This is a genomic window from Cupriavidus sp. YAF13 (genome assembly GCF_052113425.1).
GTDB lineage: Bacteria > Pseudomonadota > Gammaproteobacteria > Burkholderiales > Burkholderiaceae > Cupriavidus.
Genome location: NZ_JBFRDD010000034.1, coordinates 1 through 57,671, shown reverse-complemented (window position 1 = coordinate 57,671; position 57,671 = coordinate 1). Strand labels below are relative to the sequence as shown.

Here is a 57,671-nt window from a genome sequence, read left to right as displayed (position 1 = left end):
CCACCTCCGCGCGAAGTTGCGCTTCCCCGGCGAAGGCATTTTGGTTTTCCATCGAATCCATGCTTATCCTTGCGCTGCTGATATGGCTCATGCGGCCAACAGGCCGTCGGCGATCCGGGCGAGCGCGGCGGCAGCGCCCCCCAGCCAGCTGCCGGCGGCTTGCGCGCGCTTGAAATAGAGCTGGGGGTCGTACTCCCAGGTAAAACCCACGCCGCCGTGCAACTGGATGGCCTCCTGGGCACAGAAGCCGAAGGCGTCGCCGGCGGCAACGCGCGCCGCGGCAACATCGAGCCTGGCTGCGTCGATCCTGCCGCCTGCCGCGGCTGCCTGCCAGGCGCGCGCGGCGCCGTGCACCGCGGAGCGCGCCGCCTCCACCGCCACCATCATCTGCGCGCAGCGGTGCTTGACGGCCTGGAAGGAAGCGATCGTCCGGCCAAACTGGATGCGCTCGGCGGCATAGGCCACGGTGAGGTCAAGGCATTGCTGGGCGCCGCCGAGCTGCTCGGCGGCGAGCATCAGGCTGCCGTGCCACATGGCGGCGCCCACGCCCACCGCTACCCCGGCGCCTTGCGCCAGGCAAGCCTTAGCCTCCACGCGCAGCCCGTCGAAGACGAGATCGGCCAGCGGGCGGGTACGGTCCAGCACGTCCAGCTGGCGCAGCCCGAAGCCTGGCTGGCCTGCCAGCGCTGCCGTTTGCAGCAAGAACAGCGCCGGCTGCCCTGCCGCGTCGCCGGACAGGCGCGCGGGCACCAGCAGCCAGTCCGCGCCGACGGCGTCGAACACCTGCGCAACCTGCCCGTCCAGCACGAAGCCGTCCCCAGCCGAGGCGGCAGTGACGGTCAGCGCATCGGCATCGAGCACGCCTTGCGCGCCGGGCGCCATCCAGGCAGGCAAGGCGAGCGCGGCCCGTGCCTCGCCCTGCGCCAGCCGCGCCAGCCACGGCGCGGCGGCCTCTGGCGCAAGGCTGCCCGCCAGCGCCGGGGCCGCCAGGCAGATGGCCGACCAGTACGGCACGCAGGCCAGCCGCTGGCCCATCTGCTCCATCAGCAGCGCCAGCTCGACGGCGCCCAGCCCGGCGCCACCGGCCGCCTCCGGCAAGGCGATGCCGCACCAGCCCAGCTCGCCGGCCATTTCCCGCCAGAGGGCGGTGTCATGGCCGTCCCGCGCCGCGCCCGCAACCGCATCCACCACCCGCCGGACCGCCGCCGAATCGCTGCGCACGGCCAGGAAATCGCGCGCGGTGTCGCGGATCATTTGTTGTTCCAGGGAGAGCGTGAAGCGCATCGTCCGTCCTCGCCTCAGGCGCCGTAGACGCGTTGCGCGGGCTCGGCGCGGGCGAGCAGCGCGTCGATCGCGCCCCCCAGCTCGGCCGCTTGCCAGCGCGCGCCCTTGTCGGCGCTCACGCCGGTTCGCCAGCCGTCCGCCACCGCCACCATGCCGCCCGCCGCCTCGAACACGCGGCCGGTGACATGGCGCGAGGCCGGGCTGCCGAGCCAGACCACCAGCGGCGCGATATTGGCCGGGTCGTAGTAGTCGAAGCCTTCGGCCGGCGCTTTCATCATCTCCGCAAATACGCCTTCGGTCATGCCGGTGCGGGCCGCCGGCGCGAGCGCATTGGCGGTGATGTCATAGCGCTCCAGTTCCGCGGCCTGCACCAGGGTCAGCGCGGCAATGCCGGCCTTGGCGGCGGCGTAGTTGGACTGGCCCACCGAGCCTTGCAGCCCCGCGCCGGAGCTGGTGTTGACGATGCGCGCATCGACCGGCCGCCCGGCCTTGGCCGCGTCGCGCCAGCGCCGGGCCAGCAGGTTGGCCAGGCAGAAGTGGCCGCGCAGGTGCACGCGCATCACATCGTCCCAGTCCGCCTCGCTCAGGCTGACGAACATGCGGTCGCGGCAGATGCCGGCGTTGTTGACCAGCACGTGCACCTCGCCGAAGGCCGCCAGCGCGGCATCGACGATGCGCTGGGCCGTGGCCAGTTGCGTGATGTCGTCGTCGCTGGCGAGCGCCTGCCCACCTTGCGCGCGGATCTGCACGCATACCGCCTCGGCCGCCTCGCGGCGAATATCGTTGACCACCACGCTGGCGCCTTCGGCGGCGAAGGCCAGCGCGTAGGCGCGCCCCAGGCCGCCGCCAGCGCCGGTGATGATGACGGTCCGTCCGTCGCAGATTCCCATGTCGCTACTCCCCTTATCCGTTACTTGCGCCAATGCCCCGGGAACCCGGCTCACAGGCGCTCGATGATGGTGACGTTGGCCAGGCCGCCGCCCTCGCACATGGTCTGCAGGCCGTAGCGGCCGCCCGTGCGCTCCAGTTCGTGCAGCAGCGTGGTCATCAGCCGCGCGCCGGTAGCGCCCAGCGGATGCCCCAGCGCGATGGCGCCGCCGTTAGGGTTGGTGCGCTCGGCCGGGTAGCCGGTCTCGGCCAGCCAGGCCATCGCCACCGAGGCGAACGCCTCATTGATCTCCACCACGTCGATGTCTTCCCAGCGCAGGCCGCTGCGCGCAAGCGCGCGTTTCGTGGCGGGAATGGGCGCAGTCAGCATCCACAGCGGGTCGTCGCCCATCACGCTCATATGGGCGATACGCGCGCGCGGCGTCAGCCCGTAGCGCTTGAGCGCGTCTTCGGAGACCACCAGCAATGCCGCCGCCGCGTCCGCGGTCTGGCTGGACACGGCGGCGGTCAGTGCACTACCGGGCATCAGCGGTTCGAGCGATGCCATCTTGGCGAGCGTGGTATCGGGCCGTGGCGTTTCGTCGTGGACTACACCTTCGCAAGACACGATCTCGCGCTGGAAGCGGCCGCTCTCGATGGCCATGGCAGCGCGCTGGTGGCTTTGCAGCGCATAGACTTCCATCGCCTCGCGCGACAGCTTCCAGTGCTCGGCAATCCGCTGCGCGGCGTGGAACTGCGACACCGGCTGATCACCGAAGCGGGCCTGCCAGCCCCTGCTGCCGGAGAACGGATCGGAAAAGCCAAGCGCCTGCCCGGCCAGCATGGCCGACGAGATCGGGATCTGCGTCATGGTCTGCACGCCGCCGGCGACGACCACGTCCTGGTTGCCGCTCATCACCGCCTGCGCGGCGAAGTGCACGGCCTGTTGCGACGACCCGCACTGGCGATCCACGGTCACGCCGGGCACCGTAAGCGGCAACCCGGCGGCCAGCCAGGCGCTGCGGGCGATATTGCCGGCCAGCGGCCCGATGGTGTCGACGCAGCCGAACACCACGTCGTCGTACTCCGCGGCCGGGATGGCGTTGCGGCCCACCAGCTCGGCCAGCACGAAGCCGCCAAGGTCGGCCCCGTGCATATGCGCCAGGCCACCCTTGCGGCGTCCGGTCGGGGTGCGCAGCGCGTCGACGATATATGCGTCTCTCATGGTCATTCCGCCTGTCAAAGTGTTGATGCCAAGTTGGCTGTGGTGGCAAAGGTGGCAAAGGTGGCACCGGCGCCGATCGGCACGGCCCCCCCGAGGATGTGCGCGTCCACGCGCGCCTTGTGGAAGGCCCGGTCGCCCCAGCTATCGGCCAAGGCCCAGGCGCGCTTCATGAAGATCTGCAGGTCCAGCTCCCAGGTGTAGCCCATGGCGCCGTGCACCTGCATGGTGTGGCGTGCCGCGAGCAGCGCTGCGCGCGTGGCGGCCAGCAGCGCGTGCGACGTATGCAGCCCTGCGGTGCCATGGCCTTGCGCCAGCGTGCAGGCCGCGCGGTACACCACCGGCTTGGCGAATTCGTGCTGGATGGCGACATCCGCCAGCAGGTGCTTGAGCGCCTGGTTGGCGCCGATGGCCTTGCCGAACTGCTTGCGCTGGATGCTGTAGTCGATGGCGATATCCAGCATGCGCTGCGTCAGGCCGAGCATCTGCGCGGCGACGCCGAGCGCCCCGCGGTTGAACGCGGCTTCCCACACGGGCTTCGCGGCCGTCGCGGGCAACAGCAGGCTGCCGTCGTCCGGCGCCCAGCTGAGCGCGAAGAGCCGGCGTGAAGGATCAAGGCTCGTGTGCGCGGCGAGTGTCGCCTGCGCCGGCAGCACCAGGTGCAGCGCGCCGCTGTGCTCGCAGAGGATGGCGTCGGCGACATGGGCGTCGGCCACCATGGCTTGTCCCGGATGCGCCACCGCCACGCGCGCGCTGCCGTCCGCGATGCGGCGCAGCCAGCTTTCGCAGCGTTCGCGGATGCTTGCGTCCTGCGTGGCGGCGTGGCAGTCCGACAGCATGCCGGCCGCCACCAGCGCGGTGTCCAGCAACGGCTCGGCGAGGGCGAAGTAGCCGCACTCCTGCGCCAGCGGCGCCCATTCGGTTTCCGACAGGCCCAGGCCGCCGCAAGCCTCCGGCACCAGCACGGCCGTCAGGCCCTGCCCGGCCAGCCGCTGCCAAAGCGCATCGGAGCGGCCGCTTGCGCTGCTCCATTGTTCCCGCGCCAGTTCCGGCGTCATTTCGATCATCAGGAAGCGCCTGATCGAATCGACGAACTGTTGCTGCTCTTCGTTAAATGCGAATTCCATCGTGGTTCACGGTTGGGTCGGGGACGATGCCGGACGGTCTGCCGCCGCGCGCTCAGGCGCGCGGCATCCCCAGCATGCGTTCGGCGACGATGTTGCGCTGGATCTCATTGGTGCCCGCGTAGATCGGTCCGGCCTGCGCGAACAGGAAGCCGTCCAGCCAGGCACCGAGCGTGCCTTGCACCGCGTCTTGCGCGGGCACCAGCTCGCCCCGCTGGCCGAGGATCGCCAGCGCGGTTTCGTGCATGCGGATATCCAGCTCGGACCAGAACACCTTGTTGGTGCTGGACTCCGCGCCGATCTGTCCGCCCTTGACCAGCCTGCTGGCGGTGGCGTAGGTGGATAGCGCATAGGCTTCGGCATCCATCCAGGCGCGCGTGACCGCTTCGCGCAATGAAGGATCGCGGTCGGCCTGCTCCCGATTCTCGAGATAGAGTTGCACCAGCGCCCGCGCGGTCTCCTGGAAGCGCGCCGGCGAGCGCAGCATCAGGCCGCGCTCGAAACCGGCCGTCGCCATCGCCACGTGCCAGCCCGCGCCCTCCGCCGCCAAGCGGTTCTCCGCCGGCACCCGCACATCGTCGAAAAAGATCTCGGCAAAGCCGGTCAGGCCATTGAGCTGGCGGATGGGCCGCACCGTGATGCCCGGCGTATCCAGCGGCATCAGCAGGAAGGTCAGGCCGTGGTGGCGCGACGAGCCGGGATCAGTGCGGAACAGGCCGAACAGCCAGTCGGCCCAGACCGCGCGAGTCGACCAGATCTTCTGCCCGTTGAGCACGTACTCGTCGCCCTGCCGGATGGCGGTGCAGCGGATCGCGGCCATGTCGGAGCCCGCGTTCGGCTCCGACCAGCCCTGCGCCCATACGTGCTCGCCGGCGGCCATGCGCGGCAGGAAACGCGCCTTCTGCTCCGGCGTGCCGAACTCCATCAAGGTCGGCCCGAGCAGGAAGATGCCGTTCTGGTTGACGCGCATCGGCGCGCCAGCCCGCCAGTACTCCTCCTCGAAGATCAGCCATTCGATCAGGTCGCAGCCGCGTCCGCCCAGTTCCTTGGGCCAGGTGACCATGCTCCAGCGCCCCTCGTACAGGGTGCGCTCCCAGTCGCGATGCTGCGCGAAGCCTTCGGCGGTGTCGAAGCTGGCCAGCGGTGCGCGCGGCGCGCGCTCGGCCAGCCAGGCACGGATCTCGGCGCGGAGGGCCTGCTGGCGTTCGGTGTATTCGAGATGCATCTGGCAACCTCAGGCGTTGACGGTGGGAGCCTGCGCCGCGAAGCGCGCCTCGCGCCCTTCCACGAAGGCGGCACGCGCCTCGTCGGAATCCGCGCTCATATAGGCTTGCAGCGTGAAGCCCTGCTCCCAGCGGTACTTGTCCTCGAGGTTGCCATCCTCCACGCCGTTGAGCGCCTCCTTGGCCAGGCGCACCATGGCCGGGCTCTTCTGCGCGATCCGCCGCGCCATCTCCAGTGCGGTATCGCGCAACGCCGTGCGCGGCACCACCCGCTCCACCGCGCCCAGGCGGTAGGCTTCGGCGGCGTCGATCATGTCGCCGGTGAAATACATCGCCCGCACTTTCTGCACGCCAAACATGCGCTGCAGGTGAGCACCGCCACCCATGGCGCCACGGTCGATCTCCGGCACGCCGAAGCGCGCGCACTCGGCGGCAATCAGGATGTCGGCCGCCCCACAGATACCGATGCCGCCGCCGAGCACGAAGCCATGCACCGCCGCGATAACAGGCTTTGGATTGCAGTGGACCGCGCGGAAGGTGGCATAGTTGCCGGCATTGACCTCCACGATGCGCTGCGGGTGGGCCGCCAGCTCCTTGATGTCGACCCCTGCGCAGAAGCCGCGCCCCTCGCCGCGCAGCACGATCACGCGCACGGCGTCATCCCTGCCGAGCCGCTCGATGGCCGCCGCCAGCGCATGCCAGCCCGCGCTGTCCAGCGCGTTTACCGGCGGATGGGCGATGGCCAGTTCCGCCACGCCGTCCCGCACCTCGATGTGGAAGGGCTGGGTACCGTCCTGCGCTACAGGCTCGCTTGATTTCGTCGTTGTCATGAACGTCTGCCTTCAATGGATGGCTTGGATGGGGGTGCGGTGGTCCGGCCTTGCGCTGGCCGGCTCGGCCAGATTGCCTTCCGGCGCCTGCCCCGCCAGGGCGGCCAGGCGCGCCTGGGCCTGCGCGGCGATGCGGGCAACGATCTGCTCGCAGGATTCAATGGCGCCAATGGCCGCCGCGGCCTGTCCGCTCGGCAGCACGCCTTCGTCGGGATGGCCCTCTACCATGGCGCGCTGGATCAGCACTGGCGCGTTGGCCGCCATCAGCGTTTGCGCCGTGGTGTAGTCATGCTGGCGCAGCGCTCGCCAGCCAACCGCCAGCATCTGCGCGAGCCCCATGCCGCTGTGCCGGCGCCACTGGCGGGCGGTGGCCAGCGCCATCAGCGTGCGGCGCAGCGGTCCGGCCTGCTCCAGCGCCAGCAGCAGGCGGTTGTCGATCATCCGCTGCGGCAAGCCGTCGATGGCAAGCGAAACGCGGATCTGCGCCGCGTCCCGGACGGCCACGTAGCGCGCCAGCGTCTGCGCCGGCACCGGCGACTCGCTGGACATCAGGAAGCGCGTGCCCATGGCGATGCCCGCCGCGCCGTAGGCCAGCGCCGCCGCCAGCCCACGGCCGTCGAAAAAGCCGCCCGCAGCCACCACCGGCACCGCCACCTTGTCCAGCACTTGCGGCAGCAGCAGCGTGGTGGGCGTGCCACCCGTATGCCCGCCGCCCTCGCCGCCCTGGACGGTCACCACGTCGGCGCCCAGCTCCACGGCCTTGGCGGCGTGCTTGGCCGCGCCCACGGTCGGCATGCACACCACGCCAGCGGCCTTGAGCCGGCCGATCATCGCCGCATCCGGCCCGCGCCCGTAGCTGACCGCGCGCAGCCGGTGGCGGATGGCCATCTCGACCACTTCGTCGGCGTTGGGCTGGAACATATGGAAGTTGATGCCGAAGGGCTGGCCGGTGAGCGCCTTCACCCGCAGGATCTCTTGCTCGACTTCGCCCGGCTCGATGGTGGCGCCGGCCAGGAAGCCGAAGGCCCCGGCACTGCTGGTGGCGGCCACCAGGCGGGCATCGGCCACCCAGCCCATCGCGGTCTGCACGATCGGGTAGCGGCAACCCAGCAAGTCGCACAGCACGGTATGCAAGGGCGCGCCGCTCATGCCGCCTTCTCCTCGCCGGTGCGTTGCGATGCCGCCATGGCGCGTGCGTCGAAGCCGCCCAGCTTGTCGCCGCTGACCAGTTCGTTGTGCGCGTGGGCGAAGTGGTGCCAGGCAAAGGCGGCATCCATGGCCGCGCGCTTGCCCTGCAGTTCTTCAACGTAATTGATGGCCTGCTTGGTGAGGCTCAAGCCCAGCCGCGGCATCTGCGCGATCTTGGCTGCCATGCCCTGCACGGTGGCATCCAGCGCCTCGCGCGGGACCACGCGATTGACCATGCCCATCTGGTAAGCGCGCTGGGCATCCATGCGCTCGCCCATGAAGAGAAATTCCTTGGCGATGCGCGGATTTAGCTCGTAGGCGTGAGCGAAATACTCCACACCCGGAATGCCCATGCGCACCACCGGATCGGCGAAGAAGGCGTCGTCCGACGCCACGATCAGGTCGCACACCCAGGCCAGCATCAGGCCGCCGGCAATGCAGGCACCGTGCACCATGGCGATGGTCGGCTTGGGCAGGTCGCGCCAGCGCCGGCACATGCCGAGGTAGACCTCCTGCTCACGGGTGTAAAGCATCTCGCCGCCCGGCTTGCCCACATGGTCGGGCCAAAGCGAAACGCGGTCGAATGACTCGCCGATGTCGCGCCCCGGCGTGCCGATATCGTGCCCGGCCGAGAAATGCTTGCCGGCGCCGCGCAGGATCACGACCTTGACCGCATCGTCGGCAGCCGCGCGCCGGAACGCCTCGTCCAACGCGTAGGTCATCTTAGAGTTCTGCGCGTTGTGGTACTGCGGCCGGTTCATGGTGACGGTGGCCACGCCGTCGGCCGCCTCAAAGAGCACCTCGGCGTTGGGGCCCAGCCCGAGGGATTCGGTGGCTTGCGATGACATGGTGTTCCTCACGCGGTGCGAACGGCCGGGTTTTCGCGCACGATGGTGGCGCGCAGGTTGTGCGGATCGAGCCGGACGATGACGGCCAACTCCTCCGCGGTGGGCGCCGCGGTCTGCGGCAGTATTTCGCCGGAAGCGTTGGCCAGTGCGAAGCCTGTGGCCGCCCGCACCTGCTCCAGGCTCACGCCGGGATGCAGCGAGCGCACGCGGACGGCGTGATCGGGACCGGTGAAGTCCATCACGCACAGGTCGGTCACGATCACCCGCAGGTCGACAAAGCTGCGCATGCCTTCGATCTGGCGCGCCGGGTTATAGCCCACGCTGCACACCATATCGACCTCGCCGGCGACAAAGGCGCGCGGGCTGTGCGCCGGCACAAAGAAGGAGTTGGCATGGTGGATGCTGTTGCCGGGAAAGCCGCGTGCGCCGAGCAACTGCTTCTTTGGTTGCGCATGGGTGCCGCCGAGCATGGAGATGTTGGCCTGGCCGAAGCGGTCGATCTGGGTGGGCATCACCAGCGCATGCCGGCGCCCGCCCCACAGGCAGTCGAATACGCGCGCGTAGCCCATCCAGCCGCTGGCGCGCACCTTGAAGCCCGGCTCGCGGCGCCCCAGCGGCACCGGCTCTTCCACCAGGTAGGCTTCGCCGTCGGTCAGCATCAGGCCAGGGTTGTGCAGCAACCGGGCCAGCCCGGCCGCGATGCGCGGGCCGGTGCCGATGCCGGTGGCCATGACCTCGCCGTCGTCGCGCCAGGCGCGGGCAGCGGCGGCGATCATCAGTTCGGCGAGAGTGAATTGTTGAGTGGCGCTCACGATGGCTCCTTCTCCTTGTGACGGGTTCAAAGGACCGGCAACGGCAGGTCCAGCACGTGGCCCATGCCACCGATCTTGTCCAGGTAGCCGGCTTCGGTGGCGCCGATCACGTCCTTGCGGTAGGTGGCGAAGCCCGCCTCCTGCTCGGCGCTGGCGCAGTAGGCCTTCAACTGCGGCAGGTCAAAGCCATAGGCAGGCCCGCAGGAAGTGGGATGCGCGCCGCCCGGCGCGTGCACCACGCCGCTCACAAGCGCGCGCTCGAAGGGGTTGTTGCGCGCCCGCGCGAGGTCTTCGTCCTCCAGGCGGTCGTGCAGGACCTCGCAGCTCACATAGCACTGGCCCGCCGCCCGCGCGAACCATTCGTCGAAGAAGGGATCAGGGCCGTCGATACGGGTGTTGCCCAGCACATCGCTCTCGTTGACGTGCAGCAGCGCGGCGTCCAGCGGGATGGCCGGCATCGCCAGCARCACCTCGCCATCGGCGTAGGGCGAGCGGACGGTCCTGAGGAGGGGGTTGCAAGCCAGCACGTCGGTCCCGAGCCCGGCGCGCGTCGGCAGGAACGGCAGGCGCGCGGCAGCGGCGCGCAGGCCGAGCTGCAACATCCCCTCGTCGAGTTCCCATACGTCGATTTCCCCGCGCTCGCGGGCCGCGCGGAAATGCGGCTCCAGCGGGATCACGTCGAGCGAGACGAAGCCGAACACCACCTTGCGCACCTTGCCGGCAGCGCACAGCATGCCGACTTCCGGGCCGCCGTAGGCCACCACGGTGAGATCCTTCAGCGGTGAGCGCAGGATTTCCCGCACCAGCGCCATCGGCTTGCGGCGTGGGCCCCAGCCGCCGATGCCGATGGTCATGCCATCGGCGAGGCGGCCGACCACTTCGGCCGCGGTCATGGTCTTGTCCAGAGTCTTGAGCATAGTTCTAGCGATATCCGATGCTGAAATCGTGGCCCCACAGGCTGACCCGGGTGGCCTCGTAGGCGGCGTGCTGGCTCCAGTCGACCACCAGCCCGCCATAGCCGTACTCGAGGTCGAAGCCGCCGGGCGTCTTCATGTAGAAGGAAACAACGCGATCGTTGCAGTGCTGGCCCAGCGTGGCTGAGAGCGCCACGCCGTGCTGCTGCGCGCGGTCTAGCGCGCGGCCCACCTCGGTCATGTCCTGCACCTCGGCCATCACATGGATGCAGCCGCTGGGCGCGGGCGCCTCGAAGATGGCCAGGCTGTGGTGCCGCCCGTTGCCGCAATGCAGGAAGTGGATGCGCTTCTCCGGCTCCGCCGGATCCGTGGTGAAGCGCGCACGGAAGATATCCGACAGGCCGAAACCCATCACGTCGCGCAGGAAGGCATAGGTTTCGTCAAAGGCCGGAGCCGGCAGCACCGAGTGCCCCGCGCCCAGCGGATCGGTGACGAAGCGCGACACGCCGATGGGTGAGACAAAGCGCAGGAAATCCGAACGCATGCCCCAGAAGATCTCGTGCCGGTTGCCGGAAGGATCGGCGAACCAGGCCATGGCCCCCGCGCGCCGCTGGATGCGCTCGGTCTCGCTGGCATACGTGACCTCCACGTTGGCTGCCCGCAACGTGGCGAGCGCGTGGTTGAAGGCCGCCTCGCCGGCCAGCTCCCAGCCCGATGCCAGGTAGCGGTCCTGCTTGCCGGGCACGATCAGGTAGCGGTAGTCGCGCTCGTCCATCTTGAGGTAGAGCGCGCCATGGGGCGCGTTGGTGCACGCCATGCCGAGCACTTGCTCGCCGTAGTGGCGCCAGCGTTCGGTGTCGGTGGACTCGACCACGATATAGCCGAGCGCTCGGATGTCCATCATGCTGCCTCCTCGCTGTTCTTGGAATTCATTTGCTGCCGGGTTGGGTGCGGCAGGTTTGTGAAGCCATTGTTCAGCGGAAGCGGGATGTGAACATCGTCTGTTGGGACTAGCCAGGTGGGATTGATTTGCGGTCACTAGCCCCGCTGACGCGGGGGACGCTTTTTTGGGCGGGGTTTTTCTGCTTCTAGCTGCTGTCGCAGGCAAGTGTGGGTGGGCGGTGTTTTAGCGCTTCTAGCTGCTGGCGCGGCTGTACGGGGTTGGCCGTTTTAGAACGTGTGAGATGTCACTTCTCTTTACTCGTAAAGAGAAGTAACCAAGAGAAAGCGATCCTTGCAGGAGGCTGGCTTCTTGGGGTTGCGCAGCCCGGTGGTTTCGTCGTCAGGCCCCGGGTTTTAATGGCCTCGTGCCGTTACCAGTTCGGAGCACCACGACCCAGCCAATGCCCAGGGATTCGTGGTGCCCCCCCCGGTAGCGGCCACCACGAATTTCAAGCCGTCTGTCGCTCGCGGAGTGACTGGCCACGAAGTTGCAAGCGTCCCGTTTCCGTCGTGGGCGCGGTGGCACCGCCGGAATAGTTTTGAGGGATTCACCACCGCGCCCACCCCACCACGAAACCATCATGGCGTGATATATCGTGGCGCTTCGAACCGGTACCGGCAGATGTGTGAACGAGCAAGGATGCCGCTACCGAGCAGCCTCACCACGAAACCGGCGTCATTGAGAGGATCGTGGCCATTCAAACCAGTAACGGCACGAGGCCATTAAAACCCGGGGCCTGACGACGAAACCACCGGGCTACGTAACCCCAATAAGCCAGCCTCCTGCAAGGATCGCTTTCTCTTGGTTACTTCTCTTTACGAGTAAAGAGAAGTGACATCTCACACGTTCTAAAACGGCCAACAACGTACAGCCGCGACAGCAGCTAGAAGCAATAAAACACCGCCCACCCACGCCGAGCAGCAGCAGCTAGAATCCTAGAACCATCCCCTACCCCCCCTCCCGCAACCGATACTTGAGAATCTTGCCAGCCGCGCTAATCGGCAGCGTCTGCACGAACACCACCTCTCGCGGCACCTTATAGTTAGCCATATGCCGGCGCGCCCAGTCGATCAGCTCATCGGCGCCGACCTTGCTGCCGTGCCGCAGCACCACAAAGGCCCTGCCCGCCTCGCCGAGGCGCTCATGCGGCATGCCCACCACCGCCACCTGCGCAATCGCAGGATGCGATACCAGCAGCTTCTCGATCTCGGCCGGATAGCAATTGAAGCCACCGACGATAAACATGTCCTTGATGCGATCGGTGATGCGCAGGTTGCCGCGCGCGTCGAGCGTGCCGATATCTCCCGTGCGCAGCCAGCCGCCCGCATCGATCGCTTCGGTAGTAGCCTCGGGTAATTGGAAGTAGCCGCGCATCACGTTGTAGCCGCGCACCATCACCTCACCGGGCTCGCCTGCCGGTACGGGCTGGCCTGCGCTATCCACGCAGCGCAATTCGATCCCCGGCATGGCGCGGCCCGAGGTCAGCGCCACGATGTCGGCATCGTCACCTGCACGGGTCAGCGTGGCGAAGCCGCACGACTCGGTCAGGCCGTAGCCGGTGAACACGTTACGAAAGCCCAGCTCGCGCCGCATGCGCTGGATCAGCACGGGCGGGATCGCCGACGCGCCGGTCACCGCGACGCGCAGCGAAGACAGGTCGAACTCGCGCAGGCGCGGATTGTTCAGCAATGTCTGGTAGAGCGTCGGCGGGCCGGGCAGCACTGTGATGCGCTCGTTCTCGACGCGGGTCATCACCGCCTCGGCATCGAACACCAGGTGCGGCAGGATGGTGGCGCCGCTGACCAGCGCGGCCAGCCACCCGGCCTTGTAGCCAAAGGTGTGGAAGAAGGGATTGACGATCAGGTAGCGGTCACCGGCCTCCACGCCGGTGATTGAGGCCCAGCCGTGGATGGCCTGCAGGTTCTGCGCATGCGCGGTCATCACGCCTTTCGGGCGTCCGGTGGTGCCCGAGGTAAACATGATGTCCATCAGCGTATCACCGGTTACGGCGCGCTCGCACGCAACGAACTCCGCCTCGCCAGTGCGCGGCGCCAAGGCCAGGAAGTCTGCCCATGCAAGCTCATCCGGCGCCATCTGCCGCCCCGCGCGCCCGCGCAGCACCACCACGCGCTCCAGCGTGGCGGGCCGGTGCGGCGCTAGCATTTCCGGATAGCTCTCGCCGAGGAAGTCGTCGATGCAGAACAGCACCCGCGCGCCGCTGTCGGTCAGGATCGCGCCGGCCTCCATGCCCTTCATGCGGGTATTGATGGGCACCAGCGCCGCCCCGATGCTGTGCGTGGCCAGGGCGGCGACGATCCATTCCGACAGGTTGGGCGCCCAGACGGCTACCCGGTCGCCGGGCAACACGCCGAGCGCGAGCAGCGCCCGTCCCGCCTGCGCGCGCAGCCCGTCCAGCGCCGTGAAGCTGAGCCGCAGCCCGTCCTCCTGGATGGCGATGCGCGCGCCGTGGCGCGCGGCGGCTGTGCGTACCAGTTCCGGGATGGTGGCGGGAACAGCCTGCCCCGCGCTGGCGGCGTCGGCCAACCCCTGGGCGGTTTCGATGGTGTCGGTTGTCATCATGTCAGTCGGGAAATTTCAGGTGCAGTTCGCTRCCGGCCGCGCGGGCCTGGCAGGCCAGGGTCCAGCCGGCCTCGCGGTCGGCGGTGTCGAGCACATGGTTCTCGCCCAGCGTCGCCTCGCCGTGCGTCACCTGGCACATGCAGGCGCCGCACAGGCCGGAGCGGCAGGAATTGGGGGCGCTAATGCCGGCACGCAGCATGGCGTCGAGCACGGTTTCGCCGGCCTGGGCGTCGAGCCGGTGGCGTACGCCGTCCAGTTCCACTTCCAGTGCGGCAGGCGAGCAAGCTGGCAGCGTCACGTCTTTGGCCAGCCCAGCGGCGGGCGGCGGCGCGCCGAAGCGCTCCACATGAATCCGCTCGCGTGCCACGCCAAGGGCCTGCAAGGCGGCCTGGGCCCCGTCCATGAACGGCCCCGGCCCGCAGATAAAGCAGTCGGCGTGGCCCCACGGCGAGGCCAGCGCTTCAAGCTGGGCCTGCGAGGGCGGCCCCTGCACGCTGTCCAGCCAGTGGATCACGCGCAGCCTGTGCGCGTGGCGCGCGGCCAGTTCGCGCAGCGCGTCGCGGAAGATCACGCTACGTTCGTCGCGGTTGGCATAAATCAGCGTGACATTGCCGCCGCCATGGCGCAGCGCGGCCTTGGCGATCGACAGCACCGGCGTGATGCCGCTGCCGCCAGCGAAGAGCAGCAGGTCGCCATCGAAGCTGCGCGGCGTGAACACGCCCGCGGGCGGCATCACGTCAATCGTGTCGCCGGCCCCGAGCCGGTCGCAGATCCAGTTGGATACGCGACCGCCGCGCACGCGCTTGACCGTCACTCGCAGCGCGCTGTCGACCTGGGGGCTGCTGGACAGCGAGTAGCAGCGCTGCTGCTCGGCGCCCTCCAGCAGCAGCTTGAGCGTCAGGAACTGGCCCGGCCGGTAGGCAAAGGTATCGCGCAGTCCGTCGGGCAGCTCGAACACCAGCGAGCTTGCCTCGTCGGTTTCGGCCACCACCTGGGCGATGCGCAGCGGGTGGAATTGCGCTTGCACCATGATGTCTGCGATCAGGCGATGCCCATGATGGTCTGCGCATTGTCAATGCGCAGCTCGGCGCCATTGACGTAGCGCGACTCGTCGGAGGCCAGGAACAACACCAGGTTTGCCACGTCGCCAGGCAGGCACATGCGCTGCATCGGATCGCCGCCCGCCTGCTCATGAGTGGCCGGGGCGTCGGCCGCGCCCTGCATCAAGGCAGCCGTCATCGGCGTCAGGATGCCGTCCGGATGAACGGAATTGCAGCGGATCTTGTAGCCGCGCTGCTTGCAGTAGGCCGCCACGCTGCGGGTGAGCGCGGTGACCGCGCCCTTGCTGGCGCTGTAGGCGCAGAACATGCTCATGCCGCCCAGCGCCGCCACCGAAGACATATTCACGATGACCCCGCCGTTCTCCTTCATCGCGCCCACGCCATACTTGCAGCCCAGGAAATAGCCATCGGCATTGATGCGCATGATGCGCTGCCATTGTTCCAGCGTGGTGTCCTCCACCGAGCCCAGCGCCAGCACCGCGGCGTTGTTGACCAGCACGCCCAGCGTGCCAAAGCGGTCCTGGGTGCGCTTCATGACCTGCTGCCAGCCGGCTTCACTGCCGATATCGTGGGGCACGAAGATGGCGGCGTCGCCGATCTCGCGCGCCACCGCGTGGCCGGCTTCCTCGTTCAGGTCTGTCAGCACCACGCGCGCGCCCTCGCGCGCCAGCAGCAAGGCGTCTTCCCTGCCGACGCCGCTGGCGGCGCCGGTGACGATGGCGATCTTTCCTTCAACTCGGTTGCTCATGGCTTGTCTCCTTGATGTGTTCCTCGGTGTCTTCATTGCGGCCCCGTTGGGCCGCCAGGCCTACGAGATGGCGCCCGGCATTGCGCCCCGACCAGATACAGTCGGCGAGCGAAAGCCCGCTCACGTAGTGATTCGATGCGATGCCGACCGCAGTGCGGCCGACCGCGTACAGGCCCGCGATCGGCGCCGCCTGGGCGCCAGGCCCTTCCGCCAGCACCTGGCCGCACGCCTCGTCCACGCGCAGGCCGCCGAGGGTGATGGCGGGACAGGGAAAGGCGCGGCTATGCGCGGAGATATCGATGGCCAGGTAGGGCCCGCGCTCCAGCGATGCGCACATCGCCGCGGATTTCCCCGTGGGGTCGGGCCGCTCGCCGCGCGCCGCCGCGTTATACGCAGTCAGCGTCGCCAGCAATGCCGCACGCGGCATGTGCAGCTTGTCGGCCAGCGATTCGATATCCGGCGCACGCGTGGCGCCGAACAGCATCAGCATGACGGCGGGCACGCGCTGGAAGGCCCAAAGGCGTCCGGTGATGCAATCGCGCAGGGCCGCGCGCGCCAGCCGCGCGTTGAGGCCCAGCCAGGCGCGGCCGCCGTGCTCCTCGCAGATGGCGTGGCCCAGCCGCGCGCCGTAGACTTCTTCGTTGCCGATACGCGCACCTTGCGCGTTGACCACGCATCCGCGCGCCCAGTCGAGGGGCGGATTGATGAAGCGCCACGCGGAAACGCGCTCCAGGTGGCGCGCCGCCGCCCCGACAGACAGGCCGAGGCGGATCCCGCTGCCATCGCAGCCGGTGGTGCCCAGGCGCCAGTTGCGGCTGTACTTGGGGGCATGTGCAGCCACCATGGCCGGGTTGAAGATAAAGCCGCCAGTGGCCAGCACCACGGCGCCGGCGCGCACTGCATAGGGCTGCGCGAATCTCGCTTCCAGCTGCGTCACGCGCCGGCGCAGGGCATCGGCCAGCGCCGGAGACAGGTTGTGCAGGCGCTCGGCCAAGCGCGCCAGGCGGGCATGCCGGCGTTGCAGGCGGCCCGGCGGCAGGCGCCGGAGTTCCACGCCAATGACCGCGCCCTGGCCATCGACAATCAGGCGGCGCGCCGCGGCATGGCGCATCACGTCCACTCCGGCCTGCGCCTGCACCGCGCGCCGCAGCACGCCGAACAACACGTGACCGGACATGCCACTTCCCTTGCATCGATGGCCGCGCGGCGCCGGTTCGGCATGCCGCGCGTAGTCCGCCACGGTCTCGTTGCCCGAGTAGTAGAGGTAATCATCCTGCGCGGGATATGAGGTCTTGCGCCGCGGCACGGTGGCGGCAAAGCGCGCGCCCAGCCGCTCCAGCCAGGCGATCATGCCGGTGCTGCGCGCGCAGAATGCCTGCAGCGTGCCATTGCCGACGGCGTCGCCAACTTCCTGCCGCAGGTAGGCCGCCATGGCCTCGGGCGTGTCACGGTAGCCGGCGGCCTGCTGGTATGGCGTACCACCACCGGCATACACCACGCCGCCGCTCCTGGCGCTGGCGCCGCCGCCTTCGAAGCGCTCGGCCACGATCACGCCGAGCCCGCCTCGAGCCGCTTCCAGCGCCGCGCAGGCTCCGGCAGCGCCGAAGCCGATCACGGCCACGTCGCAGCGGGCATCCCACCGGCAGGCACCCGGGTCGGCAACGACCAGCGGCGGCAATACCACGTTGACCCCACCGGAGGCGGGATCGGGAACGACGGCGGTGGCGGTCATGGCGCAGGCTCCGGCACTTGGCTCACATCACGCCGCCCGCAGGCTGGCCAGCGGCGCCGAGGTGGAGTAGGCGCCGTCCACATAGACCAGCGGCGCCACTTCGCCGGCCAGCCGGACTTCGCGCAGGCGGCCGATGAAGACGGCATGGGTGCCGTAGTCGAAACGGCCGTCCTGTTCGCAGATCAGGTTTGCCTGGGCATCCCGCAGGAAAGGCACGCCCATCAGGTCGGCCTCCCACTGGCCCGTGGTGAAGCGGTCCTCGCCCTTGAGCCGGCCGCTGCAATCAACAGCGATGTCGCGATGATCGGCCGCCAGCAGGTTGACGCAGAAATCCACCCCGGCGTTGAGCGCCGGGTAGATCGAGGCATTGCGGTGGATGCAGATCAGCAGCGAGGGCGGATCCGCGGACAGGGAATCGACCGCGGTGACCGACATCGAATAGCGGCGCTCGCCCTCGCGGCAACTGACCACCGCAACCGAGCGCGCCATGCGGCGCATCGCCATCAGCATATCGTCGCGCAGCGACGGGGAAATATTCGGGTTCATCATGCCTCCTGCCTGTGTGATGCGTGGCGCGGCAGCGGCAGCCGCATCGCGCCGCGTCATGGTGTCAATCCGCTTTGCCCTGCCCGGCTACCCTGCTCGCCAGCGCATCGGCGGCGATCAGGCCGAATGTCATGGCCGGCCCGATGGTGGAGCCGGCGCCCGGATAGCTGGCGCCCATCATCGAGGCGCTGGTATTGCCGATGGCGAACAGCCCGTCGATGGGCGAGCCGTCTTCGCGCAGTACGCGCGCGCTGGCGTCGGTCGCCAGCCCGCCCTTGGTGCCGATATCGCCCGCGTCGATGCGCACCGCGTAGAACGGCGCGCGGCCGATCGGCGCCAGGCACGGGTTGGGACGGACCTGGCTGTCGCCGTAGTAGGTATCGAAGACGTTGTCGCCCTTGCCGAAGTCCTCGTCCACCCCGCGCGCTGCGAAGCCGTTCATGCGCTCGACGGTGTGCGCCAGGCCGCCGGGGTCGATGCCGGCCAGCTTGGCCAGCGCGTCGAGCGAATCGGCGCGCAGCAGGACGTCCGCGAAGGGGGCCGGGATACGGCTGTCCGGCATGACAGAGCCGGGCAGGATCGGCCCGCAGGGATACTTGCGGCGGAAGGTGGCATCGAACACCAGCCACGCCGGCACGCTGCAGCCAGTCTGCTCGTGGTCGCGGTACATTGCAGGCACGAACTCGGAGTAAGGCGCGGCCTCGTTGACGAAGCGCCTGCCCCGCCCGTTGACGACGATGCAGCCGGGCAAGGCCCGTTCGACAAAGATCGCGCGCTGCTTTTCCTCGCCGCCGACCTTCACCGTTGGCGCGCCCCATACATGCGACATCAGTTCCAGCGCCGCGCCCGCGCGCTGCGCGGCCTGGATGCCGTCGCCGGTGTTGTGGGGCGGCGTGGCGCTCCACTCTGCCCGGCTGGGGCCCGGCAGGTATTGCTCGCGCATGGCCTGGTTGCGCTCGAAGCCGCCCGCGGCCAGGATCACGCCGTGCCGGGCTTCGATGCGTACCTGCGCGCCATTGCGCCGCGCCATCACGCCGGTGATGCGCGCCATGCCGTCTTGCTGCTCCAGCAGCAGGTCTTCCAGCGCGGTATCGAGCCACAGCGGAATGCCGCGCGCCATCATGGCGTGGCGCAAACCGCCCACGAGGCTGTTGCCGAGCGTGAGCCGGCGGTCGCGCGCGGTGCGCCGGCGCCAGCCAAGATCCAGCCAGTAGCGCCCGAACTGCCGGGCCGCTACGCCCAGCCAGCCGCGGCTCTTGCTCAGCATGGCGTGGGCCTCGGCGGACGTCACCGCCACCCGGCCCGCGACCAGCGTCCCCGGCGACGGCGGACGCAGCCGCGCGAACTCCTTGCCCAGCAGCGCGCCATCGAACGGCATCGGATCCAGCGCGCGATACCCGGGCAGCGCACCCGGCAAGCGCTGGAAGTAGTCGGCGTAGCGCGGCAGCGAGTAGTAACGCACCCCGGTGCGCTGCTCCAGGTAGGCAAGCATGCGCGGGCCGTGCTCCAGGTAGGCGCGCAGCTTGGCTGGGGTGGAGCGCCCTTCGGTGCACGCTTCGAGATAGGTTAGCGCGGCGTCGTAGCTGTCGCTGCCGCCTGCTTCTTCGATATGGTGGTTGAGCGGAATCCAGATCCCGCCGCCGGACACCGCCGAGGTGCCGCCGTACAGGCCGCTCTTCTCCAGCACCACCACGGACAGGCCGCGATCCGCCGCGCGGCAGGCTGCCAGCATGCCACCCGCGCCGGAGCCGACCACCACCACATCAAACACGCCGGTATGGGTTGCCTGCCCTGCGCCCTGGTTCATGTTTCTCTCCACGCCTGTCTCAGATAAAGAAATCGGTGTTGGCGCGGCCCATCATCACGCCGCCCAGGTTCTGGCCGAAGCGATCCAGGTTGTTGGCGTAGTGGGCACGCGCCGCGTGCAGGTCGAGAAAGCGCCGTACCAGGGGATTGCTGACGTAGATGCCATTGCCGCCGGCATAGCGCAACAGGCTGTCGGCGAGTTGCGCGCACCGCTGGGCCACCTGCGACGACTGATAACGGAAATGCAGGCGGCGCGCGGTATCGAGCTGCTCGCCACGGTGTGCCGTTGCCATCAGCTCGTCGAAATTGCGACGCAGGATGGTGCGCATCTCGTCGATGCCGGCCGCCGCATTGGCGCAGGCCAGCTGGGCGCCGCCGTCCTCGGCCGTCCTGCCTCCACTGTTGGCGCTGACCCGGCCGTCGGCATAGGCGATGAAATCGTCGAGCCCGCCTTCGAGCGCGCCGATGCAGGCCGTGCAGACTGCACGCACGAAGATCTGGGCGAATGGCAGCTGGTACAGCGGCGCCTGGTTGAGGGACAAGCCCGGGCTGGTGCCCCTGGCGCCGTCGATCGCACTGTGGGTCCGGTAGGCCGGCACGAACACATCGTCCACCACGATGTCGTGGCTGCCGGTGGCGCGCAGGCCCAGCACATCCCAGTTGCGCACGATGGTGTAGTCGCTGCGCGGCAGCAGGAAGGTCCGGTACTCGGGCGCGGCGCCGGCCTGCTGCGGCGGCACCAGGCCGCCGAGGAAGATCCAGTCGCACAGTTCGCTGCCGCTGGAGAACTTCCAGTGCCCGGAGAAGCGGAAGCCGCCGTCCACCGGCACCACCTTGCCCACCGGCATATAAGTCGAGGCGATCAGGGTGGCGTTGTCCGCGCCCCAGACATCCTGCTGCGCGCGGCCATCGAACAAGGCGAGCTGCCAGTTGTGCACGCCCACCACGCCATAGACCCAGGCGGTGGACATGCAGCCCTTGGCGAGGGCCATCTGGATGTCGAAGAAGGTCTGCGGGTCCAGTTCGTGCCCGCCATAGCGGCGCGGCTGCAGAACCTTGAAGAAGCCCGCGGCCTGCATGTCTGCCACGGTTTCGGCCGGGATGCGCGATTGCGCCTCGGCCTGGCCGGCGCGCTGCGCCAGCACCGGGATCATTTCGTGCGCGCGGCCGATCAGTTCGGCCGCCAGTCCTTCGGGGTAGTTGTCTCGATGCACCGCCATCTCCTCTTGCCGGCCACCGGGCCGGTCTTGTCGTGCCTGCATGCTGCCATCGCCGCCGCCCCGCGCCATCGTCCGAGGGGACTAGTCGCGCGGTAGCGATGGTCCGATGGCTCGCTCAGGCGAGCGCGCGCAGCTTGCGGCCCTGGGCGCGGAAATGCGGGATCACGTGTTCGCCGATATTGCGGATGGTTTCAAGCTGGGCCCATTGCGGCACCGTGCCCATCTGGCAGATGAACAGGATCTCGTCGGCCCCGGCGTCGATCAGGCGCTGCACATAGCCAATGCAGTCCTCCACCGTGCCGTAGGCATGGTTGGGGTTGAGCATCATCATCGACGGATCGCTGAAATCCACCGTGACCTTCTCCGAGGCGAAGCTGGTCTTGATCACGGCCTTGCCCTGCGCGTCCTCCCCGGTGACGTTCTCCACATCCCAGCCTTCGGGATTGGGGCGCTCGCCTCCGGCATACCAGTACCCCAACGACTCCATGAAGTAGCGCTGCCCCTTGATGCCGATCTTGCGCGCCGCCTTACCGTCTTCCAGCACGATGGTCGGACACAGAGCGGCAAGATGCTGGTGAGGACGGAAGCCAACCTGGTCCCCTGCCTGGCGCGTCTCGTAGGCTTCGCGATAGATTGCGTTCTTCTTCGCCACATCTTCCGGGCCGCCAAAGCCGAGCACCAGCGCGCCCATGCCGCGCGCGCCGGCGCGCTTGAGCGTATCGGCGTTGGTGCAGGCCAGATACATCAGCGGGTGCGGGTCCTGGCGTGGCTTGGGATGGATGGGGCGGCGCGGGATCTTGATGAATTCACCATCGTGCTCGATCTCGTCCTGGGTCAGGATCTTCGGGATCAGGTACATCGCCTCGTCGATCATCGGGTGCAAGGTGTCGAGGTCGTAGCCAAAGGTGCCCGCCTCCTGCTGCGTACCGCCTTTACCCACGCCGAAGTGCACGCGCCCGCCGGAGAGAATGTCGAGCGTGGCCACGCGCTCGGCCACCTTGACCGGATGGTTCATCGCCGGCGGCAGGCAGACTACGCCGTGACCGATGCCGATGCGGCGCGTGCGCCCGGCCACGAAGGCCAGGAAGGTCTCCGGCGCGCTCATGTGCGCGTAGTTGGTCAGCGCCGTGTGCTCCACCGCCCAGACGACATCGAAACCCATGTCCTCGGCGAGCTCCACCTGCTCCATGATTTCGTCGAACACCTTGTGGTCGCCGGCGCGCGACGCGTCGACAGTCTGCGCTTCGTAGATCAGCGAAAATCGCATTGCAGTCCCCTTCCTTTGCATTTGGTTTTCAGGCCATCGGCCGGGAGCGCCGCCGCGTTGTCGTGGCGGGCGGCGCCATCGCCGGCACCGTCATTGCTGGCCTGCGTGACTGCAGTGTGTGCGGCCGGGGAAAGTGCTGCATCGTCTGATTGGATTATGCGCAGCGGCACCGTGTCCCTATCATGTCCAGGACCCCTCACCACCTGCACACGGATACGCCCTCATGAAGATTCCTCCGCTTAGCCAGACGCTGCTGCTGGCCACCCTGCTGACAGGCACCGCGGCGCCCGCCCATGCGCTCGACATCCTGCTGTCCAACGACGACGGCTATCCATCGGCCAATATCCGTGCCGTCTGCCGCCAGGCAGCGGCAGCCCGCTGACAAGGAGCGCCAGCATGCAATCGAACCTATTGCTTTACCCCGTGGAAGATATCGATGCCGCGCTGCCGTTCTTCGAGCAGGGCCTGGGCCTGGCGGTGAAGTTTCGCGATGGCGGGCGCTACTGCGCGCTTGACGCCGGCCCCATCACGCTGGCGCTGGTGGCCGGCGAGGAGCGGCTTGTCTCCCAGCCCGCGCTGGCATTCCGGCTGGAAGCCGGCGAGGATATCGCCGCGGCGATCGAGCGCCTGCTGGCGGGCGGCGCGCGGATCGCGCAGCCGCTTACCAGCGGCCCGCACGAGCTGCGCGCGGTACTGACCACGCCGCAGGGATTCCCGCTGGTGGTCAGCGCCAAGCCCGCCAGGCCGGCGGGCTAGCGCGCTCAGCCGAGCGCCACCACGCTGCTGAGCAGCATGCGTACCAGCGTGGCCTGCCGGGTCACGCCGGTCTTGGAGAAGATGGCGCGCAGGTGCGCGCGCGCCGTATTCTTGCTGATGCCGAGCTCCTCGGCCGCTTCTTCCAGCGCGAGGCCGTTGGCCAGCTGCAGTGCAAGCTGGGTTTCCGCCGGCGTGAAATCGAACAGCTTGCGCACCACCTCGTGTGAAGCCTGCGACTTGCGCTCCGGGTCGCGGATGAAAATCACGCACGAAGGCCGGCGCTTGTTGTCCTCCGACCACTCGCCCAGCGGAATCGTGCGGATCAGCACGCCCAGTTTCGCGTTGCCCGAAGGCCGCGTGATCGACATCGCCTCCATCACCGCTGGCGCGGTGCCGATGTGGCCCATGATGGCCTGGCGCAGCAGGCGCTGGAACTGTCGGTTCTCCTGTGCGTACTCGACATCCAGCGAGCCCCTGGCAATACGGATGCCGTCCTTGTCGGCAAGGATCTCGTCCGCAGCCGAATTGGTCCGCATGATGGCGCCGGTCTCATCGAGTATCGCCATGCCGACCAGCATGCGGTCGATGGCGCTGGCGTACAGGGTGCGCTCCGACTCCACCACATCCATGCGCGAGTGCAGATCGACCGCGCGCCGCAGGTGCGGCAGCAGCACCGTGCAAATGGCTTTGTCCGCTTCCGAGAAGTCCGGCGCGTCGACGTTGCGGCAGACACGGAGGCGGCATTCCACGCCATCGTCGGTGCGGATGTCTGCGCCCATCATATAGCGCACGCCTAGCGGCTTGAGGAACTGCTGGTACAGGTCGCTGTTGCACCACGCGCCGGTGCCAATCTGCTCGTCGATCGTGACCACCCGGTCCGCGGGCAGGTCGACGAAGGGATCCATCGCGTAGTAGTAGTTGTTGTACATGGTCTCACCGGGCAAGGTGTTGCCGCCCTCCTCGCTGGCATGCACCATCAGGCCCGCGCGGTCGCTTGCCGGCGAGCGCAGGATCAGTGTGACGTAGTTCGCACGCAGGTGGGTGCGGATGAGTTCCAGCGCGTTGCTCCATGGCACCTGCTCCATGGCCCCCTGGTAGATCTTGCCAAGCAGCGTGCTGAGATCCGCCAGCGAGAGCGCCACCGGCGCGTAGCAATGCGCCGCTTCCTGGCTGTGGCTTGCCTCCATCAACATACCTCTTGTCTCCGTTATCCACGCCTGGCTCTGCGGCCGGCGTTCGCCATGACAGGGGCGCTGCGCCCCCCCGGCGGTTCCAGATTATATGGATCGCCACTGCGCCGGTGGCGGGATTGTGCGTCATGGTTTGCACCTATTCGCGCGCCATGTGATGCCGCCGCTTGCGGATAGGCCAGACCTTACCCTCCTGGCGCACGCTCACATACCGCAAACGGACTAGGCAACACCCCTCTCAGGACAATCCCTGAGCCTTGCCTGCGCCTGGCTCCTCACTCAAACAGACGATGCGAACGGCCGGCCGCGCCGGTAGAAATGGGCGGACGCAATCCTGCGCGCCATTCCTTCCAACCACTTCGCGAGGAGACCTGCCATGGCGGCAAACGAGACCGGAAAGACCGCAGTGATCACAGGCGCCGGCGGCGGCATAGGCCGGGCACTGGCCCACGCGCTCGCCGCGCAAGGTGTGGCGCTGGTACTGGCCGACAAGGATGCCGACGCGCTGCGGCGCGTGCACGGCGAACTGACACACCACCGGCAAACGATCGCGATACAGCAAACCGACGTGGCGCAGGCTGCCCAGGTCGAGCAGCTCTGCGCGCGCAGCTTCGCACTGCTGGGCCGGGTCGACCTGCTCTTCAACAATGCCGGCGTGCTGGCGACCGGCGCCTGCTGGGAGCTGGATGCCGCCGTGTTCGAGCGCGTGCTGAACGTCAACCTGTGGAGCGTCATCCACAGCTTGCGCGTCTTCGTGCCTCGCATGGCGGCGCAAGGCAGCGGGCATATCGTCAACATCGCCTCCATGGCAGGTCTTGCCGTGGGTCCGTGGCTTGCGCCCTATACCGTGTCCAAGCAGGGCGTGGTGGCGTTGAGCGAAGGGCTGGCGATGGAACTGCAGGCGGCGGGCCTGCCACTCAAGGTATCGGTGGCATGCCCAGGCCCGGTGGCCACCGGCATTGCGCTCGACCTGCCGGCCGGCGCGCAGGACGGCGTCGGCGGCATGAACCAGGCGCTACAGGCGAGCATCGCGCAGGGCATGCCGGCAGCAACCACGGCCCGGCACATCCTCGACGGCGTGGCCGCCGGCGATTTCTGGATCCTGCCACACCCCGAAGCCGCCGCCGCCATGCAAGCGCGCGCGAGCGGCATCACCAGTGGCAAGGCGCCAGCCTTCGCCTTCTGAAACGCGTTTGCCTTTGCCGCACCCACTCCCCTGCACTTCCTCCCGTCCGCACAAGGAAAAGCCAATGCAATTCGACCCGCAAGTCCGCGCCCTGCTCGACGCCATGGCGCAGTTCCCGCCACTCGACTTCACCACCATCGCACCGCAGGCCTACCGCGCCGTGCTGGCCGCGTACCCCGCGTTCGCGCCGGGCGATGCGGTCGCGGAAGAACGCGAGCTGAGCGTGGCCGGCGCCGCCGGCCCCTTGCCCGCCCGCCTCTACCGGCCGCACGGCAATGGGCCCTGGCCGCTCACGGTGTTCTTCCACGGCGGCGGCTTCGTCACCTGCGGGATCGAAACGCATCACAATATCTGCCGCTCGCTGGCGAACCGCGCTGGCACCCTGGTGCTGTCGGTCGGCTACCGGCTGGCGCCGGAGGCACGCTTTCCGGCAGCTGCAGACGATGCCTGCGCGGCGCTGCGCTGGAGCGCGGCGCACGCCGCCGAACTGGGCGCGCTGCCGGACAGGCTGGCGGTCGCCGGCGACAGCGCGGGCGGCAACCTGGCCGCGGTTTCGTGCCAGCAATTGCGTGGCAGCGTGGCGCTGCGCCACCAGTTGCTGCTTTACCCCTACCTGGACTGCGCGGACGAATCCGGCAGCTGGCGCACCTTCGCGCAAGGCTGCTTCCTGACCGAGGACATGCTGCGCTGGTATGCCCGCCACTATCTCCCCGATCCGCGCCATGCCGCCGATGTGCGCGCCAGCCCGCTGCGCCAGCGCGAACTGGCGGGCGTGGCGCCGGCCACCATCATCACGGCCGAATACGACCCCCTGCGCGATCAGGGCGAGGCCTACGGCGCCGCCATGCAGCATGCCGGCGTGGCTGCCGCCATCCATCGCTGGCCCGGGCAAATTCACGGCTTCATGAGCATGCAGGGCTTGCTGGAGGCGGCCGACGCGGCGCTCGACCTGGCGGCGGCAGCCTTGCGCGCCGCCTTTGCCGATATTGCCGAAACGCGGGAGCCAGCATGAGCCCCGCACCAATCGGCGACGTGCTGCGCGCCATCGCTACCGGCCAGCGCGTTGTCGTTATCGAGGAAGACACGGAGGATGCCAGCGGCTGCGTGCTGGTTGCCGCAGACCAGGTGAGCGAGGCGGACGTGAACTTCATGGCAGCGCACGCTCGCGGCCTCGTCTGCCTGGCCATCACGGAATCCCGCCGGCGGCAGCTCGGCCTACCGATGATGGCGGGCGGGAGCCGCCAGGGCCGCAGGCAGGAGCCATTCACCGTGTCGATCGAGGCGGTGCAAGGCGTCTCCACGGGCATCTCGGCGGCGGACCGCGCGCTCACCATGCGCGTGGCCACCGCCGCCAACGCCGGGCCCGGCCAACTGGTCCAGCCGGGCCACGTCTTCCCTGTGGTGGCGCAACCGGACGGCGTGCTGCGCAGCGCGGGCTTTGCCGAAGCCTGCTCTGACTTGCCCAGGCTCGCCGGGCGCGAAGCCGCGGGCGCCTATACGGTGCTGCTGGACGATGCCGGCGAATTGCTGCGCGGTGCCGCCTTGCTGGCCTTCGCCCGCGAGCATGGGCTGCTGGTCTGCGCGATCAGCGACCTRATCCATCATCGCCTGCTGGTGGAACGCGCCCTGCGCCGCAGCCAGAGCAGCCGGCTGGCCACGCCCTTCGGTGACTTCATCGTGCATGCGTACCACGATGCGCCTATCGACGCCGTGCACCTGGCATTGGTACTGGGGCAGCCGGATCCTGCCGAGCCGGTGCTGACGCGCGTGCAAACCGTGGAGACCTTGCGCGACTTGTTTGCCTTCGAATCCGCGCATGCGGCGCCGCCCGCCACGCCGGGCTGGAACCTGGCGCGGTCGCTGGCACGCATCGGCGAGGAAGGCTGCGGCATCCTGGTGCTGCTGGCCGAACGCGAAGCCCCGCATCGCCTGCTTGAGCAGCTCGCCCTGCTGGACCAGTCCGGGCCAACCTGGCAGACCGCGCGGCCCGCATTCGCGCAGCGCGCGCTGGGCGTGGGGGCACAGATCCTGCGCGACCTCGGCGTGCGCAAACTGCGCTTGCTGGGCGTGCCGGTACCTTACCGTAACATCGCGGGCTTCGAGCTGGAGGTGACCGGGTTCGTGCCGCCGGGCTGAATCAGCGCGGCAATGTCCTGGCCAAGCCGTCTCGCCGCGTCGCGCAGCACATCGTCCTGCGCCGCGGCGTAGCCGATCACCAGCGCTGGCGGCATGGCCCGCTCCCGGCAGAACTCGCCCAAGCCCTGCAGCGCCAGGTTCGCGCCGGCGCAGGCTTGCACCACATCGTGCTCGCTGATGCCTTCCGGCAGCCACAACACGAAGTGAAACCCGGCGTGTTCCCCGCTGACACGCAGGTGCTCGCCCAGCACCGCCCGCAGTTCCGCCAGCACGATATCGCGGCGGCGCAGGTACACGCTCCGGGACACGCGCAGGTGGCGAGACAGCGCGCCGGAGCGGATAAAGGACGCCAGCGCTAGCTGCTCAACCAGGCTGTTGGAGCGCCCGGTGGTGGTGCGCAACTGGCGCAGCCCGGGCCGCAAGGCGTCGGGCATCACCACGTAGCCGATGCGCAGCGACGCATAGAGGCTCTTGTTGAAACTGCCGCAGTGGATCACGCGATCGCCATTGTCCAGCGCCTTGAGCGCAGGCAGCGGCGCGCGGCTGTAGTTGAACTCGCTGTCGTAGTCGTCCTCCAGGACCCAGGCGCCGTGCGCCTTTGCCCAGTCGAGCAAGGCCAGCCGCCGGCTCACGGACATCGTCAGGCCCAGCGGCGCCTGGTGAGCGGGCGTGACGTACACCAACGCAGCATCCGCATGCTGGCGGATGCCATCCATCGAGATGCCCTCCTCATCGACCGGCACCGGCGAGATGCGCCGCGAGGACAAACCGAAAAGCGGTACCGCCGACAGATAGGCCGGATCCTCCAGCAGCACGCGGCCCTGCTCGCGCAACACCACGCGGGCGGCCAGGTCGATGGCATGCCGGATACCGGTCACGATCATCAGTTGCCCGGCGTCGCAGCGGATGCCGCGGGTCGCTCGCAGGTAGGCGGCGATTTCCCCGCGCAGGGCAAGGTCGCCGCAGGGATCGTCGTCGCCCAGTTGCTGCGCGGACAACGAACGCAACGCCCGGCTGACATGGCTGCGCCATTCGTCAAGCGGGAACAGCGCGGGATCTGCAAGGCGGGCAACGAAAGGCCGGCCCGCAACGACGCGCGATTGCACCGCCCCGCCGCTCGCGGCAATGACGGCCTGTGCCATCGGGAGTGCCTTAGCGTCCTTGACTTCGTGCAGCGAAAACTCCTCCGGCAGCCTGGCGCTCACGCGCGAGCCCGAGCCAACCCGGCTCGAGATATAGCCCTCCAGCCGCAACTGCTCGAACGCCAGTTCGACAATCCCCCGCGACACTGTCCAGCGCGCCGCCAGCGTACGGGTCGACGCAAGCCGCGCGCCGCGTGGCAGGCTGCCGCCAAGGATGGCCTGGCGGATGCTGCGATACACCCACGCTTGCTTGGCTTCGCCTGCATTCCTTGGCAGCACAGCCAGGTCCAGCACTTCGGCGTCCCGCATCTTCGGCATAAATGGCCCAACTAAAATTGATTGATTCGGCACTTTTAATTGTACCAATTTGACGCGATAGTCCCTGCGAACCCACTCACTGAATCGTCATGGAACCCTTCGCCACATTGCATCGACCGATTGGTGTCTTCGATGCCGGCATCGGCAGCTATGCCGCCGTCCGGCGCCTGCAGGAACGCCTCCCGAACCAGGACCTGATCTATCTCGCCGACCGCGCCAGCTTTCCCTACGGCGGCAAAAACAGGCAGGCTTTGCTGGACGCCACCGCACAAGCCGTGCAATGCCTGCAGGGGCTGGGGGCGAGCGCCATCCTGATGGCGTCCAACGCGCCTTCGGTCACCGTGCTGGAGGATTTGCGCCGCACCGCCAGCGTGCCGCTATTTGGCGTGGTGCCGCCGGTTGCCGAGGCCCTGGCGCTGTCGAAGTCCGGGCAAATCGGGGTGCTGGGCGTGCGCTCGATGGTGGAGAGCGCTGAGCTGGGCGCGTATATCACCGCGGCCAGCCGGGGGCGCGGGCAAGCATTTTCGTTTAACGCCTCCGCCCTGGTCGAGCTGGTGGAGTCAGGGGCGTTCCTGGCCGATCCCGCGCGCACCACCGCGCAGGTCGACGCCTTCGTGCGCGCAATTCTCGCCACGCAACCAGAGATTGATGTCTTCACGTTGTCGTCCACGCACCTGCCCTGGCTCGATGCCTACTTCCAGCGGCTGTTTCCCGGCAAGGCCTTCGTCGATCCGGTGCGCGCCTCGGTGGAAGCGCTTGCGCCGCTATCGACAACCGGCGCCGGCCGGGTTGTTTGTGCGGTTACGGAAAACCCGGCGCATACGGTGGCGGATTTTCGGTTGATGTTGGTGGCTATGGGGATTGAGTTGGATGTGGTGGTGGTTGGGGGGAGGTTGTAGGGGTGTTTGCTGGTGGTGTTGGCTTTTGGACCCAAGGGCCATACAGCATCGCCCTGCTGGGTTGGTCGCTGTTTATTTCATCGGCGATGGTTTTTGGACCCAAGAGCCATACGACATCCCCCTGCGGAGTTAGTCGCTGCTTCTTTGATCGGCGATGGCTTTTGCACCCAAGAGCCATACGACATCCCCCTGCGGGGGCTGCCGGTCACTTTTCTTTGACCGGCAAAGAAAACTAACGAAAAGAAAGCCGCCCTGCCGGGGGCAGAGCAATCAGGCTTATGTAGGGCAGTGGTTGCGTCGTACGGCCCGGAGTATTGGCTGGCGGATTCTACCGGCCCAAAGGACATCGCAACTGCATGACCCAATGGTCACGTGGTGCGGCCCCCGACCTCGCTTGCGGTGACCATTCCCACATCTGCCGTTCGCGGTGCGTAGCACCACGATCCTGCCTGCTTTGGTGGTTTCGTGGTTTTGTCTCTGGCGGTGGCCGCCCGGCCATTTGATGCCCTGCCGTACCGGCGCGACCGGTGCCTTGCTACCAACGCCCCTGGTTTCGTGGTGGGCACCGTGGCCCGGTTCGCGGGGGCCGCGCTCGTCCTCCGAGACAAAACCACGAAACCAGCCACACCCGAAACGGCGCAGCACTTCGCCCCGCGAACGGCAGATGGCCGAACGGTGCAACCACCGAGGCCCAAACAGCCTGATTGCTCTGCTCCCGGCAGGGCGGCTTTCTTTTCGTTAGTTTTCTTTGCCGGTCAAAGAAAAGTGACCGGCAGCCCCCGCAGGGGGATGTCGTATGGCCCTTGGGTGCAAAAACCATCGCCGCAAACAAAAGCGGTACCCCCCAAAAAACAGGCACCTAGCCCCATTACAAACCCTTCAAATCCCCCTCTGCAAACACCTCCTCCGCCATATGAAAAGCCGAATTAGCCGCCGGCACGCCGCAATAAATAGCAGTCTGCAAGAGCACTTCCTTGACCTCGTCGCGGCTAACCTTGTTGTTCGCCGCGGCGCGCAAATGCAGCTTGAGTTCATCGCTGCGGTTAAGCGCCACCATCATCGCGATGGTGATCAAGCTGCGTGAATGGCGCGGCAAGCCTTCACGGGTCCAGATCTCGCCCCATGCATAACGCGTGATCAGGTTCTGGAACTCTTCGGTCAGCGGGTTGAGCTTGGCCAGCGAGCGATCCACGTGGGCGCTGCCCAGCACCGCGCGGCGCACGGCCAGGCCAGCCTGGTAGCGCTCGCCATCGTTGGCGGGGCGGCTGGCGGGTTGTTGCGCATCGCCGCCCAGGAAGTCCAGCAATGCCTCGGTGAAGCGCGCGGGCTGCTCGCGGTTGGACAAGTGGGCCGCTTCCAGCTCGAGATAACGCGCGCCCGGGATGGCGTCGGCCAGGGCGCGCCCTTCCGCCGCGGTCGTGGACGGGTCCGCGCTGCCGGCAATCACCAGCACCGGCACGGGAATCGTCTTGACCGCTTCGCGCAGGTCGGCGTCGCGCACCGCGGCGCAGTTGGCGGCATAGCCCCGGGCATCGAGGCCGGTCAGCACCTGGCGCAGGTCGTCCAGTTGATTGCCCGCGGCGCTGACGAAGGCAGGCGTGAACCAGCGCTGCAACGAGCCATCCACCAGCGGCGACATGCCGTCGCGCAGCACGCCTTCGATGCGCGTGTTCCACGCTTCGGGCGTGCCGATCTTGGGCGCGGTGTTGGCCAGCACAATGCGTGTGAAGCGCTGCGGTGCGTTCACGCCCAGCCACATGCCGGTGAGGCCGCCCATCGACAAGCCGCAGAAGGCGGCCTTCTGGATCTGCAAGGCGTCCATCAGGGCGATGACGTCGCTGCCCAGTTCCGCCACGCTGCTCGGGCCCGGGGGCAATGCGGACTGGCCGTGGCCGCGGGTGTCGTAGCGCAGGATGCGGAACTGCTGGCCCAGCGCTTCGGCCTGCGGCGCCCACATCGTGTGGTCAGTGCCCAGCGAGTTGGAGAAGATCAGGACGGGCGCGGATGCCGGGCCTTCCAATGTGTAGAAGAGGCGGTTGCCAGCGTGGGTGATGAAGGGCAAGGTGGTCTCCAGAGAATTCGGTTCGCGGTTCAGTGACGTGTGTTCTTGGTGCGTTCTTGGTGTGCTCTTGGTGCGTTCTTCAAGCGCCTGTGGCTAGGTTCCCGGGCGCTCAATGCTGGCCAGCTTCCTGCCGCCAGGCCGCCAGGACCGCATCGACGAATCCCGCTGCCTGCCCGGCGTAATTGGCCGGATCGCAAACCCGGTCCAGCGCCGCCACATCCATCAACCCCGCATGCGCTGCGTCCTCGGCCAGCGTCGCGCCCAGGGCTTCACGCAATGTCGTGCCTTCGGCCACGGCCCGCCGGCAGGCGCCTTCCACCAGGTGATGCGCGGGCAGCCTGCCAATCTTGCCGCCGAGCTCCAGCATGGCGGCTTCCGCCAGGATCAGCCCGTGCGTCACACCCAGGTTGGCGCGCATGCGCGCGGCATCCACCTGCAATCCTCCCACCACTTCCAGCATCTGCCGCAATGCCCCTGCTGCCAGCGTGACGATTTGCGGCAAGGTGTCCCATTCCGCCTGCCAGCCGCCCAGCGCGCGCTCGTGCTCCTGCACCATGCCGGCCAGCATGGTCGCCACCAGCGGCGGCACGCGCACGGCGGCGGTAAGCACAGCGGCGCAGCCAACCGGGTTGCGCTTGTGCGGCATGGTGCTGGAGCCGCCGCGCCCGGGGCCGGCGGGCTCCGCGACCTCGGCGACTTCCGTTTGCATCATCAGCGACACGTCGCGGGCGATCTTGCCCAGCGTGCCGGTGAGCATGCCGAGCGTGGTGGCTACCTCGACCATGCGGTCCCGGTAGGCATGCCAGGGCGTGGGTGCCACCGCCAGCGAGAGCGCGCGGCCAAGCGCCGTTGCCACTTCGGGCGCCGCGGCGCCCAGGCTAGCCAGCGTGCCGGCGGCGCCGCCGAACTGCAGCGTGGCAGCCTGCGCGCGCGCGGCATCGAGGCGGCGCAGGTCGCGGTGCAGGGCGTCGAGCCAGCCGGCGGCCTTGAGGCCAAAGGTGGTGGGCAGCGCGTGCTGCAGCCAGGTGCGCGCCACCATCGGCGTGTCGCGGTGCTGCGTGGCGAGCGCCGCGCAAGCATGGCCAAGGGCCTTGAGATCGGCGTCGACCGCCTGCAAGGCTTCGCGCAATTGCAGCACCATGCCGGTGTCGATCGCGTCCTGGCTGGTGGCGCCCCAGTGCACGTAGCGCGCGGCATGCGCATCGCGCGCGGCCACGCGGGCGGTGAGTTGCTTGACCAGAGGAATGGCAAGGTTGCCGCCTGCCACGGCAGCGGCGGCCAGCGCGTCGAAGTCGATCTCGCCGGCGCGGCATGTGGCGGCGATCGCCTCGGCGGCGTCCGCGGGGATGACCCCGCAGCTGGCTTCGGCGCGCGCCAGCGCGGCTTCAAAATCGAGCATGCGCTGCACGGTTGCCGTATCGGAGAAAGCGGCCAGCGTGGCGGCGCTGCCGAACATCGGGTCGGTCAGTCGGGATGAAGTCGGCATCGAAACAGGTTCGCATCGGGCATGGAAAAACCCCAGCGCCGGGCCACGATGGGTCCGGCGCCGGGGCTTGGTTCAGCGCGGGCGCGCTGGCAATGGCTGCGCGCAGGATCAGATGTCGAAGAAGACCGTCTCGTCCTGGCCTTGCAGCACTACCTGCCATTGCAGCCTGCCTGCGCCTGCCTGCTGCGCCACCAGCGTGTGGCGGCGCGCGGCGGGCACCTGCGACAACGCCCAGTCGCGTGCGTTGGCCTGCGCTTCGTCCGGGAAGTATAGGCGCGTGGACAAGTGCTTGAGCAGGCCGCGCATGAACAGCGAGACGACGATATGCGGTGCCTGCGGCTGGCCGTCGGGGCCGGGCACGGGGCCTGGCTTGACGGTGACGAAGCGAAAGCTGCCGTCGGGCCCGGTCGGCAGCCGGCCAAAACCGGTGAAGCCAGGCACCAGCGCCGTCTCGGCGCCGTCGCGCGCGTCGTCGGGGTGGCGGTAGCGGCCGGCCGGGTTGGCTTGCCAGATTTCAACCATGCCGTCAGGCACGGGATCGCCCTTGCCGTCGATCACGCGGCCTTCGATCACGATGCGCTCGCCCGTCAGTTCGCTCGCCTCGGCGGTCAGGTCGGCGCGGTCAAGGCCGGACAGGCCGATATGCAGGTAGGGTCCAACGGTCTGGGATGCGGTGGCGTACAACATGGCTTACTCCATCGGCGTGGCATCGCGGCCACGCAGCACGATATCGAAACGGTAGCCGAGCGCGTACTCGGGGACCGTGGTTTCCCAGTCGAAGGTGGACACCAGGCGATCGCGCGCCTTGGCGTCGGGCACGCAATTGAAGATGGGATCGAAGGCGAGCAACGGGTCGCCCGGGAAATACATCTGCGTCACCAGCCGCGTGGCATAAGCGTTGCCGAACAGCGAGAAATGGATATGCTGCGGCCGCCAGGCGTTGTGGTGGTTGCGCCAGGGATAGGCGCCAGGCTTGATGGTCTTGAACTGGTACCGGCCCTGCGCGTCGGTCACCGCGCGGCCTTCGCCGGTGAAATTGGGATCGAGCGGCGCGTCGTGCTGGTCCCGCTTGTGCACATAGCGGCCAGCGGCATTGGCCTGCCAGACCTCGATCAGCGCGTTCGGCACGGGGCGACCGTTTTCATCGAGCACGCGGCCGCTGACCAGGATGCGCTCACCGATGGGTTCGCCGGCGTGGCCGGCGGTGAGGTCGCTGTCGCCATTGCGCACGAACTCGGCGCCGAACAGCGGGCCGGTGACCTCGGACAGGGTCTGGTTCAGCGCCACCAGCGGCTCGTTGGGCGAGCGCAGTGCTGTGGAACCGTAGGGGTCAAAGCGGTATTCCGGCTGGGTGTCCCAGTAGTGGCGGCGATATTGCGCCAGCCCTGGCGGCAGCTTGATGGGCGAGTCGGCCATGATACGTGTCTCCGTGGGGTGGAATTTTCATTACTTTATTTGCAGCTACAGCGCATGTATATTGAGTTTTTAGACTATTTGCATAACTTTTAGATATGCAGCCAACCTTCCGCAACCGTGTCCGCCTGCGCCACCTGCATTGCTTCGTGGCCGTGGCGCAAACCCAGCACCTGGGCCAGGCCGGGGAGCAGCTGGGCCTCAGCCAACCCGCCGTATCGAAGACCCTGACCGAGCTGGAAGCGCTGCTTGGCGCACGTTTGCTAGCCCGCGGCCGGGCGGGCACCGACCTGACCGAGCTGGGCCAGCGATTCTTGCGCCACGCCCTGCGCGTGCTGGAGGACCTGGACGAAGCCGCAGTAAGCGTGACCGGTGCGCACGCCGCGGGCCTTGAGCACATCCGCGTCGGCGCCCTGCCCAGCGTCGTGCCCGACCTGCTTCAGGAAGCCGTGCTGGCCTTTCGCCGCACGCATCCGGACGTGGGCCTGGCGGTGCAGACGGGCATGAACCGCACGCTGATCGACTGGCTGAAAGCCGACGTGCTCGATATCGCCATCGGCCGCATGGACAATCCCACGGTGATGGAGGGGCTCTGGTTTGAAATGCTGGACGCGGAGCCGCTGCTGCTCGCCGTGCGCAAGGGCCACGCGCTGGCGAAAGCCCCCCCTTCCATGGCGGAGCTCATGGCTTGCCAGTTGGTGGTGCCCGCGCAAGGCTCGGCGCCACGGCACAGCGCCGAGAGCCTGCTGGCCCGGCACGGCTTCATGCTGCCGCCGGGCGTGCTGGAAACCTCGGACGCTTACCTGGGCCAGCTGGTCACCCTGAAATCCGACGCCATCTGGCTGGCGCCGCGCTGTGCCATGCGCCAGGCGCTGGAAAGCGGCGAGCTGGTACTGCTGCCCATCTCCGGCCAGGGCAGCGAGGAACCGGTCGGGCTGTTGCGCCAGGGCGGCCGCGAGCTCGGCGCTGCCGCCGAAGCCTTTGTGCAGGACCTGCGCGAGCGCGCCGCGGCACGCTCGCACGGGCTGGCTGGCAAACCCAGGGCATAGCCGGCGGCTACATCTCCGTCGCATCCTCGATGCGCTTGCCGGCCAAACGGGCCACGTCAGGGGACAGTTGCAGGAAGATCCACGCAGAGGCCGAGGTAATCAGCCCCACGCAGATAAACGTGGCGTGGAACGCCGGCAGCGCGCTGGTGGCGCCGTGCCGGTCGAAGGTGCCCTGGAAGGTCGCCAGCAACGCGCCGGCCGAGGTCACCGCCAGGCTCATCGACAGCATCTGCACCATCGACAGCAGGCTGTTGCCGCCGCTAGCCCCGGCCGTGCCAAGATCCTTCAGCGTGACCGTGTTCATGGCGGTGAACTGGATCGAATTGACCGTCCCGAAGATCGCCAGCTGCACCAACACCAGCGCCAGCGGCTGGGTGGGAGAGATCAGCGCGAACGACGCCATCGCCAGCCCCACCAGGAAGGTATTGGTGACCAGCACCTTGCGATAGCCATGACGCTCGATCAGACTCGTGGCAAGCCGCTTGGACGCCATGCCCGCCGCCGTGATCGGCAGCATCATCATGCCCGCCTGGAACGGCGAGTAACCCAGGCTGACCTGCAGCGTCAGCGGGATCAGGAACGGCATGGCGCCGTTGCCGATGCGCGCAAACAGGTTGCCCAGCAGCCCCACGCTGAAGGTATGGATGCGAAACAGCCGCAGCGCAAACAGCGGGCGCCGCCGCCGCGCGGCATGCAGGACATAGGCCGTGAGCGAGGCCATGCTGGCAATCAGCAGCATCAGCACGGTGGCATGCTCGAAGCCAAGCTCCGCCAGGCCATCCAGAGAAAATGAAATCGTCAGCATCGAGATCGCGAGCAACAGGTAGCCGCTCAAATCGAACGGCGCCACCCCATGCAGGCGCGCGTTGGGCATGTAGCGCATGGTGGCCAGCCCCCCCAGCAGGCCCACCGGCACATTGATCAGGAAGATCCAGTGCCAGGAGAAGGTCTGGGTCAGCCAGCCCCCCAGCGTCGGCCCGATCAGCGGTCCCACCATGCCCGGAATCGCCACAAAGCTGAGCGCCTGCAGGTACTGGTCCCGCGGGAACGTGCGCAGCACCGCCAGCCGCCCCACCGGCAGCAACATCGCGCCACCCACGCCCTGCACCACCCGCGAGACCACCAGCCAGGTCAGGCTATTGGAATAGGCGCATGCCAGCGAGCCAACGACAAACAGCACGATGGCTGTCTGGAAGATGGTGCGGGTACCAAACCGGTCCGCCAGCCAGCCCGACGCCGGAATGATCACCGCCATGGTCAGCGAGTAGGCGATGATCACCGACTGCATCCGCAGCGGGCTCTCCCCCAGGTTCCTGGCCATCGAAGGCAAGGCCGTATTGACGATCGTGGAATCCAGCGTCTGCATGAAGAAACCGATGGCGACCACCCACAGCATGATCCTGCGGGTGCGGTCGTCGGTGGCGGCGGCGGTGGTGGGAAGAGGCGTGTCTTGCATCGGGATGGGCTGCCCCCGGAACGCAGGTGCGCCGGGAAGATCCGCTGGGTCGCGTACCGTAGCAGTGTAGCGGAGCTTGATGGTGGCGCGCGCGAATTCCTGGACAGCGCCACTCCAGCCACAGGCCTGGCCAGGCCGCCATCCGCTGGCTGAAGTCAGCCTGGCTCGCCTGCCAGAAGCGGCACCCGGCGACCTCGGGACATTCAGCGCTTCATGCCATTCCACTGAGGCTGGATTGAATCGGCGCTTCGGAAATTTCCCGCTTCATTTTCGTACCTGTCCGATTTCAATCCGAATCTCCGCTCGGTATCGTACGTCTGGCCTGGGCCTGGGCCTGGCCCAGCCCCGCTCAAGTATCAACTCGCTTGCATACCCGACTTCTCCCGACACGCAGGATGAACAAGAATATCCATCGCTTGGTTTTCAACGCTGTGCGCGGCATGCTGGTCGCAGTACCGGAACATGCCGCGGGGCGCGGCAAGGGCCGCCAAGGCAACGCCGAACGCAGTGGCCAAGGCTCGGCCTTCGTGCCGGTGCTATGGCTCACCGCGTTGGCAGCCTCGATGATGGGCTTGCCGATGTTGCTGGACCAATCGGTGCACGCGCAATCCTTGCCGATTCAGGTGGACAAGCAAGTGCCTGGGCAGCGTCCGGTGGTGGGGGTGGCGGCCAATGGCGTCCCAGTCGTGAACATTCCCCCGCCCAACCGTAACGGCGGCACTAGCGTCAGTCATTTCATTCAGTACAACGTCGGCCCATCAGGCGTGGTACTGAATAACAGCGGGGCAAACAGCCAGACGCGGATTGCGGGCTGGGTCCAGGGAAACATGATGCTCGGCAACGGCCACGCCGGCAACATCGTGGTCCAGGTCACCCAGCCGAATCCCTCCCGATTGCTTGGCGCACAAGAAATCGCCGGGAACCGCGCCAATCTGATCCTGGCCAATCCGGCGGGGTTGCATTGCTCGGGCTGCGGGGCGATCAACGCGGACCGCTTCACGCTTTCTACCGGACGTCCGGTGTTCGGCGCCGATGGCAGCCTGGCCGGCTTCGACGTGCGGGGCGGCAGCATCGGCATCGGCGGACAAGGCCTGTCCAGCCCGCAGGCGCAGGTCGATCTGCTGGCGCGCTCGATCCACGTCAATGCGCAGCTGTGGGCCAGGCACCTGAATGTGGTCGCGGGTGCCAACCAGGTCGGCTACCAGACCCTGAATGCTACCGCGCAGGCGGGCAACGGCCCTGCCCCGCAGTTCGCGCTCGACGCCTCGGCGCTGAGCTCCATGTATAGCGGGGCGGTCAAATTGATCGGCACGGAACGCGGTGTCGGCTTTCATCTCGGCGGCGGCGTCACCGCCCGCTCGGGCGACATCGTGGTGGACAACAACGGCGACGTGCGTATCGTGCCAGGTGGCCGCCTGCAAGCCGAGGGCAGCGCCTCCGTCACCGGCGCCAACATCAGCAACGCGGGCACCATCACCACGCGCGGCGGCATTGCCGCGGCCACGCCGGGACAACTGAGCAACAGCGGCACCCTGGCCGCCGGCACCGATCTGCTGGCTCAGGCCGACCGCATCGCCAACAGCGGCACCATTGGCGCGGGCGTCGATGCCAATGCCAACGTGACCGGCGCGGGTACGGCCCATCTCGCCGCGCGCACGGCCATCCAATCCCTTGGCACCATCGTGTCCGGCGCCAACACCAGGCTGTCGGCCCCCACGCTGGACCTGTCGAACGGCAAAGTCGTTGCGCACGACACCGCCTATCTGTCGGCGGCGGGTGACATCAACCACCAGAACGCACGGCTGGAAGCCAATGCCGTACAGCTCAACGCTGGCGGCACGGTGGACAATCGCGGCGGCGCCATCGCCGGGGGCGTCCATGGCGGAGCCGTCCAGGGCGCGAACATCCTGAACCAGGATGGCGCCATCACCAGTAGCGGCACACTCGGCGTGAGCGCGGCGCAGGCCGTGGACAACACGGGCGGCACCATCGCCGGGACCAGTGCCACCACTGTCGCGGCCGCCGGCACCGTCAATCGCGGCGGCGTCATCGGGTCGGTACAAGACAAACTACAGGTGACCGGAGCGCTGGACAACACCAGCGGCAAGGCGCTCGCCACCACCGATATCACCCTGACGGGCGGCCCCATCATCAACGGCCATGGYCAGATCTCGGCCGGGCAAACGCTGACGGCAGACACCGGCGGGCAGGCGCTGGTGAATACCCTGGGCGTGATCGCGGCGGGCAACATCCAGGCCAGCGCCGGCGCCGGCGCCTTTGACAACCGGGACGGCATCGTGTCAGGACAAGAGGCGCTCACCGTTACCGGCACGGCACTGGACAACACCGGCGGCAAGATGGTGGCAGGCGGCCCGCTGGCCATGTCCGGCGACAGCCTCAGCAACACTGGCGGCCAGGTCGCGTCGAACAGCGATGTCAAGGTGCGCATCGCGGCTACCCTCGACAACACGGCAGGCTTCATCCGTGCCGGTGGCACCCTGGACGCGCAGGCGGGCACCATCCTCAACCGCGACACCCTCTCCGGCACCGACGCAGCCCCGAAGGGCATGGAGGGCGCCAACGTCAGGCTGGCTGCCCATGCCATCGACAATGCCCAGGGCGCGCTGCGCGCCGATGCCTCGCTTGCCGCCAATGCCGCGACGCTCGGCAACACCCGTGGCGAAATCACCGCCGGAGGCACGGCGCAGCTCAATGTGGAGGCCATCACCAACACCGATGGCCTGCTGGCCGCCAACCAGGCGCTGGGCATCAAGGGCAACAGCCTCACCGGGGATGGCTCGCTGCAATCCCATGCGGGCGACGTCACCGCGATCCTGCAAACCGATTTCCGCAACACCGGCACAGTGACCGCGGCGCGGGATCTCAACATCCTGATCGAGGATGCCCAGGGCAATGCTGTCGGCGATATCACCAATGATGGCAAGCTGGAGGCAGGCCGCGACGCCGATGTCCACGGGCGCAACGTCACTAACTCGGGCGAGATGTCCGGCCGGGTCTCCAACACCGTCCGCGCCGGTCAGGCGATGCTCAACAAAGGCCTCATCGACGGCGGCGCCGTGCGCATCCTGGCCGGCACCACCGTCACCAACATCGACCGCATCTTTGGCGACTCGGTGGCCATCGGCGCCGGCCAGCATATCCTGAACGACATCAACCCCGCCACCAGCCAGGGGGCCGTGATCGCTTCGCGCAGCGGCGGCATCGAGCTGGGCGCCCCGGAGATCGTCAACCGCGAGCACGCGCTGGTCTACTCGTCGCAAGACCTGAACGTGGGCCGCGCGCTGGATGCCAGCGGCAAGGCAACCGGCCAGGCCGATGCGCTCACCAACGCCTCGGCCACCATCGACGTGGCGGGCGGCGCCAACTTCAATGTTGCCGCCCTTGCCAACCGCAACGACCACTTCCGCACCGAACGCACCGATACCGGAACAGTGCATGCGTTCTACTATCGGCTAGATGGCAGCGCCGAGAAAATCGACCCAAGCACTGCGATGCTCGTGCTGCCAACGGCATCGGGTGCCATATTTGGCCACATCGCCAGTCACGGCGATGACCTGGCCTACCTCGGCGACGACGACTACAAGCGCCTGCTCCTGCCTTCGGCCCAGTACCCCTTCAGCGTGTTTGGCCCCCCGTTCGACTGGGCCCGCCAGGCCGATGGCACGCCGGGACAGAACGACAGCCGCTCCTCCGGTCCAAACTGGCCCGTGGGCCTGGCGATGCTGCCGTTCGCGCCGGACGCGCATGGCAGCCTGGAAGCCGATCATTTTGTCTACAAGGCTGACGACCCGATCTGGGACAAATTCGGGATGGCCCGGCCCGGCGCGCTGCCTCCCGTACCCTCCCCCTGCCTGGATGGATCGCCAGTGGCCTGCCATACGCAATACCGGGCTGATCTGGTTGCCTACCATGCCGCAAAGGCTGCCAGCAAACCGCTTTACGAAGCCCTGAATGGCAAGATCCAGGCATTCAACAGCGACTATCAGGGGCGGCTGGTGAAGTCCTGGACTATCGAACGGCGTGACACCCGCGTGCAGGACGAGGTTGTCGCCCACACCGATCCCGCCCGCATCCTGGTGGGCCGCAACGCCAACTTCACTGGCGCGGTCACCAACGACAAAAGCCAGATTCTCGTTGGCGGCACGCTTGCTGCCGGTGACGGCAGCGGCGGAGTCAACAACCTTGCGTACGATGCGACACGCATGGAGGACACGACCGGCACCAGCCAATACACCCGCCCATGCAAGCGCGGCCGTTGCTACGACAACATGGGCGTGCCAGCGGTACATCTGGAAATTCCGAACCAGCTCGCCAAGGGTGAAGCGCTGGAATACCAGGTTGTGAACGGCACTGGCACGATCGTGGCGGACAAGGCCGGCACCGGCCCGATCGCCGCCGCGCCGACGCTCACGCAGATCTCGCTCGGCACGGGGGCCGGAGGCCGCCTGGGCGGCGACGTCATCCGGGCCATCTCGCCGTCGCTGGCAATGCCCGACAACGCGCTCTTCAAGATTCACGGCGAGCCGGGCACGCCTTACCTGATCGAGACCGACCCGCGCTTCACCAACCAGCGCCAGTGGCTGTCCAGCGATGTCATGCTCACGCAACTGGGCCAGGACCCCACCCACGTGCTCAAGCGCCTGGGCGACGGCTACTATGAAGCCCGCCTGGTGGCCGATGCCGTGATGCTGGGAACCGGCCAGCGCTTCGTGGGCGACTACACCGACAACGAGGCGCAATACAAGGCGCTGATGCAGTCAGGCGTCGAGTTCGGCAAGCAGTTCCACCTGAACGTGGGCACTGGGCTGACGGCGGACCAGATGCGCGCGCTCACCACCGACATCGTATGGCTGGTCGAGAAGACGGTCACCCTGAAGGACGGCACCACCCAGCGCGTGCTGGTGCCCCAGGTCTACCTGAAGGTGCGCGAGGGCGACCTGAAGGGTGACGGCACCCTGATGGCCGCGCGCGATACCGTCATCCAGAGCGATGGCGACGTGAAGAACACGGGCACCATCGCCAGCCGCGGCGTGACGCTGATCGACGCGGCCAATATCCACAACGGCGGCGCGCTGTCGGCGCGCGTCATGGGGCTGAGCGCCAGGCAGGACATCAACAATCTCGCCGGACATATCACGACGGGTCAGCTGGCAGCCACGGCAGGCCGCGACATCAACCTGACCACCACCACCGCCTCCGGAGCCGGCGGCAGCGGCAACCTCGCGGGCAGCCGCGCCGTGATCGCCGGCATCTCCAGCGTGGCGGCTGACAACGCCACCTTCGTGGCCGGGCGCGATATCAACACCAAGGCCGCGAACATCCAGGCCACCGGCAGCGTGGGCATGGCGGCGGGCCGCGATATCCACCTTGGCACGGTCGAGGTCAGCGAATCAGAACGCCTCTACAAAGACGCAAAAAACAATGCAGCGGTATCGCGCAGCGCGGAAATCGGCACGCAGGTCACGGCGGGCAAGGACACGACCCTGAGCGCCGGGCGCGACGTGAACGCCACCGCCGCGTATGTCAGCGCAGACGGCGCACTGGCCGTGGGCGCGGGACGTGACATCAACGTCAAGGCCGGTCAGGCAGCGAGTTCCGTACGCGACGAGCACGCCTACCAGGAAAGCGGCTTCCTGTCGAAGACGTCCACCCATACCATCGATGCCAACAGCCAGACCGAGGCGCTGGGCAGCACCTTCTCCGGCGACACGGTGGCCATGGCGGCAGGACGTGACCTGGCCGTCGCGGGCAGCACCGTGGCGGCCACGCACGACGCGAGCCTCGGCGCAGGGCGCGACCTGACCATCGGCACCACCGAGACCACCTCGTCCGCCTACACCTACAAGGAAGAGAAGAATTCGGGGTTCGGCGCCACCGGCTCCGGCCTTTCGTACGGCAACCGCGCCCAGAAGGACACCACCAACGACAACGGCACGCAGCAGGTGGGGAGCCTGGTAGGCAGCACGGACGGCAGCGTCCGCATGAATGCGGGCAGCACCCTCACGGTCACCGGAAGCGACCTGATCGCCAAGCAGGACATCACCGGCGTGGGCGCGGATGTCAACATCGAAGCCGCGCAGAACCGCCAGCACCACGACGAAACCCACGAGGTCAAGCAAAGCGGCTTCACGCTGGGCGTGTCGGGTGGCGCCATCGGCGCGGCCATCGCCGCCGGGAACAAGGTCAACTCGGCCAGTCAAAGCCAGGACGGCCGCGCGGCCGCGCTGTGGGGGATCGCCGCCGCGCGCGACATTGCCGACACCGGCAGCGCATTGGCGCAGGCCGGCGGCACCCCCCTGGCAGGCGCCGCCGTTACGCTCTCCTGGGGCACCAGCCATAGCAAGCAGACCATGACGCAGGACGCCACCCGCCACAACGGCGCCAACATATCGGCAGGCGGCACAGCGGCCTTCGCCGCGACGGGCGTGGATGCCAACGGCAACCAAACGGCGGGCAACCTCAACATCGCCGGCTCGAACATCGACGCCAACAAGGTGGCGCTGGGAGCCAGGCACGATATCAATATCGTTTCGGCCACCGACACCAACGAGAGCCACAGCACCAACAAGTCCAGCAGCGCCAGCGTCGGCGTATCGTATGGCCTTGGCCCGGACAACGCCGGCTTCGGCGTATCGGCCTCCGCCTCCAAGGCAAAGGGCAACTCGGACAGCCAAGGCGTCTCGCAAGCCAACAGCCACGTGAGCGGCCGGGAGTCCGTCACCCTTGCATCGGGTAACGACGCCAACATCCTCGGCACCACGGTCAGCGGCAGCAAGGTGATCGCAGACGTGGGCGGCAACCTGAACATCGCCAGCCGCCAAGACACCGAGGAAATGCACGCCAAGCAGGAAAGCATGAGCGGCGGCTTCAGCATCAGCCAGGGCGGTGGGTCCGCCAGCTTCTCCGCATCCAAGGGCAAGGCCAATGGCAGCTATGCCAACGTCAGCGAGCAGTCCGGCATCCATGCCGGCAAGGACGGCTTCGATATCACCGTCAAGGGCAATACCGACCTGAAGGGCGCAGTCATCGCCAGCGCGGCAGGCAAGGACAAGAACAACCTGACCACCGGCACGCTCACCTGGAGCGACATCGCCAACCATTCCGACTACAGCGCAACTTCCGCAGGCCTCTCCGCAGGCGGGGCATTTGGCGCACCCAATGGCCAGCGCAACAGCGGCCAGACTTCCGGCAAGAACACCGGCGGCATCAACCCGATGATTCCGCAGCACGAGAGCGGCAGCCAGGACGGCGCCGCACGCAGCGCAATCGCCGACGGCACCATCACCATCAAAGACCAGGCCAACCAGAAGCAGGAGCTGGCCAGCCTGAAACGGGACACCGCCGGCACCAACAGCACGGTCGGCAAGAACCCCAATCTGGACCAGGTACTGAACAAACAGTCCGACACGATGGCCGCCGCCCAGGCCGCTGGCGAGGCGGTAGCCAAGACAGTGGGCGACGTCGCCGGCACCAAGGAGAAGCAAGCCCGTGCGAATGCCAAAGCCGCCCACGACGCCGGGAATACCGAACTGGAAAACAAGTACCTTGCCGACGCCAAGAACTGGGAGGAAGGCGGCGACTACCGCGCAGTGCTGCACGCCGCAGGCGGCGCGCTTGTTGCGGGCCTGGGTGGCGGCAACGCGCTGGCCGGCGCCGCAGGTGCGGGCGCATCGTCGCTGGCCGCGCCCAAGCTTCAGGCGCTTGGCAATGCGGTATCAGAGAGCGTCGATACCGGTAATGCCGGGTTGAATGAGGCGCTCGGCAACGTGGCGGCCAATATCGCAGCGGGTGGCTTTGGTGCCATCGTGGGTGGCGGATCGGGGGCGGCGACGGCGGCGAATGTGGATCGGTTCAATCGGCAGTTGCATCCGGATGAACAGAAGTGGATCAAGGACAATGCCAAGCGCTTCGCTCAGCAACTCAACGGCGGGCGAGCTCCGTCCGACACCCAGGTCATTGACGCAGAGCAGCGCCTCGCACAACAGGGGTTTCGTCAAGTGCAAAATGGTGCTGGCGGTATTTGGGACCAAGCTGCGAGCGGCTTCTTGAGTCAGGCGCACATGATGCTCCCTGCCGATCCTTCTTGCGCTGCATGCGGAATTAGCTACTCGTTCCATCCGACCGCTGCGCAAAAGGCCAACACTGACATGTATGCCAACTATCTTCCGCAGGACAGGAACAGTAATTTCTACGTGCAGAATGGCCTCACTCAGCCAACTATCGCGGCTGTTGGTGCAGCTAACCAGCGAGCGCAGACGATTAACAATTTGATGGGAGCCGGTACGATCGCGGCACCGGTCGGAGCTGTGCTTGCCATTGGCGGCCCCATTGCGACAACCGTTGGTGGGGCATTGGGATATTCGGTTATCGGCTTCTCTGCAGGCAGCGGTATGGATGCGGCCGGCACGTATGCCCAAAGCGGGACAGTGAGGCCGATGCAATCGCTCTTTGCGGGAACCGTCGCGGCGATTGCTACGCCTATTGCAGCCCCTATGAATCTGGCTGGGAATATGGTCGTGGCCGGAGCAGCGGGAGCGACAACAACACTATTTAATAACAGCTACTATGGAGAGTCGAATAGCCCCTATTATTCCGGCGCAATGTGGGCACTCGGTGGCGCACTGGGATATAACGCCGCGATTGGCGCTGGAAAAATCACTGCAGCGACATTACCAAGAATTCTATATCCGGGCGGCATAAATCCAAACCTTCCAATTCTATTGCAAGGCACTCGAAACATGCTCCCCGGAAATATCACAACCACAACAGGTGCTGCAGTAGGATCGTGGCCAGCATTCGTTCCCGGCAAGGAGTTGAAGTGAAAAACGTTGTTAGGAAAATTAATGGTTTTTTCTCAAATCCTGGGTGGACCGGAATTGCGACTCGATCTCTATTCTCTATAGCAACCATGATATCAATTCATTGGCTAAGAGATTCAGTTTCTTGGATATCAACAAATATACTACATGACAATTTTTCCATAACTGACAGCACACACAATCGCGCCGTTTTTATAATTACCGCACTTGGTACATTATCCTTGATTATTGAGGCAACGTACGGAATAATACTTTTAATAAAGAACAAAAACTCCGCAGACTCATTCCGTCGACATCAACCTAGGATCGCCGACTCCTCTGCTGCCCCTCCACATAATCAAAAACAATGAAAGTAATTAATAAAATATGGATCATATTTCAAGGAATATTTTCGCCGTGGATTATGTTGATTCCACTCGCGATATTTCATCTACTGGGCTTTAACGTCACTACCAAACACTACTATCTTGTGTCCGGTCTATGTCTGGTGTGGACGCTGGTCTTCGCACTTTGGTTCTTATACGCGTGGATAAAAACCAGAAAAATGGAGCGTCAAGATAGCAATAGCAGGCACGGAAATACATAGATGGCCGTCAGCGCGGGACCGCCAATCCCGCCTCACCCTGCTTCTTCATCAACAGGGTGCGCGGGGAAGATGCAGAGGACCTCGCATGGCTCGAGGCTGAGGCCGGCAGCCTGCCCGCCCAATGCGTCGACCGCAAGAGGCTGGACAGCATCCAGGACTATTTCTCCGCGCGTCCGCTCGCCCAAGTGCACATGACCACGCGCGTGGTGGCCGGATAGCTCTCTGGTGTCAAGGCCAAGGGCACGCCCGGCTGGTGGCGCATGGCTTTGCCCATCGGCCCAGGTGACTAGTGAACCAGCGCAACCTTGACCAGGGCACGGGAAACATACGCCGCCTGCAGGAACAGGCCGCCTACCAGCAATGTCTCCCCAAACAGCCGCAGACTATTCCGCACCTAGCCAAATTCAGCTCCGAATCGATTGAATAGGAAATTTCACCCCTCGTTTTCGGATTTGTCCGATTTCAATCTGGGTGAAAACTCGGTATCGTCCGTCTGGCCTTGGCGTAGTCCAGCCTCACTCATGCAGCAGCGCGCTTGCGTGATGAAGGCATTGGCAACGAGGCCAGCGGCGCTGGCGCCAACAATGCCATCTGAAATCTGGAGTGGAGAAAATGATCTGGTTTATTTTTTCACACCGGCATCGCCTTTCGATGCCGCGAAAATCTGGTCTATTTATTCTCGCTCGCAGAGCCTCAATGAGTGATGTTCTCCGTGCACTCGATTGCACCCCTCATGAACATATAGCAATTTAATCCGACCAGATCATCAGCCTCCGCGTCGAATTGCCTGACATGTAAGCCGCGACAACCTATGCCGATGAACTTCCGCAACGCGCGCCGCAAGGCGCGTGGCGTCTCCCCTTTTGCCCCGCTCATCCTGACGCTGCCCACACTCGCGGTTGCCCAGGCCCTGCCCGTCTTCCGGCCCGCTTTCCCGCCTGTCACCCCGAACGCCGCCATCGAGCGCCGCCAGGAACAACAGCAGGAGGCTGCGCGCGAGCGTGCCTTGGCCCGTCCCGATGTGCTGACGACCTCCCCCGCCAACGCCGGCATCGCGGGACCGCTGATCCTGCGTGCCGAGTCGCCCTGCTTCCGCATCGGGACGGTGCGCTGGGAGGGTGCCGAGGACTTTGCATGGCTCCAGGCCGAGGCGGGCATCCTGCCCACGCAATGCGTTGGGGGCAAGGGGCTGGAGGCCATCCAGAACTATTTTTCGGCGCGGCTGCTCGCCCAAGGCTACATGACCACGCGCGTGGTGATCCCGGACCAGAATCTCGCCAGCGGCGAATTGCGCCTGCGCGTGGTGGCGGGACGCCTCTCTGGTATCAAGGCCGAGGGCACGCCCGGCTGGTGGCGCATGGCCTTGCCCACCGGCCCCGGCGGGCTGGTCAACCAGCGCGACCTTGACCAAGGCACGGAGAACATGCGCCGCCTGCAGGGGCAGGCCGATGCCGGCATCGACCTGGTGCCCGGCGAGAACCCCGGCGACACGGAACTGATCATCAAGCCGGGCACCGGCAAGCGCTGGCATGTCCTCGTGACGGGCGATAACGCCGGACTGGACAACACCGGGCGCTATCAGATGGGCGGCACGCTGACGGTGGACTCGCCACTGTTCCTCTACGACAGCCTCACCCTCTCCGGCAGCACGAATGCCAATGCCGGCAACAGCGCGGCGGGGACCCGCTCTTCGGCGCTCAGCTACAGCATTCCCTTTGGTTACTGGAACGCTTTCTTCAACGCCAACCAGTCGCGCTACCACCAGACGGTGGCGGGTTTCGACGGCGACATCGTCTACGGCGGGCGCAGCACGCAGATCGAGGCAGGACTTGGCTACGTGCCGTTGCGCAACGCTTCGGGCAAGACGAGCCTGTACGCCAAGGTGTTCCGCAAGACTGCCAGCTCCACCCTGGACGGCATCGACATCGCAGTGCAGCACCGCGACTTCGTGGGCTTCGAGGCCGGCGCCGCGCACCGTCAGTACCTTGGCAACACGGTGCTGGATGTCGGCGCGGCATGGCGCGCGTCGCTGCCCGCGCACTCCAGGTCGCCTGGCTTTGTGCTGGGCGAGCCTGGCTGGGATGGCAAGTCGGAGATCGTGCTGGCGAATGCCGGCCTGATGGTGCCATTCCAGGTCGCCGGGGAGCGCTTGCGCTACCAGGGCAGCATGCGCATGCAGTACGCCCGCACCCGCATCTTGCCGTCCGACTACTTCGTCATCGGCAACCGCTACTCGGTGCGCGGTTTCGATGAACAACTCACCCTTGCCGCCGAGAACGGCATCACCTGGCGCAACGACCTGGCCTGGCACCTCGCCAATACGGGCCAGGAAGCCTTCGTGGGCTTCGATATGGGACATGTCAGCGGCCCATCCGCCGGGTTCCTGATGGGCCAGACGCTGATGGGTGCCGTGATCGGGGCGCGCGGACGCTGGGCCATGGGTGGCTACGCCGCCCTGACCTACGAGGTGACGCTCGGCAGGCCGGTCAGCAAGCCTGAGTTCTTCCGCACGCACGCGCCCAACTTCGCGGCGCAGATCGGCGTTGAGTTTTAGGCCCCGCAGCCCCGGAGGTATCGCGCAGGCGATGCTCGCCCGATGGCGTGAATCGTTTGCATGTTTGAGTAACGAAGAGGAGTAACCCGAATGAACAGACTGACAAGAGGATCGCTGTTTGCCGCGGCTGGGCTGCTCGCCCTGCTTGGCGGCTGCGCGACCGAATCATCGACTGCGTTGCCCGTGCAGAAGGTCGAGAGCGCCAGCCGCCCCTACGTGGGGGTGCGCACGCCGATCGCGGTCGGGAAGTTCGATAACCGTTCGAGCTATATGCGCGGCGTGTTTTTCGGATGGCATCGACCGGCTGGGCGGCCAGGCCAAGACCGTCCTGATCACCCACCTGCAACAGACCAACCGCTTCCATGTTCTCGACCGCGACAACCTGGAAGAGATCAAACGCGAGGCGGGCATCAAGAGTCAGGCGCAACGCCTCAAGGGGGCCGACTACGTGATTACCGGCGACGTGACCGAGTTCGGGCGCAAGGAAGTGGGTGACCAGCAGTTCTTCGGCATTCTCGGTCGCGGCAAGTCGCAGGTGGCCTATGCGAAGGTCGCCCTGAACGTGGTCAATATCGTGACATCGGAAGTGGTGTTCACCAGCCAGGGCGCGGGCGAGTACGCGCTGTCTAGCCGGGAGGTCATGGGTTTTGGCGGCAGCTCCAGCTATGACTCGACCCTCAACGGCAAGGTGCTGGATCTCGCCATGCGCGAGGCCGTGACGAACCTGGTCAACGGCGTCGAGGCCGGCGCCTTGACGCCGGGAAACCCCTGAGCGCCAACATCTAGAGGAAGAGGAGAAACTGTGAAGACATCAATCCGGCCGTGCCGCCTGGCGACACTCGTGCTCACGGCAAGCGCATTGCTGGCGGGCTGCGCCGCGCCAGCCAAGTCCCTGTATCAGTGGGAAAGCTACCAGCCGCAGGTCTACCAGTACTTCAAGGGCGAATCGAAGCAAGCCCAGATTGAAGCACTTGAAACTGATCTGCAGAAGATCATGGCTGCGGGCAATACGCCGCCGCCGGGCTACCACGCCCATCTTGGCATGCTGTACGCCGATGCTGGCAAGGATGACCAGATGGCCCGCGAGTTCCAGACGGAAAAGACCCTGTTTCCAGAGTCGTCCGCCTACGTGGATTTCCTGATGAAGAACATCAAGCAAGGGGGGAGCAAGAAATGAAGGATCTGATCAAACGCGCGCTCGCGTTCCTGGCCGTCGCGGCGCTGGCCTCCGGGTGCGCGGCGCCACCCAAGCATGTCGATTACGCCGCCTTCAAGGAAAGCAAGCCACGCTCGATCCTGGTCCTGCCCCCGCTGAACGAGTCGCCTGACGTCACGGCGACCTACAGCATGCTGTCGCAGGTCAGCTATCCGCTTGCCGAGGCCGGGTACTACGTGCTGCCGGTGGCCCTGGTGGATGAGACGTTCCGCCAGAATGGCCTGACGACGCCAGCTGATATCCACGCTGTCCCGCCGCCGAAGCTCAGAGACATCTTCGGCGCGGATGCTGCCCTCTACATCACGGTGACGGACTATGGGACGAAGTACCAGGTGGTCAGCAGCGCCACGGTCGTCAGCGCGAAGGCGAAGCTCGTGGATTTGCGCACAGGGGGCACGCTCTGGGCTGGCGACGCGTCGGCATCCAACAGCCAATCGGGCAACGCCGGCGGCGGCCTGGTTGGGATGCTCGTGGCTGCAGCGGTCGCGCAGGTGATCAACAGCGTGTCGGATGCGAGCTATTCGGTAGCGGGAGCTACGAGCCAGAAGCTGCTGTCGGCCGGCAGCCCGGGCGGCATCCTGTATGGTCCGCGCTCTGCCAGGTACGGCGCAGACTGATGCTTCCGCGCGCGGCAACGGCGTAATGTGGCGGGCGGACAGCCCAGCCACCACTCAGATCTCCGCCCGCAGCCCCACAAAAAACCGCCGCCCCGGCGCCGGCTCGAAATACCGGCCATTGCTCTCGTTCACGATCACCGACCCGATGTAATGCCGGTCGGCAATATTATCGATGCGCCCAAAGGCATACCAGCGCATCCGCCCCACGCGGAATTGATAGCCAGCGCGCAGGTTGAAGGTGGCGTAACCCGGCGCATATTGCGTGTTGAGGTCGTCGGCGAACACGCGCCCTTCCACGCGCATTTCCACGCCCAGCGTGAGGTCGGCCAGCGGCTTGTACGTGGCCTCGGCAAACAGGCTGTGGCGAGCGGTGCCGGGCAGACGGTTGCCGGAGGCTACCGTTGCGCCCTGCGCATTGCGAAAGGCGTCGCCAAAGTAGGCGTCGAGCCAGGTGTAGGCCAGGCCGGTGCCGTAGCGCTCGCCGGGGCCGTAGGTGCCGCGCCATCCCAGCTCCAGACCGCGCCGGTGCACGCCGTTGACGTTCTGGTAGACGGATCGGCCGTTGTCGTTGGACAGCGGCACGATCTCGTTGTGGCTGCCTGCATCGAACACCGCGGCTTCCAGCCGTTGCCCTTTGCCTTGCCATTTGACGCCGATCTCGCCCTGGCGGCTGGTGGAGGGCTGCAGCCCGAGGTTGGTGCCGATGCCACCGCGGCCGTAGGCGACTTCGGTCAGTGTTGGGGTTTCGAAGCCGCGGCCAAGGTTGGCGTACACATTGAGCGAGTCCACCGCCTGCCAGACCACGCCGAGCACCGGGCTGACGTTGTTGTAGGTGGCGGTGCCACTGTCGTCGGGGCTGGCGGCGGTGATGTAATGATCGTCGATGCGCAGCTTGACCTGGCTGGCGCGCACGCCGCCGACCAGCCGCCAGGAGGGATTCCAGGTCCAGTCGAACTGGGCGAAGGCGCCCAGGCTGCCGGCCTTGTCGGTTTCGTCGCGGCGCAGCGCGCCCTGCAAGCCGTTCTGGTTCACGAAGCCGGTGCGCGCGTCGCGCATGCCGTCGGCGTCCACGCCGGCGCTCCATAGCAAAGGCAGTCCGGCTACCGTGGTGTTGTGGTGCCATGACATCGCACCGCCGCCGTAGGATCGGTCGATATCCACGATGCCGCCCGCCGACGAGGGCGCGATGCCGCTGAATCCCAGGTACTGGGTGAGCTCGCGGGTGCCGCCGTAGAGGCGGAACTCAAGGTTGTCCTGCTCGCTTAGCCGTTGCTCCACCAGCACGCCGCCCTGGTTCTGCCGCACGGTCTTGCGGGTATTGAACTGCGTGGCCAGCGACACGGCCTGGCGCGGGTTGGCGTCGGCCTGGGCGCGCGTGAGGCCGAGCGGGTCCTGCGCCTGGGGCTGGTCGAAGGCGTTGAACAACAGCGTGACGCGGGTGCCGGTGACCGGCTCTGCCACCACCTTGGCGTTGAGCTGGCGGCGCCGGGCCGCGCTGTGGTCGCGGTAGCCGTCGGTCTCGAATGTCCATGCATCCAGCACGCCGCCGATCTTGTCGTTGCCGCCGCCCACCGTCACGCCGGCCATCCATTGCCCGTCGGAACCAAATCCGGTGGTGGCGCGCGCCATCGGCGCCTTGGGCGGATCGGGCGTGAAAATCTGCACGACACCGCCCGACGCATTGCCGTAGAGCTGGGCGAAGGGGCCGCGCAACACTTCAATGCGGCTGGCGTTGGTGAGATCGGCGGTGGAGGCCTGGCCCTGCCCGTCCGGCATGGTGGCGGGAATGCCGTCCACGAACAGCCGCACGCCGCGCACGCCGAAGGTGGAGCGGCTGCCAAAGCCGCGCACCGCTAGCTGCAAGTCTTGCGCGTAATTCTGCCGCTCGCGCGCGGCCACGCCGGGCACGAGCGGCAACAGCTCGGACAGGTTGACCAACGGGCTGGCCGCGCTCAGCGAATCGACCGGAACGCTGTCGATCGCGGCCGGCGCGTCAAAGCGCGTCTGCTCGGCGCGGCTGACGCTCACCACCACGTCTGGCAGCATTTCCTCGGCAAAAGCCGCGCCGGGCGCGACGGCAAGCATCGCCGCCGCCAGGCAGCGCAGGCGGTGCGAAGCCTCCGCGCAAGCCCGTTTCCTGCTTCGCCCACCGCCCTTGTTGCCTGCCATATCCCTGCCTTGAGTTTGTTGATGGCTTCCTTTGCTGCTGTGCAGGCGGCCTGCCCGGTCGCTACTTGGCCATTGCCTGGGCCTTGGGCCGGATGGCGTCCGCGGTGCCCTGGATAAACGCCTTGATCTTCTCGACATCGTCCGCGCTCAGCTTGCCGGTGAAGTCTGGCATGCCGCGCGCCATGGCGGGTCCCTTGAAGATGAACTTGTCGAGATTTTGAATATAGGCGGTATTCATATAGCCGAGGTTGGGGATATTGCCGCCGCGATCCACGCCGGGCACGCCGTGGCAGAGCACGCAGTTGCTGACGTAGAGCGCCGTGCCCGCCGCGACGTTGGCCGGGTCGTACTTCACGCCCGACAGCAATTCACCCGCGCGGTACTGCACGAACGCGGGCATCGGCGCCTTGCCGCCAACCGCGAAGGTGTAGACGGTGCCCGGCCCCTGCCGCTCGGTGGCGCGCTGGGCCTGCCCGTAGACGCCACCCCAGCCGACGGCGACGGACACGTACTGCTTGCCGTCCACCAGATAGCTCACGGGCGCCGCGATCACGCCGGTGCCCGTGGGCGACTCCCACAGCTTCGCGCCGGTGGCGGCGTTGTAGGCGATGAAGCGGCCATCGGCCGTGCCCTGGAACACGAGGTTGCCGGCGGTGGTGAGCGTGCCGCCGTTCCACGGCGAGACCTGCTCCTGCGTCCAGACGGCCTTTTGCTGCACCGGGTCCCAGGCGATCAGGCGCCCGAAGGGCTGGCTGGTGGGCGGTTCGGCATTGAGGAACTTCGCCGTGTTCCATCCCACGTTGCCGTGCGGCTGGCCGGGCTGCTTGCCATTGAACGTCCAGTTCTTGTCGTCCATCAGGTTGAGCGGCACATGCTGCGCGGGCAGGTAGACCAGGCCGGTCTGCGGGTTGAACGACATCGGATGCCAGTTGTGCGCGCCGTAAGGCCCGGGGATGGCGTCATAGGGCTTGTCGGTGGCGCGTGCCGCCGGCAGCTCGATCGGGCGTCCGTTCTGGTCATAGCCGCTGGCCCAGTTCACATCGACGAAGTTCTTGGCCGAGATGAACTGGCCATTGGTGCGGTCGATGACGAAGAAGAAGCCATTCTTGGGCGCGTGCAGGATGACCTTGCGTGCCTTGCCGCCAATGTTCAGGTCGGCCAGGATCATGGGCTGGGTGGAGGTGTAGTCCCAGTTGTCGCCGGGCGTCTCCTGGTAATGCCAGACGTATTTGCCGGTATCCGGATCCAGCGCGACGATGGAAGCCAGGTAAAGGTTGTCGCCGCCGGCCGGGCTGCGCTTGCTGCGCGACCAGGGCGAGCCGTTGCCGGTGCCCACGTACATCAGGTTGAGCTCGGGGTCGAAGGCCAGCGTGTCCCACGCAGTGCCGCCGCCTCCGGCTTCCCAGTACTTGCCGGCCGGGTCCCAGGTCTTGGCCGCCTTGGCCATCGACTCGTCCTCGAACGGCTTGCTGGGGTCGCCGGGCACGGTGAACCAGCGCCATTTCTGCTCGCCGGTGCCGGCATCGTAGGCGGTGATATAGCCGCGCACGCCGTACTCSGCGCCGCCGTTGCCGATGATGACCTTGCCCTTGAACACSCGCGGCGCGCCGGTGATGGTGTACGAGTGGGTGCGGTCGATGATGGTGTCCTTCTCCCACAGCTTGCGGCCGGTGCCGGCATCGAGCGCGATCAAGCGGCCATCATAGGAGGCGACAAAGACCTTGCCCTGGTACAGCGCCACGCCGCGGTTGACCACGTCGCAGCAGCCCTTGTAGCCGATCGACTTGTCGACCTTCGGGTCGAAGGTCCAGATGCGCTTGCCGCTGCGGGTGTCGATGGCATGCACCACGCTCCACGACGCGCTGACGTACATGATGCCGTTGACCACCAGCGGCGTGGCTTCCACCCCGCGCGTGGATTCGAGATCGTAGGACCAGGCCAGCCCGAGGTCCTTCACATTGTCGGCATTGATCTGCGAGAGCCGACTGAAGCGGGTTTCCGCGTAGTCCAGGCCGTAGCTGGGCCAGTCGGGTGTCTTGGCGGCGTTGCCTTCAATGAAGGCGCCGTCGACGCTTCGGGTGACGGTACGGATGTGATCGGCGCTGGCCACCTTGGCCGGCGGCCTGGCCTGCGCCGCCGCCAGCGAGAACGCCGCCAGCCCCGCTACCAGCACTGCCACCTTGCGCGACAGGCCTGCTTGATTGCCAGCGCGCTGCGCAACGCGCGGCCAGCAGGAGATAACCCGCTCGGGTTCTTGGCTCATTGTGTCTCCTCTTTTTTTTGCTTCTTCTTCGGGGGGAAGCCAGGCTGGTTCTATGCCAGCGGCTGGCCAATGGCGCGACGGACATCGCCCGTCGCGCCACCGGATTGCAGCAGACCTAAGAATGGCCGCAGGGCTAGGTTTTACACACTCGGGATTACCCGCAGCGCGAACTCCCCCACCACGCGCGGCGATGCCGCTCAGTAAGCCATGCAGACCGACTTGATCTCCGTGTAGGCCTCGATGGCGGAGCGGCCATGCTCGCGCCCGACCCCGGAGGCCTTGTATCCGCCAAAAGGCATGTTGGGGTCCACGATGTTGTGCGTATTGACCCAGACCGTGCCGGCATCCAGGCCATCGACCAGCCGCTGCACCGCGCGCAGGTCGTTGCTCCAGATGCTGGCGCCCAGGCCATACTCGGACCGGTTGGCCTCGGCCAGCACGGCCTCGGGATCGTCGAACGGCATGGCCACCACCACCGGCCCGAAGACTTCCTCGCGCACCAGCGTCAGGTCCTTGCACGCGGCGTTGGCCACCACGGTGGGCCGCACGAAATAGCCGGGGCGGTCCAGCGCAGTGCCACCCGCGACGATGTCCGCGCCTTCGCTGCGCCCGGTGCCGATCAGCCCCATGACCTTGTCGCGGTGACGCGACGACACCAGCGGCCCCATCTGGCTGGCAGGATCGAGCCCGGAGCCCAGCACCGTGGCATTGGCCACCTTGCCCAGCCCCTCGACCACCTGGTCATAGTGGCGGCGCGCCACATACAGGCGCGAGCCGGCCGTGCAGACCTGGCCCTGGTTGAAGAAGATGGCGCCGGCCGCGCCCTGGATGGCATGCGCGGGATCGCAGTCATCCAGCACGATGACCGGGCTCTTGCCGCCGAGCTCCAGCGACACGCGGCGGATATCCTGGCCGCAGCGCGCACCGATCAGGCGCCCGACTTCGGTGGAACCGGTGAAGGTAATCTTGTTGACGCCGGGATGCGCCACCAGCGCCGCGCCGGGCACGCCGTCGCCGGTCACCACGTTCAGCACACCCGGCGGGAAGCCCGCTTCCAGCGCCAGCTCGGCCAGCCGCAGCGCGGTGAGCGGCGTTTCCTCGGCCGGCTTGAGCACCACGGTACAGCCGCAGGCCAGGGCCGGGGCGATCTTCCAGACCGCCATCAGCAAGGGGAAATTCCACGGCACGATGGCGCCCACCACGCCCACCGGCGAGCGCCGGGTCATGGCGCTATAGCGCGTGCCGGGGGGAAACGGTACCGATACGTCCAGCGTGCTGCCTTCGATCTTGGTGGCCCAGCCGGCCATGTAGCGCAGCCATTGCGCGCTGCCGCCCACCTCCAGGCCTTGCGAGAACGCCAGCAGCTTGCCATTGTTGAGCGTTTCAAGCCGGGCCAGTTCGTCGCCGTGCTGCTCGACCAGGTCGGCCAGCTTGAGCAGCAGGCGCTCGCGCTGGGCCGGCATCATGGCGCGCCACGTGCCGCCAGCAAAGGCGCGCCCGGCCGCGGCCACCGCCGCATCGATATCCGCCGCCCCGCCCGCGGGCACGCGCGCGATCTCCTCACCGGTGGCGGGATCAAACACGGCGAAGGTCTCGCCGGACTCGGCCTGGCGCCACTCGCCGTCGATCAGCATGGCATTGCGGATGGCCTGGTTCAGGCCGCTGCGGGCTTCCTTAGGTGCATTCATCTTCGTCTCCGGTTGGTCTTGGCTGGTGCCTTGTCATGGAGATCGAAGTTAACACCACGGCCTGATCATGGCTTGTCTGGCCGTGCACAAAGCTTGTCGATGCGTGCAAAGCGTGGGAAAGGCCCAAGCCAATGGCCCTTGGCACCACAACGCCGCAGTGCGCCCCCGCCCTCTCCCCCGGCCCTCTCCCACAAGTGGGAGAAGGGAGCCAACCAGCGGCAAGATCAACCCATTGTGGTAGCCGTGTTTCCCGCCCGAAGGGGCGGGAAACACCCAAGCGCGACGCGAAGCGAGCCGTCAAGGTTTACCTAGGCCGTATGGGGCGCCTCGGGATTCGGCGAAAAGAGCGGAAAAGAGGGACCCATGTCTGAGTATCGCCTTATCGGCGAAAAGAGCGGAAAAGAGGGACCCATGTCTGAGTATCGCCTTA

At 67.0% G+C, this 57,671-nt stretch carries 42 protein-coding genes and 1 pseudogene (1 of these 43 running past the window's edge); 13 read left to right on the top strand and 30 right to left on the bottom strand.

The genetic code is table 11. The features are described 5' to 3' along the window. The 20 genes from AB4061_RS25230 to AB4061_RS25135 all read right to left on the bottom strand — a co-directional run. Nucleotides 1-52 carry the 5' end (the start) of an acyl-CoA dehydrogenase family protein gene (locus AB4061_RS25230; protein ID WP_441638618.1) on the bottom strand. The gene continues 1,163 nt to the left of window position 1, outside the view, so only the first 52 of its 1,215 coding nucleotides appear in the window; its start codon is at nucleotides 50-52; its stop codon lies off the left edge, out of view. 35 nt (nucleotides 53-87) lie between these two features. Beyond that, nucleotides 88-1,284 carry an acyl-CoA dehydrogenase family protein gene (locus AB4061_RS25225; RefSeq protein WP_441638615.1) on the bottom strand — a complete coding sequence of 399 codons (1,197 nt, stop codon included), beginning with the start codon at nucleotides 1,282-1,284 and terminating at the stop codon, nucleotides 88-90. Between the two features lie 14 nt (nucleotides 1,285-1,298). Beyond that, nucleotides 1,299-2,174 carry an SDR family oxidoreductase gene (locus AB4061_RS25220; RefSeq protein WP_441638613.1) on the bottom strand — a complete coding sequence of 292 codons (876 nt, stop codon included), beginning with the start codon at nucleotides 2,172-2,174 and terminating at the stop codon, nucleotides 1,299-1,301. Between the two features lie 50 nt (nucleotides 2,175-2,224). Then, the gene (locus AB4061_RS25215; protein WP_441638611.1) at nucleotides 2,225-3,376 is read right to left on the bottom strand and encodes an acetyl-CoA C-acetyltransferase; all 1,152 of its coding nucleotides are present in this window, start codon (nucleotides 3,374-3,376) and stop codon (nucleotides 2,225-2,227) included. Between the two features lie 14 nt (nucleotides 3,377-3,390). After that, complete coding sequence (locus tag AB4061_RS25210) at nucleotides 3,391-4,500, bottom strand: acyl-CoA dehydrogenase family protein (RefSeq protein WP_441638609.1); 1,110 nt, start codon at nucleotides 4,498-4,500, stop codon at nucleotides 3,391-3,393. A gap of 52 nt (nucleotides 4,501-4,552) precedes the next feature. Further along, nucleotides 4,553-5,722: an acyl-CoA dehydrogenase family protein gene (locus AB4061_RS25205; RefSeq protein WP_441638607.1), complete on the bottom strand. Its 1,170-nt coding sequence runs from the start codon at nucleotides 5,720-5,722 to the stop codon at nucleotides 4,553-4,555. 9 nt (nucleotides 5,723-5,731) lie between these two features. After that, entirely contained in the window at nucleotides 5,732-6,550 is an 819-nt protein-coding gene (locus AB4061_RS25200; protein ID WP_441638605.1) for an enoyl-CoA hydratase family protein, read from the bottom strand. A 12-nt stretch (nucleotides 6,551-6,562) separates the two neighbouring features. After that, nucleotides 6,563-7,699, bottom strand: coding sequence for a nitronate monooxygenase (locus tag AB4061_RS25195; protein WP_441638603.1), 1,137 nt, complete (start codon nucleotides 7,697-7,699; stop codon nucleotides 6,563-6,565). Beyond that, on the bottom strand, nucleotides 7,696-8,586 hold the full coding sequence (locus AB4061_RS25190) for an enoyl-CoA hydratase (protein WP_441638601.1): 891 nt from the start codon (nucleotides 8,584-8,586) through the stop codon (nucleotides 7,696-7,698). Before AB4061_RS25190 ends, AB4061_RS25195 begins: the two co-directional genes overlap by 4 nt. Before the next feature lie 8 nt (nucleotides 8,587-8,594). Further along, a complete protein-coding gene (locus tag AB4061_RS25185) occupies nucleotides 8,595-9,398 on the bottom strand; it encodes a CoA-transferase subunit beta (protein WP_441638599.1) in 804 nt (267 codons plus the stop codon). A gap of 26 nt (nucleotides 9,399-9,424) precedes the next feature. Next, nucleotides 9,425-10,315 (bottom strand): CoA transferase subunit A, encoded by an 891-nt coding sequence (locus tag AB4061_RS25180; protein ID WP_441638597.1) that lies wholly within the window; start codon nucleotides 10,313-10,315, stop codon nucleotides 9,425-9,427. Nucleotides 10,316-10,319: 4 nt separating this feature from the next. Beyond that, nucleotides 10,320-11,216: a VOC family protein gene (locus AB4061_RS25175; RefSeq protein WP_441638595.1), complete on the bottom strand. Its 897-nt coding sequence runs from the start codon at nucleotides 11,214-11,216 to the stop codon at nucleotides 10,320-10,322. 987 nt (nucleotides 11,217-12,203) lie between these two features. After that, complete coding sequence (locus AB4061_RS25170; protein ID WP_441638593.1) at nucleotides 12,204-13,835, bottom strand: FadD3 family acyl-CoA ligase; 1,632 nt, start codon at nucleotides 13,833-13,835, stop codon at nucleotides 12,204-12,206. Nucleotide 13,836: 1 nt separating this feature from the next. Then, on the bottom strand, nucleotides 13,837-14,865 hold the full coding sequence (locus AB4061_RS25165; RefSeq protein WP_441638591.1) for a 2Fe-2S iron-sulfur cluster-binding protein: 1,029 nt from the start codon (nucleotides 14,863-14,865) through the stop codon (nucleotides 13,837-13,839). 11 nt (nucleotides 14,866-14,876) lie between these two features. Next, the gene (locus AB4061_RS25160; protein WP_441638589.1) at nucleotides 14,877-15,644 is read right to left on the bottom strand and encodes an SDR family oxidoreductase; all 768 of its coding nucleotides are present in this window, start codon (nucleotides 15,642-15,644) and stop codon (nucleotides 14,877-14,879) included. Next, on the bottom strand, nucleotides 15,628-17,376 hold the full coding sequence (locus tag AB4061_RS25155; protein ID WP_441638587.1) for an FAD-binding protein: 1,749 nt from the start codon (nucleotides 17,374-17,376) through the stop codon (nucleotides 15,628-15,630). Before AB4061_RS25155 ends, AB4061_RS25160 begins: the two co-directional genes overlap by 17 nt. A gap of 27 nt (nucleotides 17,377-17,403) precedes the next feature. Then, nucleotides 17,404-17,922, bottom strand: coding sequence for a flavin reductase family protein (locus tag AB4061_RS25150; RefSeq protein ID WP_441638740.1), 519 nt, complete (start codon nucleotides 17,920-17,922; stop codon nucleotides 17,404-17,406). Between the two features lie 64 nt (nucleotides 17,923-17,986). Continuing rightward, the gene (locus AB4061_RS25145; protein WP_441638585.1) at nucleotides 17,987-19,729 is read right to left on the bottom strand and encodes an FAD-dependent oxidoreductase; all 1,743 of its coding nucleotides are present in this window, start codon (nucleotides 19,727-19,729) and stop codon (nucleotides 17,987-17,989) included. A 19-nt stretch (nucleotides 19,730-19,748) separates the two neighbouring features. Continuing rightward, nucleotides 19,749-20,942: an acyl-CoA dehydrogenase family protein gene (locus AB4061_RS25140; RefSeq protein WP_441638738.1), complete on the bottom strand. Its 1,194-nt coding sequence runs from the start codon at nucleotides 20,940-20,942 to the stop codon at nucleotides 19,749-19,751. Between the two features lie 121 nt (nucleotides 20,943-21,063). Further along, entirely contained in the window at nucleotides 21,064-22,215 is a 1,152-nt protein-coding gene (locus tag AB4061_RS25135; protein ID WP_441638583.1) for an LLM class flavin-dependent oxidoreductase, read from the bottom strand. Between the two features lie 223 nt (nucleotides 22,216-22,438). Between AB4061_RS25135 and AB4061_RS25130 the strand changes: the two genes are divergently transcribed. Both AB4061_RS25130 and AB4061_RS25125 read left to right on the top strand, forming a co-directional pair. After that, entirely contained in the window at nucleotides 22,439-22,597 is a 159-nt protein-coding gene (locus AB4061_RS25130) for a hypothetical protein (protein WP_441638581.1), read from the top strand. A 14-nt stretch (nucleotides 22,598-22,611) separates the two neighbouring features. Next, on the top strand, nucleotides 22,612-22,971 hold the full coding sequence (locus tag AB4061_RS25125; protein WP_441638579.1) for a VOC family protein: 360 nt from the start codon (nucleotides 22,612-22,614) through the stop codon (nucleotides 22,969-22,971). A gap of 5 nt (nucleotides 22,972-22,976) precedes the next feature. On the opposite strand, the gene AB4061_RS25120 is transcribed toward AB4061_RS25125, so the two are convergent. Continuing rightward, entirely contained in the window at nucleotides 22,977-24,164 is a 1,188-nt protein-coding gene (locus AB4061_RS25120; RefSeq protein ID WP_441638577.1) for a helix-turn-helix transcriptional regulator, read from the bottom strand. A 373-nt stretch (nucleotides 24,165-24,537) separates the two neighbouring features. On the opposite strand from AB4061_RS25120, the gene AB4061_RS25115 reads away from it, so the two are divergent. The 3 genes from AB4061_RS25115 (at nucleotide 24,538) to AB4061_RS25105 (ending at nucleotide 27,483) form a co-directional block, all read left to right on the top strand. Then, entirely contained in the window at nucleotides 24,538-25,347 is an 810-nt protein-coding gene (locus AB4061_RS25115; protein ID WP_441638575.1) for an SDR family NAD(P)-dependent oxidoreductase, read from the top strand. Nucleotides 25,348-25,411: 64 nt separating this feature from the next. Next, complete coding sequence (locus tag AB4061_RS25110; RefSeq protein ID WP_441638573.1) at nucleotides 25,412-26,359, top strand: alpha/beta hydrolase; 948 nt, start codon at nucleotides 25,412-25,414, stop codon at nucleotides 26,357-26,359. After that, the gene (locus AB4061_RS25105) at nucleotides 26,356-27,483 is read left to right on the top strand and encodes a 3,4-dihydroxy-2-butanone-4-phosphate synthase (RefSeq protein WP_441638571.1); all 1,128 of its coding nucleotides are present in this window, start codon (nucleotides 26,356-26,358) and stop codon (nucleotides 27,481-27,483) included. The genes AB4061_RS25110 and AB4061_RS25105 overlap by 4 nt, the downstream gene beginning before the upstream one ends. On the opposite strand, the gene pdxR is transcribed toward AB4061_RS25105, so the two are convergent. Next, nucleotides 27,426-28,943, bottom strand: coding sequence for a MocR-like pyridoxine biosynthesis transcription factor PdxR (gene pdxR / locus AB4061_RS25100; RefSeq protein ID WP_441638569.1), 1,518 nt, complete (start codon nucleotides 28,941-28,943; stop codon nucleotides 27,426-27,428). The genes AB4061_RS25105 and pdxR overlap by 58 nt on opposite strands. A gap of 89 nt (nucleotides 28,944-29,032) precedes the next feature. Between pdxR and AB4061_RS25095 the strand changes: the two genes are divergently transcribed. Continuing rightward, on the top strand, nucleotides 29,033-29,842 hold the full coding sequence (locus tag AB4061_RS25095) for a glutamate racemase (protein WP_441638567.1): 810 nt from the start codon (nucleotides 29,033-29,035) through the stop codon (nucleotides 29,840-29,842). Between the two features lie 868 nt (nucleotides 29,843-30,710). On the opposite strand, the gene pcaDC is transcribed toward AB4061_RS25095, so the two are convergent. From pcaDC to pcaH, 4 genes are all read right to left on the bottom strand, one after another. Then, nucleotides 30,711-31,904, bottom strand: coding sequence for a bifunctional 3-oxoadipate enol-lactonase/4-carboxymuconolactone decarboxylase PcaDC (pcaDC, locus tag AB4061_RS25090; RefSeq protein WP_441638565.1), 1,194 nt, complete (start codon nucleotides 31,902-31,904; stop codon nucleotides 30,711-30,713). A 109-nt stretch (nucleotides 31,905-32,013) separates the two neighbouring features. Continuing rightward, complete coding sequence (locus AB4061_RS25085; protein ID WP_441638563.1) at nucleotides 32,014-33,390, bottom strand: 3-carboxy-cis,cis-muconate cycloisomerase; 1,377 nt, start codon at nucleotides 33,388-33,390, stop codon at nucleotides 32,014-32,016. 108 nt (nucleotides 33,391-33,498) lie between these two features. After that, nucleotides 33,499-34,077, bottom strand: coding sequence for a protocatechuate 3,4-dioxygenase subunit alpha (gene pcaG, locus AB4061_RS25080; protein ID WP_416053029.1), 579 nt, complete (start codon nucleotides 34,075-34,077; stop codon nucleotides 33,499-33,501). A 3-nt stretch (nucleotides 34,078-34,080) separates the two neighbouring features. Continuing rightward, on the bottom strand, nucleotides 34,081-34,806 hold the full coding sequence (pcaH, locus tag AB4061_RS25075; RefSeq protein WP_043355917.1) for a protocatechuate 3,4-dioxygenase subunit beta: 726 nt from the start codon (nucleotides 34,804-34,806) through the stop codon (nucleotides 34,081-34,083). Nucleotides 34,807-34,901: 95 nt separating this feature from the next. Here pcaH and AB4061_RS25070 point away from each other — a divergent pair, with 95 nt between their 5' ends. Then, nucleotides 34,902-35,852 carry a LysR substrate-binding domain-containing protein gene (locus tag AB4061_RS25070; RefSeq protein ID WP_441638560.1) on the top strand — a complete coding sequence of 317 codons (951 nt, stop codon included), beginning with the start codon at nucleotides 34,902-34,904 and terminating at the stop codon, nucleotides 35,850-35,852. A 7-nt stretch (nucleotides 35,853-35,859) separates the two neighbouring features. On the opposite strand, the gene mdtD is transcribed toward AB4061_RS25070, so the two are convergent. Then, nucleotides 35,860-37,308 carry a multidrug transporter subunit MdtD gene (mdtD, locus tag AB4061_RS25065; protein ID WP_441638558.1) on the bottom strand — a complete coding sequence of 483 codons (1,449 nt, stop codon included), beginning with the start codon at nucleotides 37,306-37,308 and terminating at the stop codon, nucleotides 35,860-35,862. A gap of 395 nt (nucleotides 37,309-37,703) precedes the next feature. Between mdtD and AB4061_RS25060 the strand changes: the two genes are divergently transcribed. The 6 genes and pseudogenes from AB4061_RS25060 (at nucleotide 37,704) to AB4061_RS25035 (ending at nucleotide 51,121) form a co-directional block, all read left to right on the top strand. Next, nucleotides 37,704-46,151 (top strand): hemagglutinin repeat-containing protein, encoded by an 8,448-nt coding sequence (locus tag AB4061_RS25060; protein ID WP_441638556.1) that lies wholly within the window; start codon nucleotides 37,704-37,706, stop codon nucleotides 46,149-46,151. Between the two features lie 1,104 nt (nucleotides 46,152-47,255). Next, nucleotides 47,256-47,438 carry a hypothetical protein gene (locus AB4061_RS25055; protein WP_441638554.1) on the top strand — a complete coding sequence of 61 codons (183 nt, stop codon included), beginning with the start codon at nucleotides 47,256-47,258 and terminating at the stop codon, nucleotides 47,436-47,438. Nucleotides 47,439-47,545: 107 nt separating this feature from the next. After that, a complete protein-coding gene (locus tag AB4061_RS25050) occupies nucleotides 47,546-49,288 on the top strand; it encodes a ShlB/FhaC/HecB family hemolysin secretion/activation protein (protein WP_441638552.1) in 1,743 nt (580 codons plus the stop codon). Between the two features lie 90 nt (nucleotides 49,289-49,378). Further along, nucleotides 49,379-50,060: pseudogene (locus AB4061_RS25045) on the top strand (CsgG/HfaB family protein). 30 nt (nucleotides 50,061-50,090) lie between these two features. Further along, nucleotides 50,091-50,465 (top strand): DUF4810 domain-containing protein, encoded by a 375-nt coding sequence (locus AB4061_RS25040; RefSeq protein ID WP_441638550.1) that lies wholly within the window; start codon nucleotides 50,091-50,093, stop codon nucleotides 50,463-50,465. Beyond that, nucleotides 50,462-51,121 (top strand): DUF799 domain-containing protein, encoded by a 660-nt coding sequence (locus AB4061_RS25035; RefSeq protein ID WP_441638548.1) that lies wholly within the window; start codon nucleotides 50,462-50,464, stop codon nucleotides 51,119-51,121. The genes AB4061_RS25040 and AB4061_RS25035 overlap by 4 nt, the downstream gene beginning before the upstream one ends. A 54-nt stretch (nucleotides 51,122-51,175) precedes the next feature. Here the strand turns inward: AB4061_RS25035 and AB4061_RS25030 are convergent, their stop codons facing one another. The 3 genes from AB4061_RS25030 to styD all read right to left on the bottom strand — a co-directional run bounded on the left by AB4061_RS25030 (nucleotide 51,176) and on the right by styD (nucleotide 57,241). Continuing rightward, a complete protein-coding gene (locus tag AB4061_RS25030) occupies nucleotides 51,176-53,206 on the bottom strand; it encodes a TonB-dependent receptor family protein (RefSeq protein ID WP_441638736.1) in 2,031 nt (676 codons plus the stop codon). A gap of 145 nt (nucleotides 53,207-53,351) precedes the next feature. Then, nucleotides 53,352-55,553 (bottom strand): PQQ-dependent dehydrogenase, methanol/ethanol family, encoded by a 2,202-nt coding sequence (locus tag AB4061_RS25025; protein ID WP_441638546.1) that lies wholly within the window; start codon nucleotides 55,551-55,553, stop codon nucleotides 53,352-53,354. 197 nt (nucleotides 55,554-55,750) lie between these two features. Beyond that, nucleotides 55,751-57,241 (bottom strand): phenylacetaldehyde dehydrogenase StyD, encoded by a 1,491-nt coding sequence (gene styD, locus AB4061_RS25020; RefSeq protein WP_441638544.1) that lies wholly within the window; start codon nucleotides 57,239-57,241, stop codon nucleotides 55,751-55,753. Nucleotides 57,242-57,671 lie beyond the last annotated feature (430 nt).

Excerpts from the sequence above, each read along its gene's own strand:
- AB4061_RS25225 (WP_441638615.1), bottom strand. The coding sequence starts at position 1,284 with ATGCGCTTCACGCTCTCCCTGGAACAACAAATGATCCGCGACACCGCG.
- AB4061_RS25220 (WP_441638613.1), bottom strand. The coding sequence starts at position 2,174 with ATGGGAATCTGCGACGGACGGACCGTCATCATCACCGGCGCTGGCGGC.
- AB4061_RS25215 (WP_441638611.1), bottom strand. The coding sequence starts at position 3,376 with ATGAGAGACGCATATATCGTCGACGCGCTGCGCACCCCGACCGGACGC.
- AB4061_RS25210 (WP_441638609.1), bottom strand. The coding sequence starts at position 4,500 with ATGGAATTCGCATTTAACGAAGAGCAGCAACAGTTCGTCGATTCGATC.
- AB4061_RS25205 (WP_441638607.1), bottom strand. The coding sequence starts at position 5,722 with ATGCATCTCGAATACACCGAACGCCAGCAGGCCCTCCGCGCCGAGATC.
- AB4061_RS25200 (WP_441638605.1), bottom strand. The coding sequence starts at position 6,550 with ATGACAACGACGAAATCAAGCGAGCCTGTAGCGCAGGACGGTACCCAG.
- AB4061_RS25195 (WP_441638603.1), bottom strand. The coding sequence starts at position 7,699 with ATGAGCGGCGCGCCCTTGCATACCGTGCTGTGCGACTTGCTGGGTTGC.
- AB4061_RS25190 (WP_441638601.1), bottom strand. The coding sequence starts at position 8,586 with ATGTCATCGCAAGCCACCGAATCCCTCGGGCTGGGCCCCAACGCCGAG.
- AB4061_RS25175 (WP_441638595.1), bottom strand. The coding sequence starts at position 11,216 with ATGATGGACATCCGAGCGCTCGGCTATATCGTGGTCGAGTCCACCGAC.
- AB4061_RS25170 (WP_441638593.1), bottom strand. The coding sequence starts at position 13,835 with ATGATGACAACCGACACCATCGAAACCGCCCAGGGGTTGGCCGACGCC.
- AB4061_RS25160 (WP_441638589.1), bottom strand. The coding sequence starts at position 15,644 with ATGAGCAACCGAGTTGAAGGAAAGATCGCCATCGTCACCGGCGCCGCC.
- AB4061_RS25155 (WP_441638587.1), bottom strand. The coding sequence starts at position 17,376 with ATGACCGCCACCGCCGTCGTTCCCGATCCCGCCTCCGGTGGGGTCAAC.
- AB4061_RS25150 (WP_441638740.1), bottom strand. The coding sequence starts at position 17,922 with ATGAACCCGAATATTTCCCCGTCGCTGCGCGACGATATGCTGATGGCG.
- AB4061_RS25145 (WP_441638585.1), bottom strand. The coding sequence starts at position 19,729 with ATGAACCAGGGCGCAGGGCAGGCAACCCATACCGGCGTGTTTGATGTG.
- AB4061_RS25135 (WP_441638583.1), bottom strand. The coding sequence starts at position 22,215 with ATGCGATTTTCGCTGATCTACGAAGCGCAGACTGTCGACGCGTCGCGC.
- AB4061_RS25130 (WP_441638581.1), top strand. The coding sequence starts at position 22,439 with ATGAAGATTCCTCCGCTTAGCCAGACGCTGCTGCTGGCCACCCTGCTG.
- AB4061_RS25125 (WP_441638579.1), top strand. The coding sequence starts at position 22,612 with ATGCAATCGAACCTATTGCTTTACCCCGTGGAAGATATCGATGCCGCG.
- AB4061_RS25120 (WP_441638577.1), bottom strand. The coding sequence starts at position 24,164 with ATGTTGATGGAGGCAAGCCACAGCCAGGAAGCGGCGCATTGCTACGCG.
- AB4061_RS25115 (WP_441638575.1), top strand. The coding sequence starts at position 24,538 with ATGGCGGCAAACGAGACCGGAAAGACCGCAGTGATCACAGGCGCCGGC.
- AB4061_RS25110 (WP_441638573.1), top strand. The coding sequence starts at position 25,412 with ATGCAATTCGACCCGCAAGTCCGCGCCCTGCTCGACGCCATGGCGCAG.
- pdxR (WP_441638569.1), bottom strand. The coding sequence starts at position 28,943 with ATGCCGAAGATGCGGGACGCCGAAGTGCTGGACCTGGCTGTGCTGCCA.
- AB4061_RS25095 (WP_441638567.1), top strand. The coding sequence starts at position 29,033 with ATGGAACCCTTCGCCACATTGCATCGACCGATTGGTGTCTTCGATGCC.
- AB4061_RS25085 (WP_441638563.1), bottom strand. The coding sequence starts at position 33,390 with ATGCCGACTTCATCCCGACTGACCGACCCGATGTTCGGCAGCGCCGCC.
- pcaG (WP_416053029.1), bottom strand. The coding sequence starts at position 34,077 with ATGTTGTACGCCACCGCATCCCAGACCGTTGGACCCTACCTGCATATC.
- pcaH (WP_043355917.1), bottom strand. The coding sequence starts at position 34,806 with ATGGCCGACTCGCCCATCAAGCTGCCGCCAGGGCTGGCGCAATATCGC.
- AB4061_RS25070 (WP_441638560.1), top strand. The coding sequence starts at position 34,902 with ATGCAGCCAACCTTCCGCAACCGTGTCCGCCTGCGCCACCTGCATTGC.
- mdtD (WP_441638558.1), bottom strand. The coding sequence starts at position 37,308 with ATGCAAGACACGCCTCTTCCCACCACCGCCGCCGCCACCGACGACCGC.
- AB4061_RS25055 (WP_441638554.1), top strand. The coding sequence starts at position 47,256 with ATGCAGCAGCGCGCTTGCGTGATGAAGGCATTGGCAACGAGGCCAGCG.
- AB4061_RS25050 (WP_441638552.1), top strand. The coding sequence starts at position 47,546 with ATGCCGATGAACTTCCGCAACGCGCGCCGCAAGGCGCGTGGCGTCTCC.
- AB4061_RS25035 (WP_441638548.1), top strand. The coding sequence starts at position 50,462 with ATGAAGGATCTGATCAAACGCGCGCTCGCGTTCCTGGCCGTCGCGGCG.
- AB4061_RS25030 (WP_441638736.1), bottom strand. The coding sequence starts at position 53,206 with ATGCTTGCCGTCGCGCCCGGCGCGGCTTTTGCCGAGGAAATGCTGCCA.
- styD (WP_441638544.1), bottom strand. The coding sequence starts at position 57,241 with ATGAATGCACCTAAGGAAGCCCGCAGCGGCCTGAACCAGGCCATCCGC.